Raw genomic sequence first — 57,671 nt, 5'->3', positions numbered from 1 at the left:
CGGGCTCTCGGCCGACCAGCCGATCACCGCGCTGGAGAGGCGGTGCAGGAACCGGCTGTCCAGCAGCGTCGCGTCGGCCTCGGCGTCCTCCACGTACGCCGAAACCTGCTCCGCGATGTCCGCCCGGACACCCGGCGTGTGGACCAGCTGCGACACGACGCCCAGGCCGACGGCCGTTTCCGACCGGGCACCCGAGGCGGACAGGACGATCGCGCCGGTTCCGGCGGCCTGCCGGCCGAACGCCTCCAGCAAGGCGGTCTTGCCGCTGGCGACCGGACCGAGGACGAGGCCGACACCACCGGCCCCGGAGTGGGTGTCGGCGAGCATCTGACTCAATGTCGCCGTTTCGAAATCACGTTCGATGAGCATGGCGGGAACTTCCCCCAGGAATTCGTTGCGTGTTGGATTCAGCTGATCCACGCCCTGCGTTGCGGCCACCCCAGACGGGCCCAACGCGGTTTTTCCCGTGAATCACCAGCACAGCCGCGTGCGCAGCGAACAAATGCCGCCGCACGCAATGCTTCACGGTCGATCAGCCCGGCAGACCGCTCCCCAACGAGTGCCCGGTGATGACAAAGTCCCGCCGGCTCGTGCGAGCCGGCGTCGAAGTGTTATTGAGCGTCCCTTACGAAGGACCGCGGTAAACGTGCATCGGACAACCTTTCCCCAGACCCCAGATCCCCGCGGTTCCCGCTTGGACGATTACTGCCCTGATCGCCCGGTTCGCCGCGAGGAGATAACGATCAGAAGCTACCACCTGCCCCTACGTGCCGCAACGAGCCACGACGGGGGTTCACCCGAACCTCAGATGTCCGGTTTGTCGGGTAATCGGGACATTCTGCAGGTCAACGTCACACCGTTCCCCGCAGGCCGCTGACCAGCATTAACCGAAAGGAAACAGCAGGCAAGACGAAGCCCGCGCGCCGCCGCTTCTCCACTCACAGTCGAAGGCGCCGCGGCCGCGCTCGGGCATTCGAGTGAGCGCGGCGCGGACGCCCGGCCGTTGTGTAACGCTTGCTTCCCCCGGATCCCCGGGATATTCCGAATCGGCCACGATCTTTCCCGTTCCGCCCAATAAGACGGGGGAAACAAAATATGAAGCAAAATCATACTTTTGCGGGTACCCGGCCCTGCTTCGTGAAGTACCCGCGGACGCGCTTGGTGCACAGCAGAACGAACAGCACGAGCAGCACCACGGCCTGCCCGGCCTGGCCGGCCCGCATCCAGTCCGGGAACTCGGCGGCGACGACCAGGTACACCAGGCCGGCCAGCCCGAGGACGGTGATCACCAGCAACCGGACCCAGGTGCGGCGGCGGCCGAGCTTGAGCCGGCCCGCCAGCCGGACGTAGACGATCGCGATGACCAGCACGGACACCGGGCGGATCCACAGCACGCTCTCCAGCGAGGCGCGCGTGCCCGCCCGGTCGGCCGGGTTCGCCTGGCCGGTCGACTCCCAGTGCAGCACCTGGTAGTCGAGGATGCCGTCCTTGTGCAGGAAGGTCAGCACCGCGAAGGCGACGCTGATCAGCAGGTTGAGGTAGAGCAGGGCGACGACCGGCCGCAGCACGCGGTCGGCGGTGTTCGTGGTGGCCATGTTTCCCCAGTTCAGTCGTGCGCGGTGGCCCGGTCGACGATGGCGACGAGCTCGGCCGCGTAGGCGTCCACATCGGTGTCGGGACGCCGGATCAGTTCGGTGTGGATGCCGTCGATGGCCTGGCGGACGGTGATCGCCATGACGCGCGGGTCGAACCGGCCGAACTCGCCGGTCCGCTGGCCCTCGCGCAGGCAGGATTCCAGGACGTCGACGGCACCGTGGTACCAGTCGTCGTTGCCCGCGGTGGTGGCGCCGCCACCACCGTGGCGCAGGCAGTCGAGCAGCGCGGTGAGTTCGACCGGGTGCTCGGCGACGAACGCCAGGTTCGACTCGATGTAGGCCCGCAGCTCCGCCGCCGGCCCGTGCACCGCGTCGATCCGCTCCCGCATGTAGGCGAGGCTCGTGGCCAGCACGTCCCGGACGACTTCGGCGATCAGGTCGGCCTTGCCGTCGAAGTGGTAGGAGATCATGCCGGTGCTGCTCAGCCCGGCACGTTTCGCGATCTGCCCGAACGAAGCCTTCGCATACCCCAGTTCACCGATGGTCTCGATCGCCGCGCGGACGATCTGCGCCCGCCGGGCGTTCTCGGTGAACGTTTTTGCTTGCATGAGCAAAAAGTAGCACGATTGAGCAAACAATCGCCAGAATGCCCTCTTTCCGCAACGAGCCGGTTGCGGTATGTGTCGATCACGCCCGCGAAAAAGGCCACCCCGGGATGCCGGGGTGGCCTTCGCAGGGGGTGGGGGTCAGACCTGGCGTGCCGTCGCCATCGCGCGCTCGGTCTCCCAGAACGCCCGCACCGACCGGATCAGGCCGTCGTCGCCGACGCGGTAGACGAACACCCCGTCGGTGTCGACGCGGTAGCCGCCCGGGAGGAACGTCGTGATCGTGCCGACGTTGGCCACCTCGTCGCCGCCCGCGTGGGAGTCGCGGATGGTGAACTCGAAGCGCTCGACGTTGGCGATCGTCTTGTCCCAGAAGGCGCTGATCCCGTCGCGGCCGTGGTGGCCCTTGCCGGTCTCGTCGAAGAACGACGGCCCGACCGGGTCCTCGACCACCGCGTCCGGGGCGAACAGCGCCAGCCACGCTTCCTTGTCCCCCGCCGTCACCGCGGTCATCGACGCGAACGCCGCGCGCCGCGCCGCCGGCTGCTCCTGCCCGGTGTCCCAGCTGACCTGCACGCCCACGGCAGTCACTCCTCGAACTTCTCGATGATCTCGGCCCCGAACTTGCGGATCGCTTCGAGCTTCGGCTCGACCGGCGCGTCGAAGCCGACGCCGTCGAACACCCACGGCATGGTGATGACGTCGGTGACGCCCACCTCGGCCTGCTCGCGGTAGCCGTCGAGGCCGAACCGGTCGATGCAGACCGCCTGGTACTCGAACGGGTCATCGGCGCGGCCCCGCTCGGCCAGCAGTTCCTTGATGCGCGCGATCGTGTCGCGCAGCTCGTCGAGCTTCATCATCGCCGACGACCAGCCGTCGGCGACCCGGGCGGCGCGCTTCAGCGCGACTTCGGTGTGGCCGCCGATGTAGAACGGCACCCGCGACGGCGGCGCCGGGCTCATCTGGATCTTGTCGAAGTCGTAGAACTCGCCGTGGTACTCGACCATCCCGCCGCCGAGGATCAGCCGCAGCACGTCGATGGCCTCGTCGACGCGCTTGCCGCGCCGCTCGAACGGCACGCCGCAGTACTCGAACTCCTGCGGCAGCCAGCCGACGCCGAGCCCGAGGCCGAACCGGCCGCCGGTGAGCACCGCCGCCGAGCCGACCTGGCGGGCCAGCAGCACCGGGTTGCGCGAGCCGAGCTTCAGCACCGACGTGTAGAAGTGGATCCGGCTGGTCACCGCCCCCATCGCCGCGGTGGCCACGAGCGGGTCGACCCAGGGGGTTTCCCCGGTCCAGAACCGGCTGCCGTCCGGGGTGTACGGGTAGTCCGTGTCCACCGTTTCGGCGTAGAAGAGCGAGTCGGGCAGGGCAATGGAGGCGAAGCCGGCCTCTTCGGCGGCCCGGGCGAGCTCGCCCAGCTGATCGAGCGGGTTCATCGCGATCGACAGGGTGAACTTCATGCGTCGAACTATAACGTGTTCTAGTTTACTCGGCCAGGGCTCGTGGTGGGCCCGGTCACGCACCGGGAACCCACCGCGTAGCGTCCGCGTTGTCCGTTTCAAAGGTGACCACCGGTCACCGAGCCCCGAACTTCTGGGAGTGGTCCATGGGCACCGCGATCTTCCTGATCGTGCTCGTCGTCGTGATCGTCGGTGGCGGCCTCTATTTCTCGCGGCAGCGCGCCGCGGCCCGGCAGCGGGAGCTCGACGACGCCAAGGCCGACGCCCGGCGCCTGGTCGAACGGCTCGGCGGCCAGGTCCTCAACCTCAACGGCACGGACACCGCGTCGCAGCAGGCGATGGCCGACGCGAGCGAGCGCTACAACGCGGCCGGTTCGCAGCTGGAGCAGGCCCGCACCATCGAGCAGGCCCGGCTGGTCAAGGACACCGCGATCGAGGGGCTCTACTACGTCCGCGCCGCGCGCACCGCGATGGGCATGGACCCCGGCCCGCAGCTGCCGGAGGAGGCCGAGCGCGAGCGCGCCGGCAAGGTGACCGAACGCCGTGACGTCGACGTCGAGGGCCAGCACTACGCCGCCTCGCCCGAGGCGGGCCAGGACACGCCGTACTACTACCCCGGCGGCCGCGTCGCGGGCCGTCCGGTGCCGCAGGGCTGGTACAGCGAGCCGTGGTGGAAGCCCGCGCTCATCGCCGGTGCCTGGGGCCTGGGCTCGATGTTCCTGTTCAGCGCGATGTTCTCCGGCATGAGCGGCATCGCCAGCGCCTCGGCCTGGGAGTCCGGCTACGACGCGGGCCAGCAGGACGCGCTCGAGTCCGGCGACATGGGCGGCGACAGCGCCGGCGACTTCGACGGCGGCGGCGACGGCGGCGACTGGGGCGGAGACGGCGGCGGTTTCGACGGCGGAGGCTTCGACGGAGGCGGTTTCGACGGCGGGGGCTTCGACTTCTGAGCCCCGGCCCGAACGCCGCGAATGACTCATTCGGGGCCTCGGAAGTCCCGAATGAGTCATTCGCGACATTGCTGTGGGGTCAGGCGGGCTGGCAGGTGGGGCACCAGTAGAGGTTGCGGCCCACCAGTTCCGAGTGCGCCACCGGTGTTCCGCACACCAGGCAGGGCTCGCCGGCGCGGCGGTAGACGTAGACCTCGCCGCCGTGGCGGTCCACCCGGGCCGCGCGGCCCATCGCCTCCGGCAGGTGCTCCGGGCGGACCGTGTCGATGCGGCCGACGCGGACGCCGTCGCGCATCAAGGTCACCAGGTCGGCCCACATGGCGTCCCACAGCGCACGATCGAGTGACCGTCCCGGGGTCAGCGGGGCGACGCCGTGGCGGAACAGCACCTCGGCGCGGTAGACGTTCCCGACGCCGGCGAGCACCGCCTGGTCCATCAGCAGCGCCGCGATCGACGTCTTGGACCGCGAGATGCGAGCCCAGGCCAGGTCCGGTTTCGCGTCGCGGCGCAACGGGTCGGGGCCGAGCCGCGCCTTGATCGCGTCGGCCTGCTCCGGCGCCAGCAGCTCGCAGCGCGTCGGCCCGCGCAGGTCCGTCCAATGTGTCCGGCCGGCCAGCCGCAGCCGGACCTGGCCCACCGGCTCGGGCGCGGGCAGCGGGGCTTCGCCGAAGGTGCCGTAGAGGCCCAGGTGGATGTGCACGACGCCGTGCGGCCCGTAGTCGTGGAAGAGGTGCTTGCCGTGCGCCTCGGCGCCGACGAACACCCGGCCGTCCAACCGGGACGCTTCGGCGGCGAACCGGCCCTGCGGGCTCAGCACGGTGACCGGGGCGCCGGCGTACCGGCGCTTGTGCAGCCGGGCGAGCCGGTGGAGCGTGTGCCCCTCGGGCATCAGGCCTCCGGCAACGCCGGCGGGGTCCCGGTGCGCTCGTAGTCGAGCAGCTGCTGCACGCGGCGGGCGTGCCGCTCCTCCGGCGAGACCTCCGTCGCCAGGAACGCCTCGACGATCTCGACGGCCGCCTCGGCGGTGTGCATCCGGGCACCGACGCCGATCAGCTGGGCGTGGTTGTGCTCCCGGCACAGCTTCGCGGTCTCGACGCTCCAGGCCAGGCCGGCGCGGGCGCCGGGGACCTTGTTCGCGGCGATCTGCTCGCCGTTGCCCGAGCCGCCGACGACGATGCCGCGGCTGCCCTCGTCGGCCACCACGCGCAGCGCCGTCTCGACGCAGAACGCCGGGTAGTCGTCGGCCGCGTCGTAGACGTGCGGACCGATGTCGGTCACCTCGTGGCCCTGCTTCTCCAGGTGAGCCACCAGGTGGTTCTTCAGCTCGAAACCGGCATGGTCGGATCCCAAATAGACACGCACGGCGCCGAGTCTGCCACCAGGGCCGATCTCGGGCATGCTCCGGGGGTGGGGATCCGGGAGCAGACCGGCAGCGACGTGCGCCTCGGCAGGGGCGCCGAGCCCGCGACGGCCGCGGGCTGATCGGATCCGACGTGAGCGAAGCCGCTCCCGTCCTGAACGAAGGAGCACTGCGATGACCGGCCGCTGGATCGAGGTCGCCGACGGCGTCCACGCCCGCCGCTACGCGGAGCTGGACCTGACCGTCGGACTCGTGGTGGGCGCCGAGCGCTGCCTGGTCGTCGACACCCGCGGCGACCTGGAACAGGGCGCCGAGCTGGCCGCGGCGGTCCGCGGAATCACGCCGCTGCCCTGGGCCGTCGTCTACACGCACGCGCACTTCGACCACGCCTGGGGCACCGAGGCGTTCCTGCCGTGCGAGGTCTGGGCGCACGAACGCTGCGCCGACGAACTGCGCGCGGATCCCGGCGCCCTGCGCGCCCCGTGGGAGGCCCACTACCGCAAGGAGGGCAAGCCGGACATCGCGGACGCGATCGCCCGTACCACCATCGTGGCACCGGACCACACGTTCACCGGCCGCGCCGACGTCGACCTCGGCGGCCGGACGGCGGTGCTGCTGCACCCCGGCCCGGCGCACACCGGCCACGACGTCGTCGTGCACGTCCCGGACGCGGCGGTCGTCTTCGCCGGCGACGTCGTCGAGAACGCCGAAGCCGGGTTCAGCGCGTTCTCGTTCAGCTCCGAAACCGACCTGACCGCCTGGCCGGACGCGTTCGACGCGATCCTCGCGCTGGAGCCGCGGGTCGTCGTGCCCGGCCACGGCGACCCGGTGGACGCGGCCTTCGTGCGCCACCACCGGGACGGCCTGCACGAGCTGATCACGCTCAAGGCGGGCCTGGGCCGCGGCGAGACGACCGAAGTGGCCGCCGTCGCCGCGTCCCGCTACCCCAGCGACGTCACCCTGGCCGCCCTGGAGACGCCCTAGTCGAAGTTGAGCTCGCCCGACCGGGTGCGCTTGAGCTCGAAGAAGTCCGGGTAGCTCGCCAGCGCCACCGCGCCGTCGAACACCTTCAGCGCGGCTTCGCCGCGCGGGATCGAGGTCAGGACCGGGCCGAAGAACGCCACGCCGTCGATGTGGATCGTCGGGGTGCCGACGTCCATGCCGACCGGGTCCATGCCCTCGTGGTGGCTCTTCTTCAGCGCCTCGTCGTACTCGGTCGAGTGCGCCGCCTCGGCCAGCTCGGCCGGCGCGCCGATCGCGGCCAGGGCCTCCTTGATGACCGTGTCGTAGTCCTTGGTGCCCTGGTTGTGGTAGCGGGTGCCGAACTCGGTGTAGTAGTCGCGCAGCACCTCTTCGCCCTTGAGCTGCGACAGCGCGACGGCCACGCGGACCGGGCCCCAGCCCTTCGCCAGCAGCTCCTTGTACTGCTCGGGCAGTCCGTCCCGGCCCTCGTTCAGCACCGACAGGCTCATGATCCGGAAGTGCAGGTCGAGGTTGCGGTGCTTCTCGACCTCCAGGATCCAGCGGGAGGTGATCCACGCGAACGGGCAGATCGGGTCGAAGTAGAAATCGACCTTCGTGGGCTGCTCGGCAGCGGTCATCGGGGCACTCCTGTGTCACGTCTCGATGTGGGCGGACCCCCACGTAGCGGCCAACACCTCCGGACGCGGGCTTGTTCCCTTATCGCCCGGCACCCCGTCCCCATGATTGGATGCGAGGAGTTGAAAACCGATACCAACGACCAGAGGTGCCTGTGCCCGCCCCCAACCTGACCCGTGACCAAGCCAAGCTGCGCGCGGATCTGCTCGACGTCACCGCATACGACATCGAGCTCGACCTGACCGACGGCCACGGCGGTCCCGGGGAGAAGACCTTCGCGTCGACGACGACCGTCCGGTTCTCCAGCGCCCGGGCCGGCGAATCCACGTGGGTCGACATCGTCGCCGACCGCGTGCACTCGGCCACCTTGAACGGCGCGGACGTGGACGTCAGCGCCTACGTCGAGGACAAGGGCATCACGCTCGCCGGGCTCGCCGAGTCGAACGAGCTCACCGTGACCGCCGACTGCCGGTACATGAACACCGGCGAAGGCGTGCACCGGTTCGTCGACCCGGTCGACGACGGCGTGTACCTGTACACGCAGTTCGAGACGGCCGACGCCAAGCGCATGTTCGCCTGCTTCGACCAGCCCGACCTCAAGTCGGTCTACCGGCTCACGGTGATCGCGCCGAAGGACTGGAAGGTCGTCTCCAACGCCATCGTCGAGTCCGCCGAAGAGACGCCGGACGGCGCCGTCCGCACGGTGTTCAAGGAGTCCGAGCGGATCTCCACCTACCTCGTCGCGCTGGTCGCCGGCCCGTTCGCCGAGTGGCGCGACGAGTACACCGACGAGCACAAGACCATCCCGCTCGGCGTCTACTGCCGCGCGTCGCTGGCCGAGCACATGGACGCCGACCGGCTGTTCACCGAGACCAAGCAGGGCTTCGCCTTCTACCACGAGAAGTTCGGGACGCCCTACCCGTTCTCCAAGTACGACCAGCTGTTCGTGCCGGAGTTCAACGCGGGCGCGATGGAGAACGCCGGCGCGGTGACGTTCCTGGAGGACTACGTCTTCCGCAGCCGCGTGACCCGCTACGCCTACGAGCGGCGCGCCGAGACGCTGCTGCACGAGATGGCGCACATGTGGTTCGGCGACCTGGTCACCATGCGCTGGTGGGACGACCTGTGGCTGAACGAGTCGTTCGCGACCTTCGCGAGCGTGCTCGCCCAGGCCGAGGCGACCGAGTACAAGAACGCGTGGACCAGCTTCGCGAACATCGAGAAGTCGTGGGCCTACCGCCAGGACCAGCTGCCCTCGACGCACCCGATCGCGGCCGACATCGTCGACCTGCACGCGGTCGAGGTGAACTTCGACGGCATCACCTACGCCAAGGGCGCGAGCGTGCTCAAGCAGCTCGTCGCCTACGTCGGGCTGGACCACTTCCTCGACGGCCTGAAGGTGTACTTCGGCAAGCACGCCTGGGGCAACGCGACCCTGGCCGACCTGCTGGGCGCGCTGGAGGAGGCGTCCGGGCGCGACCTGTCGTGGTGGAGCGCGCAGTGGCTGGAGACCACCGGGCTGAACTCGCTGAGCCCGCGCTACGAGGTCGGCGCGGACGGCAACTTCACGTCGTTCGCCGTCGTGCAGTCCGGCGCGAAGCCGGGCGCCGGTGAGCTGCGCACCCACCGCGTCGCGGTCGGCGTCTACGACGAGGACGGCGGCAAGATCGTCCGGAAGCACCGCGTCGAGCTCGACGTCGACGGCGAGCGCACCGAGGTGCCGGAGCTGGTCGGCCAGCCCGCGGGCAAGCTCGTGCTGGTCAACGACGACGACCTGACGTACTGCACGATGCGGCTCGACCCGGCGTCGCTGACCACGCTGATCGACCGCATCGCCGACATCACCGAGCCGCTGCCGCGGACGCTGTGCTGGTCGGCGGCGTGGGAGATGACCCGCGAGGCCGAGCTCAAGGCCCGCGACTTCGTCACGCTGGTGCAGCGCGGCATCCACACCGAGACCGAGGTCGGCGTCGTCCAGCGGCTGCTGCTGCAGGCCCAGACCGCGCTCAACTCCTACGCCGAGCAGGAGTGGGCGGCCACGACCGGCTGGCCGGCGTTCACCGCGCGGCTGCTGGAGCTGGTGCGGGCCGCCGAGCCGGGTTCGGACCACCAGCTGGCGTTCGTGAACTCGCTGGCCGGATCGGTGCTGGACGAGTCGGCGTTGTCGGTGCTGTCGGGCTGGCTCGACGGTTCGGCGCCGCTGCCCGGGCTCACGGTGGACACCGACCTGCGCTGGCGCCTCCTGCACGCGCTGGTCGCGCACGGCAAGGCGGCCGCCGAGGAGATCGACGCCGAGCTGGCCCGCGACAACACGGCCACCGGCCGCCGCCAGGCGGAGCGCGCCCGCGCCCTGCGCCCGACGGCGGAGGCCAAGGCCGACGCGTGGAAGCGCGCGGTGTACGACGACGACCTGCCGAACGCGGTGAGCGACTCGCTCATCTCGGGCTTCTCGCACCCGGGCCAGAAAGCACTGCTGGGCTCGTACGTGGCGAAGTACTTCGAGGTCATCGACGAGGTGTGGCAGCGGCGCTCGAGCGAACGGGCCCAGCCGATGGCGATCGGCCTGTACCCGTCCTGGGCGGTGGACCCGGAGACGGTGACGGCGTCGGACGAGTGGCTGGCGGGCGAGCACCCGCAGGCCCTGCGCCGGCTGGTGTCGGAGGGCCGCGCGGGAATCGTGCGGGCGTTGGCGGCGCGGGACTTCGACGCACAGGCGTGAGGTTCAGGTGGCGGGCCGTGCGCAGCACGGCCCGCCACTGGTTCGGTCGGCAATCGGCGTGCCAGCGCCGAAGGCGCCCTCCGACCACACCCCCTGCCGAACCGATACGCAGCCGAATCAGCGGTCGCCAGGTCGTGTCAAGGCACGCTTTCCCGCCTTGACACGACCTGGCGACCGTTGAACAATCCGGCGTTCGGGTCGGCGGGAAGAACCCGGCAGAACTCAATCCGGCAGCGCTGACCCGCTGGGGTCTCACCCCGGCAGGACTCACTCCGCAACGGTTAACCTGACCCCACGGGTGAAGCGTCGGAACGCCCGCCGAGCGACTACCCATGGCGCACCTCTCCAGAGGAGTCGCGGTGCTCACGTTCGCCGGAATGAGCCTCCCGGTCACCAGCCTCGACCGGTCCACCCTCTTCTACACCGAACTCGGCTTCACCATCGAGGTCCGCACGGCCCGGCTTGCCCGGGCTGGGGTTCGGTTCGCGCCCCGGCAAGGCCCGCCCTCCCTGGGGGCTGCCCCCGCTTCCAGCGTATCGGCGAGGGGCGACAAAAACCGGCCCACTGACCGCGCCGGCGGCCCGGTTGTCCACAACGCTCCCGGGCTGTGCACAAACCCGGCGGGCACACCGCGCGGCGCGAACCGGCACCCGTCGGCGAGCCGCCGCCCAGCCGCCGCCCAGCCACCGAACGCCCCCCGAACACGGAAAAGCCCCGCGCCCGAAGGCGCGGGGCTCTCCGAACCCAAGATCAGCGAGGCGCGGGACCCGCCTGGTCGGACAGCATGCGCAGCGCGTTCACCAGGCCGTTGACCAGCCCGCGAACCAGGTCGCCCTCCTTGAAGGACGCCACCATGCTGGCCACCGCCAGCTTGGCGCCGCGGTCCGGGAGGCGCAGGTGCGCCGTCCGGCCCGTGACGATCTCGATCAGGCGCTCGCCCGGCGAGACCGCGATCAGGACCGCGTTGGCCGGGTCCGCCGTCGTCGCGTGCAGCTTCTCCGCCGTCGTGCGGCTGTCCGCTCCCAGCTCGCCGAGGTACAGGCTGAAGTCCAGGCCCGTCTCGCGGCTGGCGAACGTCAGCGCCTCGTCGAGGCGGGCCAGCTGGCGGGTGGTGAACGGCCCGGCCGGGGCCTCCGGCTCGTACATCTTGGCCGCGGACACCCGTCCGGTGGCCATCAGGGCCTCGCCGTAGCCCAGCTCGGACTCGTCGACGCGCTTCGTCAGCTCACCAGTTGCCACGAGCGCCTCCTGCCGCGGTCGGGGCGCCCTCGGGCGCGCTGTTCTCGGTGCCGGCGTGCCGGTGTCCCGCGCCGACCCCGTCGGGGTTGGCGCTCCACCACATGGCCGGGTACTCCCAGGCCTGGCCGGTCCGGTGCCGCGGGGCACCGCCGGACCTGCGCCGGAGCGTCAGCAGCCCGGCGAGGCCGTAGATGGCCAGCGGGATCACGGCGAAGACCACGATCGTCTCGACAACGTTCACGGCGCTGAGCGTATCGGATGACCTCCGCAACCACCGCGCGCGGCGCACTCGACCGTTCGTCGTAAGCCGACTGCCGTCCGCCGCTTGGCGCGCGGCCACTGGAACGTTGGGGCGAAGACCGTCGGGCCGAAAGGTTGCAACTCAACGTACAGGCGGCCGCACCCGCCGCTGTCGTCTTGTCCGAGCCTTGAAATCCTCGTAGCTTTTTCACCTGTACGGGCCTTGCGCCCCGCTCCCCAGCCCCAGCAGGTAACGCACCGGTCCCAGGAGGCCCTGCCATGAACAGCGTCCAGACGCCCGCACAGGCGATCACCGAGACCGTCTCGTCACTGAGCGACATCGAATTCGTGCCCGGAACGCGTGTGACGGCGGGCACAAGGGTTACCCGGGGTACACGTGTCACTCGCGGTACACGGGTGACGGCGGGAACGCGCGTCACCATGGGCACCCGGGTGACGGCGGGGACGCGGGTCACCCGCGGGACCCGGGTCACGCGAGGCACCCGCGTCACGATGGGCACGCGGGTGACGGCGGGCACGCGCGTCACCTGCGGCACGCGCGTCACGCGAGGCACCCGCGTCACCCGTGGCACGCGGGTCACCATGGGCACCCGCGTCACCTGCCAGAGCGACTACACGCTCGCTGCCTGACCCGTACTCCAGGGCCGCACGCACTACCTGAGCACCTCGCGCAAGCACCCGGCTCGCCCCGGCCGCCGCACGGCAGCCGGGGCGCCGGCTTGTCCGGACGGTGCTGCGTCACCCCGAGCCGCCGGCGGATCAGGCGTTGTGCTCCGGGGCTCCGCCACCCCGGTGCATCAAGCGGCGGAGCCGAGATACGGCCGCCAGAGCGGGTCGGCCTCCTTGGAGTGCGCAAGCAGCCGCCAATGCGGACCGTGCGGGGCGCGCGGGACCACACGCAGCCGCCAGCCGATCTCCGAGAGCAGCCGGTCCGCCTTGCGGTGGTTGCACTTGGCGCAGCAGGCGACGCAGTTGGTCCAGCTGTGGGGGCCGCCGCGGCTGCGCGGGACGACGTGGTCGATCGTCTCGGCCCGCCCTCCGCAGTAGGCGCAGCGGTACCGGTCGCGGTGCATGAGCCCGGCGCGCGTGAGCGGCACCTTCGCCCGGTAGGGTACGCGCACGTACGTGCTGAGCCGGATCACCGAGGGCACCGGCAGCGACACCTTCGCCGAGTGCAGCTCGATCCCGCCGGGGTCACCGTGGACCACTTCCGCCTTGCCGCACATCACGAGCACGACGGCGCGCCGCAGCGGCAACGCCGTCAGCGGCTCGAAAGTGGCGTTGAGCAGGAGCACCCGGCGCCGGCCCCAGGCCGGGGCGGCCGGATCCCGGCCTCTACTACGCTGTCCGGGCGGGCGGGTCACTCCCCCTGGGCGGGTCCCCGGCCCGGCCGGGACGGTTCCGCCGGATGCGGAACCCCCCGGGTAGGCGCGCAGAACCACCTCTGGCGTCTCATCGGCCGTGGCTTGGCCGGAGACGCCGCGGGGGCTGGGTTGTCGGTCTGGCACTCGACCACCTCCAGGGGCGTAGGCATAGTCGACCACAGAACAGGCCCCCAGCGCACGTGTGTTACAAGACGTGTCACATCCGCGCGACCCAACATCCACTTGCCGTTGGGGCGGCCGACCCGATCGGAAGGATGAACGAAACCCCGTGCTCCCCCTGCTCTCCGCCGGCCGCCCGCCGTGCCTGGACGACCCCAGCACGTTCTGCTCACAGGTGTTCTCCGTGACGCACAACCAGTGGCTGGCGGGCTCGGCGAACTGGCTGATCACCAAGCCGGTCAAGATCCTGATGATCCTCGTGATCGCGTTCGTGGTCCGGCTGCTGGTCAGAAGGCTGATCAACCGCGTCACGACCCTGCCGAAGACGGGCGGCAAGCTCCCGTCGATGCTGCGCCCGCTGCGCGAGCGCGCGCCGGAGGTGCTCGGCTCCGCCGTCATCGAACGGCGCCGCCAGCGCGCGATGACCATCGGCTCGGTGCTGAAGTCGATGGCGACGTTCCTGATCTACGGCCTGGCGTTCATCCTCGTGCTGGGCGAACTCGGCCTCGACCTCGGCCCGATCATCGCCTCGGCGGGCATCATCGGCGTCGCGATCGGGTTCGGCGCGCAGAACCTGGTCAAGGACTTCCTGTCCGGCATCTTCATGATGGTCGAGGACCAGTACGGCGTCGGCGACGTCGTGGACGTCGGCGAGGCGTCGGGCACGGTCGAGTCGGTGGGCTTGCGGATCACGACGTTGCGTGACGTCAAGGGCACCGTCTGGTACGTCCGCAACGGCGAGGTCCTGCGCGTCGGCAACTCGAGCCAGGGCTTCGCGGTGGCGGTCGTCGACGTCCCGCTCGGCTACACCGCCGACGTCGAGCGCGCGACGACGGTGCTCGCGGCCGCGGCGTCCGCGGCCACCGAGGGTGACGCGCTGAAGGACAACGTGCTCGAGCCGCCGGAGATGCTGGGTGTGGAAAGCGTCACACCGGAAGGCATCCAGCTGCGCCTGACGGTGAAGGTCCGGCCGGGCAAGCAGTGGGCGGTGCAGCGGGCGTTGCGCGCCCAGCTGCTGGCCGCGCTGGAGGAGGCCGGCTTCGACCCGCCGCTGGGCCGCCTGTTCCCGGCCGCGGCGCCGCCGGCCGAGAAGAAGTGACGTCAGCCGGAGTAGTACTCGCGCAGACCGGCGAGCCGGGCGGCCCGGTCCCGGTCGAGGCCGGGGTCGTGCACCAGGTGCTCGCGCAGGTCGGCCGACACCTCGTCCCGGTCGGGGTGGTCGCTGCGCTCGACGTGCTCGAGCGTCGCGGCCACCCCGGCGGGGAACAGCAGGAAGGCGTCGAGCCCGCTCGACGTGTCGACGCTCGTGTACTTGGCTTCGCTGAGTTGCCAGACGTCCCCGGCTTCGCCGCACTCGTTGAGCAGCAACGCGGCGAGCCCGAGGCTGTCGTCGTAGCCCCAGCCGTCCTCGTGGTAGCGGATCTCCTGGTCCAGGAGGTAGCGGAGGAAGACGGCGTCGGTGTCCCGGCGGTCCCGCAGCAGCAGGCGCAGGACCGCTTGCCGCACCTGGGTGCCGGCGAGTTCGGGCCAGCGTTCCGGGTGGTCGCGCCAGTGGTCGAGGGAGGTCGTCACGAGCGGAGACCGTAGCGGGGCCCGGTTACGCTGGGAAACGGATTTGCGACCATCCGGCATCACCGGACCGGGCGTCGGGAACCCGGGAACGAAGGGCAAAATGGAAGGCGTGGCTGCAGTGAGCGAACCGGCGAACCTCTACGAAGCGATCGGCGGCGAACCGACGTTCCGCCGGATCGTCGGGCGGTTCTACGAGGAGGTCGCGCGCGACGAGATCCTCCGCCCGCTCTACCCCGAGGAGGACCTCGGGCCGGCCGAGGAGCGGTTCCGGCTGTTCCTCATCCAGTACTGGGGCGGCCCGCACACCTACTCCGACCAGCGCGGGCACCCGCGGCTGCGGATGCGGCACGCGCCGTTCAAGATCGGGCCGATCGAGCGGGACGCGTGGCTGCGCTGCATCCGGATCGCCGTCGACGAGGAGAACCTCGAGGAACCGTACCGGGGGCAGCTGTGGGCCTACCTGGAGATGGCGGCGCACAGCATGATGAACAGCTTCGTATGAGACAGCCAGCCTGGTGGCGCGATGCCGTCTTCTACCAGGTCTACGTGCGCTCGTTCGCCGACTCGGACGGTGACGGCGTCGGGGACCTGGAAGGCATCCACTCCCGGCTCGGCTACCTGGAGCTGCTGGGCGTCGACGCGCTGTGGCTGACGCCGTTCTACCGCTCCCCGATGGCCGACCACGGCTACGACATCGCCGACCCGCGCGACGTCGACCCGATGTTCGGCACCCTCGGCGACTTCGACGTGCTGCTCACCGAGGCGCACAAGCGGAACATCAAGGTCACCGTGGACGTGGTCCCGAACCACACCAGCAACCAGCACGCCTGGTTCAAGTCGGCGATGGCCGCCGCGCCGGGCAGCCCGGAGCGCGACCGCTACATCTTCCGCGACGGCGTCGGCCCGGCGGGCGAAGACCCGCCGAACAACTGGGTCAGCGCCTTCGGCGGCCCGGCCTGGACCCGGGTCCCGGACGGGCAGTGGTACCTGCACCTGTTCGCGCCGCAGCAGCCGGACCTCAACTGGGCCAACCCCGAGGTGGCCGCCGACCTCGAACGCACGCTGCGGTTCTGGCTCGAACGCGGCGTCGACGGCTTCCGCATCGACGTCGCGCACGGCATGGCCAAGCCGCCCGGCCTGCCGGACATGGACCCGCGCGCGGACGGGATCGGGCCGAACCACTACTACGACCCGCGGTGGGACCACGACGGCGTCCACGAGATCCACCAGATGATCCGCAAGGTCCTCGACGAGTTCCCGGACGCGATGGCGGTCGGCGAGATCTGGGTGACCGACGAGGAGCGCCTGTCGCGCTACCTGCGGCCGGGCGAGCTGCACCTGGCGTTCAACTTCCGGCTGGTGCTGACCCACTTCGACGCCGACGCCATGCGCACGGCCATCGACCGGTCCCTGGCCGTCCCGGCGCGCACGGGCGCCCCGGCGACCTGGACCCTGGGCAACCACGACGTCTGGCGCCAGGTGAGCCGCTACGGCGGTGGCGACACCGGCGTGCGCCGCGCGCGGGCGATGGCGCTGGTCGAGCTGGCGCTGCCGGGCGCGGTGTACCTGTACAACGGCGAAGAGCTGGGGCTGGCGAACGTCGAGCTGGCGCCCGCGGAGATGGCCGACCCGCGCGCGAAGACGAGCGGCGCCGAGTTCGGCCGGGACGTCTCGCGGGTCCCGCTGCCGTGGGAGGGCGACCTGCCGCCGTTCGGTTTCTCGCGCAACCCGCGCACGTGGCTGCCGATGCCGGCTTCGTGGGCGGGGTTGACGGTGGAGAAGCAGATCGAGGACGCGGACTCGACGCTGTCGCTGTACCGGCAGGCGATCGAGCTGCGGAAGACGCATCCGGCGTTCAGCGGCGACGAGCTGGAGTGGTACGGGGCTCCCGCCGGGTGTTTCGCCTTCCGGCGGCGCGGGGGTGGGCTGGTGTGCGCTTTGAACACGTCGGCGTCGCCGATCGCCTTGCCGCCTGGTGAGGTGCTGCTGTCGAGCAGTCCGCTGGTCGAGGGGAAGCTGCCCGCGGATTCGGCCGCCTGGCTGGTCTGAGGCGGTTTTTCCCAGCACGTGCCCGATGTGGACAACTCCGGTCGGAAGCCCCTGCTCGCGGCTTTCCGTCGGTCGCCGCCGATACGCTGGACCCGGGGGGCGCCCCCGGCGGGTGGGCGGCGCAGCTGCGGCAGCCCGGAGGTCGCGAATGACTCATTCGGGACCTCGCACGTCGCGAATGAGTCATTCGCGACAGTCGCCTTCACCGCTCAACGGAACCGGCCCCGCCCGGCGCGGGCGGCATCCTCAGCCGGACTGGTTGCCCGAGCCGTCGTCGAAGGCGCCGCTCGCCAGCCACGCCACCAGGGCCGCGGCCTGGAGGTAGGGCGCCGCCTGGGCGGCCGCCCGGCCCGCCGCACGCGTGCGGCCCCACCTCTCAGGTCTATCGGCGCGCTCCGGCGCCCGCTCGCCCGCCGGACGGTCACGCCGCCACGGGGTCTCCTCGGCGCGTACGTCGTCGAGGAAGTCCGCCGTCGGATCGTCGTCCGGGGTCATGCCTCCAGGGTGCCACCGCCCCGGGCGGAACGGTGGCCGCCGTAAGAACTCCGTCAGAACAGCAGCGGCAGCAGCGCGTGCCGGCGCCGGACGATCGCGCCGTAGCGGGCGTCCAGGCGCAGCCACGAGTCCGTCGCCGTCACGCGGACGACGTCGCCTTCCACGTCCGAGTCCACGAACCCCATGCCGGACATCGCGAACAGGCACCGCATCTGGACCTTGACCTCGACCGAGCCGCCGGTCACCGTCAGCACCGCCTGGTCCATCAGCGACGACGGCGGCGTGCCGTGCGGGCCCGCGTTGTCCCTGGCCAGCGTCACGCCGCGGTCGGCCAGCTCGGACACCACCCGCGCGGGCAGCTCGTCGACCAGCGGCCAGCGGCCGGACGGCGGCAGCTCGCCGTGCCAGAGCAGGTCGCGGGCCGGGCCCGGGTCCATCCGGGGCGCGCCCGCCACGGTCAGCGCCGCCAGCAGCTCGTTGCCCGACACCGTGACGTCGCCCGGGGTGACGTCCCCGGCCACCGCGCGGGTGGCCAGGCACTCGAACGGCGTCGACGTCCAGGCCTCGACCACGCCGTCGCCGCGCTGCCGCAGCCGGACGGCCGTCTGGCCGTCCAGCCGGACCGCGCGGGCGACGAACGCGCCGAGGGTCTCCCGGTCGGCCGCGTCCGGCACGAACAACTCAGGCATCCGCGAACCCCTGCTTCAGAAACTCCGATTCGGCCGGGGTGAGCCTACGCGGCCGCAGCTCGACGGTGTCGTACGGCGCCAGCACTGTCTCCGCCGTGACCGCCACCGGGTCGTCCGGGGACGGCCCGCCGTGCACGCGGTAGGCGAGCGTGAAGCTCGCCGCGCGCAGCTGCGTCAGGTCGATGTCCACCCGCAGCTGCTGCCCGGACACCACGATCGGCGCCTTGTAGGCCACTTCGAGGCGCACCACGACGATGCCCTTCGGCAGCTGGTCGAGCCCGGCCTCGACGGCCTTTTCGAACAGCAGCGGGATGCGGGCCTCTTCGAGCAGCGTCACCAGCTTCGCGTGGTTGATGTGGCCGTAGACGTCCATGTCCGTCCAGCGCGGGCGGACGTGCGAAACGTAAGTCACCGGACCGTGCTCCGGATCTGGCGCGCGGCAACCGACAGCGTCGCCAGGTCGAGCCGGCCGGACTTGGTGATCTCGTCGAGCGCGACGCGCGCCCGCTGCAGCCGGGACGCGTTCGTCTTTTCCCACTGGGCGATCTTGGCGTCGCCGGACGAGCCGGGGTCGCTGTGCCGCAGCGCGTCCAGCGTGATCGCCCGCAGCGAGCCGTAGACGTCGTCGCGCAGCGAAAGCCGGGCGAGCGCGTGCCAGCGGTTGCCGCGTTCGAGCTTGCTGATCTCGGTGAGCATCGAGTCGATGTCCAGGTGCGCCGAGAGCGCGTAGTACAACTCCGCCGTCTCCGCCGGGCTGTGCGTGGCGTCCACGCCGATCTGCTGCTCGGCGAGCTCGGCCACCTCGGTGACGTCGAGCAGGCCGTAGGTGTGCAGCAGCAGCGACACCCGGCGGGCCAGGCCCTCGGGCACGTCCGCGGCGATCAGCTCGTCGACGTGCTTCTGCACCGACTCCGCTTCGTGGCCGCGGAGCAGGTCGCCGATCTTCGGGACCAGTTCGTTGAGCACCCGGCCGAAGCGCTTGATCTCCGACAGCGGCGCCAACGGCTGCGGCCGGTTGGTGAGGAACCACCGCGCGGCCCGGTCGAGCAGCCGGCGCGTCTCCAGCACCATCGCGTCGGCGACGTCGGTGTGCACGACGTTGTCGAGCGCGTCGATCTCCTTCCACAGCGCGGGGAGGTCGAACACGCGCGTCACCACCGCGTACGCGCGCACGGCGTCCGTCGCGGTCGCGTTCATCTCCTCCATCAGCCGGTAGACGAACGAGATGCCGCCGCCGTCGACCACCTCGTTGGCGATCATCGTGGTGATGATCTGGCGGCGCAGCGGGTGTTCGCCGATGGCGCCGGCGAACCGTTCGCGCAGCGGCTTCGGGAAGTACTCGGGCAGCCGGCCGGCGAAGACCTGCGAGTCGGGCAGGTCGCTGGCCAGCAGCTCGTCCTTGAGCTCCAGCTTGACGTGGGCCAGCAGGGTCGCCAGCTCCGGCGAGGTGAGGCCCTTGCCCGCCTTCTCCAGCTCGCGGAACTCCGAGTTGCTCGGCAGCGCTTCGAGCTTGCGGTCGAAGGCACCCGCGGACACCAGCGCCTGGACCTGCCGCGCGTGCACCGAGACCATCGGCGCGGCGTGCGCCCGGCTGACGCCGAGGACGGCGTTCTGCCGGTAGTTGTCCTTGAGCACCAGCGCGCCGACCTCGTCGGTCATCTCCTCCAGCAGCTCGTTGCGCTGGCCGCGCTCCAGCTTGCCGGTCTGGACCAGGTGGTCGAGCAGGATCTTGATGTTGACCTCGTGGTCGGAGCAGTCGACGCCGGCCGAGTTGTCGAGCGCGTCGGTGTTGATCTTGCCGCCGTTCCGGGCGAACTCGATCCGGCCCAGCTGGGTCAGGCCGAGGTTGCCGCCCTCGCCGAACACCTTGACGCGCAGCTGCTTGCCGTCGACGCGGATGGCGTCGTTGGCCTTGTCCCCGGCCGCCAGGTGGCTTTCGGTCTCCGCCTTGACGTAGGTGCCGATGCCGCCGTTCCACAGCAGCTCGACCGGCGCCAGCAGGATCGCCTGGATCAGGTCCATCGGCGCCAGCGCCGTGACCCCCTCTTCGAGGCCGAGGGCCGCGTGGACCTGCGGGCTGATCGGGATCGACTTCGCCGTGCGCGGGTAGATCCCGCCGCCTTCGCTGATCAGCGAGCGGTCGTAGTCGTCCCACGAGCTGCGCGGCAGGTCGAACAGGCGGCGGCGCTCGGCGTACGACGTCGCCGCGTCCGGGTTCGGGTCGAGGAAGACGTGCATGTGGTTGAAGGCCGCGACCAGGCGGATGTGCTCGGACAGCAGCATGCCGTTGCCGAAGACGTCACCCATCATGTCGCCGATGCCGACCACGGTGAAGTCCTCGGTCTGGGTGTCCTTGCCCAGCTCGCGGAAGTGCCGCTTGACGCTCTCCCAGGCACCCTTGGCCGTGATGCCCATGGCCTTGTGGTCGTAGCCGACCGAGCCGCCGGAGGCGAACGCGTCGCCCAGCCAGAAGCCGTACTGCGCGGACACCTCGTTCGCGATGTCGGAGAACTTCGCGGTGCCCTTGTCGGCCGCGACGACCAGGTAGGAGTCGTCGGCGTCGTGCCGGACGACGCCGGGCGCGGGGACGGTCTTGCCCTCGATCCGGTTGTCGGTCAGGTCGAGCAGGCCGGAGATGAACATGCGGTAGCAGGCGATGCCCTCGTTGAGCTGGGCGTCGCGGTCGATGCTCGCGTCGCCGCTCGGCGCCGGCGGGCGCTTCACGACGAAGCCGCCCTTCGCGCCGACTGGCACGATCACCGCGTTCTTCACCGCCTGCGCCTTGACCAGGCCGAGGATTTCGGTGCGGAAGTCCTCGCGGCGGTCCGACCAGCGCAGGCCACCGCGCGCGACCTCGCCGAAGCGCAGGTGCACGCCCTCGACGCGCGGCGAGTACACGAAGATCTCGAACTTCGGCCGCGGCTCGGGCAGGTCGGGCACGCCGGCCGGGTCGAGCTTGATGGCCAGGAACGTCCGCGGCCGCCCGTCGGTGCCCATGACGTGGTAGTTCGTCCGCAGGGTGGCCTGGATGACGGCCATCAGGCGGCGCAGGATCCGGTCCTCGTCGAGGCTGGTGACCTCGTCGATCATCGCGTTCAGCTCGGCGGCCAGCGCCTCCGTGGCGGCTTCGCGGTCGGCGTCGGCGAGCTTCGGGTCGAACCGGGCCTCGAACAGCCGCAGCAGCTTGGTCGCGACCTGGGTGTGGTTCAGCAGCGTGTTCTGGATGTAGTCCTGGGAGAACGCGCTGCCGGCCTGGCGCAGGTACCGCGAGTACGCGCGCAGCACGGCGGCCTGGCGCCAGCTGAGCCCGGCGCGCAGGACGAGCCCGTTGAGGCCGTCGACCTCGGCGTCCCCGCGCCACGCGGCCTCGAAGGCGTCCTGGAAGCGGCCGCGCAGTTCCTCGACGGCGTGCTCGTCGGACTCGTCGAGCATCTTCTGGTCGACGCGGAGGCCGAAGTCGTAGATCCAGCACGCGCCGCCGTCCTCGCGGTGCAGCTCGTACGGCCGCTCGTCGACCACCTCGACACCCATGGCCTGCAGCACCGGGAGCACCTTCGACAGGGTGACGCCCTCGCCGCGCAGGTAGAGCTTGAAGCGCCGTTCGCCAGGGGCGGCGTCGGCGGGCCGGTAGAACGACAGCGCGAGGTCGCCTTCGTCGGTGAGCGAGTCCAGCGAGCGGAGGTCACCGAGGGCCTCTTCGGCGGTGAAGTCCTCCTTGTAGCCCTCGGGGAAGACCATGGCGAAGCGCTGGCCCTGCTCGGTGGCCGACTCTTCGCCGACGATCCCGACCGCGACGCCGCCGTCGGCGCGCTCCCGGCGTTCGTCGAGGACCGCCTCGACCATCCGGTCGTCCCAGGTGCGGACGGCGTCGTTCAGCCGGTCCTGGATCTTGAGCGTGTCCGGTTCCAGGCGGCGCGCCGGGTCGGTGTGCACGACGAAGTGCACCTGCGCCAGGACGGTCTCGCCGATCCGCGCGCTGTATTCGAGCTGGGTGCCTTCGAGCTCTTCGAGCAGGACTTCCTGCATCGCCAGCCGCGAGCGCGTGGTGTAGCGGTCGCGCGGGAGGTAGACCAGGCAGGAGTAGAAGCGGCCGTAGGGGTCACGGCGCAGGAACAGCCGCAGCCGGCGGCGGTCGGCGAGGGTGATCGCGCCGGTCGTCGTCGAGTACAGCGAGTCGCTGTCGGCGGAGAACAGGTCGGCGCGCGGCCAGTTCTGCAGGATTTCCAGCATCCGCTGGCCGGAGAACGACTCGATCGGGAAGCCCGCGCGGTGGATGACCTCGCGGACCCGCTTGCAGACGACCGGGATGTCGAGGACGTTCTCGTGCAGCGCGGTGGTGGTGAACATGCCGAGGAAGCGGTGTTCGCCGGTGACGTTGCCCTCGGCGTCGAAGGTCTTCACGCCGACGTAGTACGGGTAGACCGGCCGGTGCACGGTCGAGGGCGCGCTCGCCTGGGTCAGCACCAGCAGCGACGGCGCGAGCGCGGACGCGGCGGTGTCCGGGCCTGCGGTGAGGCCGCGGGCGGCGAGGCTGTCCTGGCGCAGCACGCCGAGGCCGGAGGCCAGGACCGCGCGCAGGGCCGGGGCGTCGGCGTCCGGGTGGTCGACCAGCTCGTAGCGGCGGTAGCCGAGGAAGGTGAAGTGGCCGTCGGCCAGCCAGCGCAGCAGGCGGGCGCCCTCGGCGACCTCGTCCTCGGGCAGCCGCGGCGGTTCTGTTTCCAGCTCGCTCGCGAGCTGGCAGGCGGTCTGGGCCATCTTCTCGGCGTCCTCGACGACCTCGCGGACGTCACCCAGGACGCTGGAGAGCCGGTTGTCGAGTTCGCGGGCGCGGTTGCGGTCGGTGACGAAGTCGATCTCGACGTACATCCACGACTCGGCGGCCGAGTTCGCGGGCGGCTCGGCCGGGTCCGCTTCGGGGTGGACTTCGAGGAGCTCGCCGGTGAGGTCCCGGCTGACCACCACGATCGGGTGAACAATCCGCTGCACCTGGACGCCGTCACGGGCGAACTCGGCGGCGATCGAGTCGACGAGGTACGGCATGTCATCGGTGACGACCTGTACCACGGTGGCTTCGCGCGCCCACCCGTCTTCGGCGACGGTGGGGTTCAGCAGCCGCACGGCCGGGCGGCCGGGCATCCGCGACTTGGCCAGCTGCAGGTGCGACCGGACGGCGCCGACCAGGTTGACGGGCTCGTCGCCGACGATTTCTTCGGGCGGGATGTGCCGGTAGTAGAGCCGGATGAGCTCACCGATCTCCGGCGCCAGCCCGGCGGCGGCGTCGATCAGGTCGTCCCTGATCTGCTCCGGGCTGGCCGGGGAGCGCTGGCCGAATTCGGGTTCGGCGTCGGCTCCGGTTCCGGGTAGGGACGAGACTCCGGTCGAGCTCATTTGAGGCAACTCTCCAGTTTGCGTGAGGTGGCACCGCGCCGGTTCGGCGTTGAGCCGGCGCACCCCACACTAATGCGCCGCGATCCCGGATCACATGAAGACCCAGGGGTTCGCCGGGGCCCGGAAACCCTTCCGGGACAGCGGATTCGCGTGATCGGTCAAGCTACTGACGGGTTGCGTTCGAAGCGTGCGCGCGGCGCTGACCAGCCGCGCTTTGGAGGCGTTACCGGACGTGGGGGGCGTCGTGATCGGTTCAGTTGATCGGGCCCGGCGCCGTTCGGCGAACGCTGTCGGCCGGTCGGCGACGGTGGAGTGCGAGGGATGCCACTGGATTCACTCGGCGATCGATGGGGGTGTCTCGGCGATCGGGTGCCGGTGGGGGTCGCGGGTCGCCGGTCGCGGCTCGCGGGGCGCCGGTCGCGGGCACGGCAAAACTGTCGGTGGTCTCCGGTAGCGTGGAAAACGGGGCGCCCCCAGCGGCCGGGCTTCGGCTTCGGTGAGGCCGCCGCCCGAACCGCGGCCCCATGGGGCAGCCGCGGGAACGATGGCCCCGTGGTTCAGTCGCGGGAACGGTGGCCGCGGGAGTCCGATACCTCGGCGCCGTGGCCGTTGCGGCCGTGACCGTTGCGGCGGCCCGTGTCCTGGGAACCCAGCTGCTTGACCAGCGCGGCCGCGCTGGCCGTGCCCGCTTGGTGCTCGGCCAGTGCGCGCGCGAGGAGGTCCGCGAGCCCCGCGTCCGGGGGCGGCTCGTCTTCGGCGATCGCGCGGGCGTAGCTCTCCGGGAACGGGGCCGTCGCCGGCGTCCAGTGGCCGAAGTCCTCCATCGGCTCCAGCGACGGGGGCATCCGCAGCCGCGGCAGCCAGGGCTCGGCTTCGTCGCGGTAGTCCGGGACCGACGGCGGTTCGTCCTCCGGCCGCGGTGGCGGCGCCAGTCCGGGCTCGGGCCGGGCCGGTTCCGCGGGGCGGGGACTGTCGGCGTCTTCCGCCCGGCGGCGGCCGCCCGCGCCCCCGGCGGCGGAGATGCCCAGCCGGTCGAGCACCGACCGCGCGGCCACCGACCCGTGCTCGGCATCGTGCCGCGTGGACGGCTGCGGTTCCCGCGGCCGTTCGTACGGTTCCCGCTCGGCGGCGGGCGCGGGCGCGAGCGGCAGAGCCGGGGTGACGCGCGTGGGCGCCGACTCCCGTTCGGCGGCGGTCTCCCGCAGCCGAGCCTCGGCCAGTGCGGCCCAGGAGAACTTTGTCTTGCCGCTGTCGGCGCTCGGCGCCGGCTCCGGCTGCGTTTCGGCAACGTCGGACCGGTGGCCGGGCTCGCTCGCCCGCCGCTCAGCGGGCTCTCGCACCGGCCGCGGCTCGGCGGACTCGGCCCGGTAGCCCGGCTCCCGAGCCGGACGCGACTCAGCGGACTCGGCCCGATACTCCGGCTCCCGAGCCGGACGCGGCTCAGCGGACTTGGCCTGGTACTCCGGCTCGCGCACGTCAGCGGACTCGGCCCGGTACTCCGGCTTCCGAGCCGGACGCGGCTCAGCGGACCTGGCCTGGTACTCCGGCTCCCGCACGGCCCGCGACCCGGCAGTATCGGACCGCGACTCCACCACCGCCGATCGCGGCTCAGCCGCCGAACGGTACTCCGGCACCGGCCGCGACCCGCTCACATCCGACCGCGACTCCACCGCCGGCCGCGACTCGACCTCCGACCGGTGCTCCGGCCCAGCCGGCTGCGGCTCAGCAGCCCCCGCCTGCAACTCCGGCCGCCGCTCCACCACCACCGGTTCCGGGCGGACCCGGACCGCAGGCGGCCCTTCGTCACGGATCGCCGGCATCAACGTCGTCTCGGCCACGTCCGCCGTCACCCGCGGACGTTCGAACGACCACGCCGGCGCCGGCTGCCGGGGCTCGGGCCGTGACGGTGGCTCCTCGCGGCCGAACGACCATGCCGGTGCCGATTCCGGCTGCGGCACCGCCGGCACCGAAACCGGCGCGGGCACCGCCGGGACCGGCCGCGACGGCACCGCCTTCAGCACTTCGTCCAGGTCGACCGACGCCGGTTCCCCGGTCCCGAACTCGCCGGCCAGCACGCTGCACGCCTGCCGCCGGGCCCGGGCGTGCAGCTGCTCCGCCGCGCGTGAGCGGTACAGGCACGCGATGGCCTCCTCGGCCTGGCCGAACCGCTCCTCCAGCTGGGCCAGCTCCAACCACAGGCGCGCCGTGATCGCCGGCAGCCCGTGCCGGTCGGTGCTCGCCACCGCTTCGCGGACCAGCTCGGTCGCCGCTTCGCCCGCGCCCGCCGGCAGGTGGACCCGGGTTGCGACGGCCAGCCGCAGCCAGCCCATCGGCGCCACGCCCGCCGCCCGGACCGGCTCGGCCAGCACCGGCTCGGCGATTTCGTACGCCATTTCCGTGTCGCCGCGGTCCAGCAGCGTGCTCACCAGCAGCAGCACCAGCCGGATGCGGACGAGACCGCCGTCGTCGGCCGGGTTGTCGAGCTTCTCCAGGAATCCCAGGCCGGTCCGGGCCGCGTCGGCCGCCGCCGTCAGGTCGCCGTGGCGGCGGCGGTGGGCCGCCGTGCCGACGCGCAGCAGCGCTCGCACCAGCAGCTGGGTGTCCGCACCCAGCGAGTCGTCGCCGACGACGAGCTTGTCCGCCTCGACGAGCACGCGGTCCAGCTCCGACTTGCGCCCGAGCTGGCCGAGGCAGCCCACCAGGTGGCACAGCGCGGCCGCGCGGTGCACCGGTGAGACGACCGGATCGGTCAGCACCGGCCGCAGCGCGGCGAGGCCGGTCAGCGGCACGCCCAGGCTGCGGGCGCACACCGCGAGGTCGATGCGCAGCCGCGCGGCGATGTCGCCGTACCCGGCGTGCTCGGCCGCGCGCAGGGCCGCGACCGCGCGCCCGACCGTGCCCGGCCGGTCGCCGAGCCGGACGCGCGACGACACGACCAGGCTCTCCGCCCGGATCCACTGCTCGTCGGCACCGGCCGCCTCCGACAGGGCGGCCGCTCGCTCGCCGAGGACCAGGGCGAGCTCGGGCGCCCGCAGGTGCAGGGCGTCCGCCCGCTCGATCAACCGGCCGACTGCGGAGAGGGTTCCCCCGGCATTGGCGGAGCGCCCGCCCTCCACTACTCGGGAGGACGGGCCCGTCCGGTGCGCTTTGCTGGCTTCCACGGGGAAACCCGCCCCCTCAGTCGCGGGTCAGTTTGCGGTGGGTGACACGGTGCGGGCGGGCAGCCTCGGCGCCCATCCGCTCCACCTTGTTCTTCTCGTACCCTTCGAAGTTGCCCTCGAACCAGAACCACTTGGCCGGGTCTTCGTCCGTGCCTTCCCAGGCCAGGATGTGCGTCGCGACCCGGTCGAGGAACCACCGGTCGTGGGAGATCACGACGGCGCAGCCGGGGAACTGCTCCAGCGCGTTCTCCAGCGAGCCCAGCGTCTCGACGTCCAGGTCGTTGGTCGGCTCGTCGAGCAGGATCAGGTTCCCGCCCTGCTTGAGCGTCAGCGCCAGGTTGAGCCGGTTGCGCTCACCGCCGGAGAGCACGCCCGCCGGCTTCTGCTGGTCCGGGCCCTTGAAGCCGAACGCGCTGACGTACGCGCGCGACGGCATTTCGGTCTGCCCGACGTGGATGTAGTCCAGTTCGTCGGAAACGACCTGCCAGACGGTCTTCTTCGGGTCGATCCCGCCGCGGTTCTGGTCCACATAGGACAGTTTGACCGTCTCGCCGATCTTGACGACGCCGTTGTCCGGCTCCTCGAGCCCGACGATCGTCTTGAACAGCGTGGTCTTGCCGACGCCGTTCGGGCCGATCACGCCGACGATGCCGTTGCGCGGCAGGTTGAACGACAGGCCGTCGATGAGGACGCGGCCGTCGAAGCCCTTCTGCAGCTTCTCGACCTCGACCACGACGCTGCCCAGTCGCGGGCCCGGCGGGATCTGGATCTCTTCGAAGTCGAGCTTGCGGTGCTTGTCCGCCTCCGCCGCCATCTCCTCGTAGCGGTCGAGGCGCGAGCGCGACTTGGTCTGGCGCGCCTTGGCGTTGGACCGGACCCACTCGAGCTCGGTCTTCAGCCGCTTCGCGAGCTTCGCGTCCTTCTTGCCCTGGACCTCGAGGCGCTCGCGCTTCTTCTCCAGGTACGTCGAGTAGTTGCCCTCGTAGCCGACGACGCGGCCGCGGTCCAGCTCCATGATCCACTGGGCCACGTTGTCCAGGAAGTACCGGTCGTGGGTGACGGCGAGGACAGCGCCGGCGTAGCGGGCCAGGAACTGCTCCAGCCACAGGACACTCTCGGCGTCCAGGTGGTTGGTGGGCTCGTCGAGCAGCAGCAGGTCGGGCGCCGACAGCAGCAGCTTGCACAGCGCGACCCGGCGGCGCTCACCACCGGAGAGGTGGGAGACGCCTTCGTCCGGCGGCGGGCAGCGCAGCGCGTCCATGGCCTGCTCGACGGTCGAGTCGAGCTCCCAGGCGTCGGCGTGGTCCAGCTCCTCCTGGAGCTGCCCCATCTCCTCCATCAGCTCTTCGGTGTACTCGGTCTCCATGAGCTTGAGGACCTCGTTGTACCGGTCGAGCTTGACCTTGACCTCGCCGAGACCCTCCTCGACGTTCTGCCGGACGGTCTTCTCCTCGTTGAGCTCCGGCTCCTGCATGAGGATGCCGACGCTCGCACCGGGCTGGAGGAACGCTTCGCCGTTGCTGGCCTGCTCGATCCCCGCCATGATCTTGAGAACGGTGGACTTACCGGCACCGTTCGGCCCGACCACGCCGATCTTGGCGCCGGGGTAGAACGCGGTGCTGACGTCGTCGAGGATGACCTTGTCCCCGACGGTCTTGCGCACCTTCTTCATGGTGTAGATGAACTCGGCCATACCCACGATCGTAGAGCGCACGTGATCGCGGCTCGACGCCGGTCACCACCGGACTACCGAATGTCAGCCCGGGATCACCGGAAGCGCTGTTTCCGGCGTCCGGAACCGACCTCAACCTCAACTGGAACCCGAGGGTCGGTTGCCCTCGGCGAGGTTCTTCAGCATCGCGTTGTAGGCGTTCAGTTCTTCGTCGCCGGTGGCCGCTTCGCGCCGGTCACGCCGCTTCGCCTCGCGCTCGTCCTGGCGCGCCCACTGCACCAGCAGCGCGACCAGCACGAGCAGCACCGGGACCTCGCCGGCGGCCCAGGCGATGCCGCCGCCGAGCCGCTGGTCGGTGAGCAGATCGGGGACCCACGGCAGGTGCAGCTGGCTGTAGAAGGCCTGGCCGATGACGGTCTGCTTGCTCATCAGGATCACGCCGAAGAACGCGTGGAACGGCATCGCGGCGAACATCATCCCGAGCCGGCCGAGGTACGGGATCCGCCGCGGCGACGGGTCCACGCCGATCACCGGCCAGTAGAAGACGTACCCGGCGAGCAGGAAGTGCCCGTTCATCACCAGGTGCGCCCAGTGGTACTGCAACGCGTTGTCGAACAGGCCGGAGAAGTAGAGCGCGTAGAACGACCCGACGAACAGCAGCAGCGCGACGACGGGGTGGGTCAGGAACCGCGAAACCGGGGAGTGCACGAAGGCGACGATCCACTCGCGCGGCCCGGGCGGGGCGTCCTTGCCCGCGGCAGGCAGCGCGCGCAACGCGAGCGTCACCGGCCCGCCGAGCACGAACAGCACCGGCACCACCATCGACAGCAGCATGTGGTTGCCCATGTGGACGCTGAACATCGCGGGCGCGTACCGGCCGACCCCGGAAGACGTCGCGATCAGCAGCACCACGCAGCCGGCGATCCAGACGACCGTGCGGCCGACCGGCCAGGTGTCGCCCCGCTGCAGCAGCCGCCGCACCCCGGCCAGGTACAGGCCGCCGAGCACCAGCGCCAGCGTGCCGTAGACCAGGTCGAAGCGGGTGTCGAAGAGCAGCCGCAACGCCGTCGGCGCGCCGTCGAGGTCGTAGCCGATCAGCAGCTCGGTGGTCGACGGCTGGGTGATCGCGTCGGCCGGCGGCGGTGTCCTGGCCAGGCCGGAGGCGATGCCGATGGTGACGAACATGATCAGGATCTCGACCGCGGCCAGGCGCAGCAGCTGGGCGCCGCCCTTGCCGCCGACGAGGTTCGCGACGCCCTTTTCGCGCTGCTGGTGGCCGAACACGCCGAGCAGCAGCAAGGCGACCGTCTTGGCCACGACGAGCAGGCCGTAGTCGGTGGTGAACAGGTCGTTCAGGCCGATCCGGACCAGCGCGTTGACCGCGCCGGAGAGCGCCATCACGATCCAGCAGACCAGCGCCAGCTTCGAGAACCGCTGCGCGGCCAGGCTCAGGTGGGTCCCGCGGCGGTAGCCCAGTGCCAGCAGCGCGACCAGCCCGCCGACCCAGAGCGCGGCCGCGACCAGGTGGAACAGCAGGCTGTTGGTGGCGACGTCGTGCGAGCCGCCGCTGGCCGAGTGGCCGGTGACCGCGACCGGGACCAGGCCGCCGACGGCGAGGAAGAACAGCACCGCCGTCCAGCCCCAGGACAGCGCGAGCCGGCAGCCGAGCGCGACGAGGATCGCGATCAGGGCCGTCCAGAGCCACGCCTTCGGCTGTTCGATGGCGCCGACGAGGTCGAGCAGCGTCTGCGGGTCCAGGACGTCGCCGAACGGCTTCCCGGCGGTGTCGGCGGCGGTGAAGGCGACCGAAAGCAGGGCCGCGCCGAACCACACCCAGGCGGCGATCCCGGCCGCGCGCAGGGCGCCGTAGCCGTCGGGACCGAGTGTCCCGGACTTCTGCGGCGGCACGAGGAAGGCGGCCAGCAGCAGCGAGCCGACGCAGATCGTCGACGCCGCTTCGGAGAGCACCCGCATGACGGTGATGCCGTACTTGGTGACCAGCCCCGGGTCGGGCAGGCCCGCGATGGCGTAGCCCGCCCCGCCGGTCAGCGCGATCAGGCCGATCGCGACCACGGCGGCCAGCAGCACCCCGACCGAGAGCAGGGGCAGCACGCTCGCCCGGCGCTGCGTGGGGACCTCGGGTTTCGTCACGGGCTCGCTGGACACGCCCCTGAGGGTATGCCCCGCCCCCGTCAGGCCCGCGTGACGGGCAGGATGGCGCCGTGAAGCTGATCCTTCTCCGGCACGCCGAGTCGCTCGGCAACGTCGACGAACTCGCCTACACGCGGATCCCCGACCACGCGCTGCCGCTGACCGCCAAGGGACGGCGGGAGGCCGCGGCGGTGGCGCCGGAGATCACGCGGCTGCTCGACGGCGAGCGGCCCGCGGTGTACGTCAGCCCGTACCTGCGCACGCGGGAGACGTTGCGGCTGCTGGACATCGAAGCCTCGTGCGAGCGGCTGGTCCAGGAGCCGCGGCTGCGCGAGCAGGACTGGGGCAACCTGCAGGACCCGGCCGACCAGGAGGTCCAGAAGGCGCGGCGCAACGAGTTCGGGCACTTCTTCTACCGGCTGCCGTTCGGCGAGTCGGGCGCGGACGTCGACGACCGCGTCGCGGCGTTCCTGTCGGACCTGCGGCAGCGCGACGAAGCTCACCCCGAGACCGTGCTGATCGTCTCGCACGGGCTCACGCTGCGGCTGCTGTGCCGCCGGCTCTTCGGCTGGAGCATCGAGCTGTTCGAGTCCCTGTCCAACCCCGCGACCTGCGAACACCGCGTCCTCACCGAGTCCGACGGCAAGTGGACGCTCGACCGGCCCTTCGCGCAGTGGCGCGACTCACCCGACGGGGAAACGCAGCTCTAACGGCGCGGTCAGCACGACGCGGGTGCCCTGGCCGGGCGCCGAGTCGATGCGCGCGGCGCCGTCGATCTCGGCCAGCCGCGCGTGGATCGAGTTCTCGATGCCGAACCCGGCGCGGCGGGCGCCGAGGTCGAAGCCGGTCCCGTGGTCGCGCACGGACACCGTGACGGTGCCTTCGCGGGCTTCGAGACACACCACGGCCTTCGCGGTCCTCGCGTGCTTCAACGTGTTTCGCAGCGCTTCGCGCGTTGCGTCGTGAAGGGCGTTGACGACTGCTTCGGGGACGTCGGTGGGCTTCGCGAGCACGACCAGGTCGACGCGCAGCCCCTCGGCCGTCATCTCGACGGCGAGTGCGCCGAGGCGGTGTTCGAGCCCGCCCGGCTCGGCGGGCGCGTCGCCGTCGAGGCTGAGCCGCAGCCGCAGGGCGTGCGCCCGGGCGGTGCGGCGGACCTGGTCGAGGCTGCCCCGCGGGTCGAGCGTGTCGCCGGGCGCCGGCAGGGCGAGGGATTCCATCACCTGCAGCACGGTGTCGTGGACGTCCCGGCGGTGCCGCTCCCGTTCGGCGGCCCGGCCGCGCTGTTCGCCGAGCCCGAGGGCGAACCGCATCGCGCCGGCCACGAGCAGCACGATCGCCAGCGCGGTCACGGCCGCCGCGACCAGGGCGAGCAGGATCCACGTCGCGGGCGCGGACGTGCCGGACACCGCGGCCATGCCGTACCGCAGGAGCACGGCACCGGCGATCGCGACCGCCCCGGCCGGCGCCCCGCGCAGCAGGGTCCAAACCATGACGGTGCCCATGATGTTCGGCCAGGCCAGGGTCAGCAGCTCGGACGACCGGGCCGCGAACACGGCCGCGGCGAAGCTCGTGATGAGCGTGTACGCGGTGTCGGCGGCCAGCACCGGCCGGATGCCGGTGGTCCGGCGGAAGACCCAGCTCACCTCGAGGAGGTTGGGCACCAGGTAGAGGACGACCGCGAGCCAGAGCACCGGGGCACTGAGCGGACCGCCTGCCCACACCGCCTGCAGGAACAGCGCGAGCCGGAACGCGACCGGCACCAGCACGAGCCGCGGCACGGCGTCCTGCACGAGCGTCAGGCCGGTCCCGCCGAACCGCCCGCTTCCGCCGGCGAGCGCCCCCGCTCCGCCGAGCAGCACAACCCTCACGACGTCCTCCCCGGACCAAGGCCCCTACCTTGATCAGCCGACCTGAAATTGAAACGTCGCCGTATTCATTTCAGTTTACCGACGGGGTTCAGCTTGCCTCGCGCACCAGGAGACTGTCAACGCCCTCGCCGTGGCGGAAACGGCCGTCGAGGCACGGATTTCGTGCCCGGAACGGCTACCGGCCGATCATCGCGTCCGCTTCCTCGCGCCGTCGCGATCGCCGGGCGGCGACGGCGGCGGGCAGGATCAGCGCCGCGACGAACGCGGCGAAGCCGAACGCGACGTCGTAGCCGGCCACCTGGGCGATGCCGCCGACGATCGGCGGACCACCGAGGAACCCGGTGTAGGCGATGGCCGTGACGAAGCCGATCTCGCGCTCGCCACCGGTGCCGTCGCCGCGACGACCCGCGTCCCCCGCGAGGCTGAGGGCGAGCGGGAACGACGCCGCGAGGCCGGCGCCGGCCAGTGCGAAGCCGAGGTAGCCCGCGGCGGCGACCGGGATCGCGGCCGCGGCGAGCAGGCCGGCCGCGGCCAGTGCGGCGCCCGCGGCGAGACAGCGGGTCGGGCCGAACCGGCGTTGCGCCACCGGCCCCGCCAGCCGGGCCAGCGCCATGACCAGCTGGAACCCGGCGAACGCCAGCGCCGCGGCACCCTGGCCGACGCCGCGTTCGACGGTCATCAGCAGGGCGGACCAGTCCGAGGACGCGCCCTCGGCGATGGCCGAGCACAGCGCGACCGCGGCGAGCAGCCACAGCACCGGACGGCGGATCGGCGCGCGGCTCGGCGTGGCGACGGGCGTTCCGGTGGGCTCGGGCCGGGTGCCCGGGACCGCGCGGACGATGAACAGCAGGACCGCGACGGCGACGACGGCGGCCACGGTGAGGTGGCGTGCCGGGGACCAGCCGTGCCCGGCGGCGAGGCCCGCGGCCAGCGAACCGGCGAGCGCGCCGAAGCTGAACCCCGCGTGGAAGACCGACATCACCGGCCTGCCGAGCCGGCGTTCGACCGCCACCCCGGCGACGTTCATGGCGACGTCGAGCATCCCGACGCTCGCGCCGATCACCAGCAGCGCGCCGGCCAGCAGCGGGACGGTCGGCGCGAAGCCGACCAGTACCAGCGAGGCGGCCGCCATCGCGGTGCTCCCGGCGACGACCGCCCGCGCGCCCGCCCGCTCGATCAGCCGTCCGGACACCGAGGCGGCGGCGAGCATCCCCGCGCTGGCGCCGAGCAGCGCCAGGCCGAACACGCCCGGCGAGGCGTGCACCTGCGCGGACAGCGCGGGTGTGCGCGAGGCCCACGAACCCAGCGCGAGGCCGTTGAGCGCGAACACGGTGAAGACGGCGGCCCGGTCCTGCATGGTCCCCAGCGTGACTGAAGCGCTTCAGAATGTCCACGGTTAGACTGCGCGGATGACCCGGCGCCGCCGTCCCACGCTCGACGACGTGGCGGTCGCCGTGGGGGTCTCGCGGGCGACCGTTTCGAACGCCTACAACCGGCCTGACCAGCTGTCCGCCCGGCTGCGGGACGAGGTGCTGCGGGTGGCGGCCGAGCTGGGCTACGCCGGGCCGGACCCCACCGCGCGCAGCCTCGCGACCAGCCGGACGGGCGCGATCGCCGTGCTGCTCGACACGTCGCTGTCGACGGCGTTCTCGGACCCGGCGTTGTCGCTGACGCTGGACGCACTGGCCCGCGTGGTCGATCCGCGGGGGCACGCGCTGCTGCTCCTGCCGGGCGGTGCGCAGGGTGGCCCGCCTGCCGAGCGGGTGCTGGCCGCGCAGGCCGACATCGCCGTGGCGTATTCGCTGGCCGACGGCGTGCCGGCGCTGGATTCCGTGCGGACGCGCGGGCTGCCGCTGGTGGTGATCGACCAGCCGCTGGTGCCGGGCGCGGCGCGGATCGGCTGCCAGGACCGGCTCGGTGCGGCGCTGGCCGCGCGCCACCTGCGGGAACTGGGGCACCGGCGGTTCGGGATCTTCGCCGCGCACAGCCACGTGCGGCCCGGTGGGGGTGCGCTGACCGCCGCGGAGGCCGCGGGGGCGGCGTTCCGGGACACGCGGGAGCGGCTGGTCGGCTATCTGGGCGAGCTGGAATCGTGCGACGTCGTTTTGCACGAGGCGGCCGGGTTGAGTGCGGAGAGTGCGCTGGAGGGGGCGTTTGCGCTGCTCGGGGCATCGCCGCGGCCGTCCGCGGTGCTGTGCATGTCCGACCAGCTCGCGCTGGCTGTGCTGGCGGCGGCTCGGCAGCTGGAGATCGCTGTGCCGGGTGAGCTGTCGGTGACCGGTTTCGACGACAGCCCGCCGGCTTCGTGGTCGTCGCCGCCGTTGACCACGGTTCGGCAGGATCTGGCAGCCAAGGGGCGGATTGCCGGGGAGCTGGTGCTTTCGCTGCTGGACGGTGGGGCGGTCGCTACCTCCGTCACGTCGTCCGAGGTGCCGGTTTCGCTGGTGGTGCGGGACAGCACGGGCCCGGCATAACACCGTCTCTCCATTTCCGCAAGACCACGATAGCGGACCTGTGGACAACCATTCCTGCACCGGCCGGTTGTCCACAGATTCGGAATTGCGGGCTGACAGCTCCCCCGCCGCCCGCCAATCTGGAATCACACGTTCACCGCGGCCCGCAAGAGCCGCGATTCCGGAGGGAAATCCACCATGTCCGCACTTCGTCTTCGTTCCCGCCTGCCGCACATCGTGGTCCTGGCCATGATCGGGCTGCTGACCAGCGTCGGAGCCGCTCAGGCCGGCACCGATCCCGGCTGCCGCAAGGGCGAGTTCTGCCTGTGGCCGTCCGACGGTTACGGCGGGCAGATCCAGCGTTTCGACCTGCGTTCGGCCAATACCGAGGAATGCCTGCCACTGCCGGAAGGATTCGACGGGTCGTCGTTCGCGAATCTGATGACCCGCGATGTCACGGTGTACCAGGACGAGGAATGTTCGACGGAAGGGGATTTCGTCACCTATCCGGGTGGGGGCACGTACGTGCCGAACGCCCCGTTCCTGGTCCGCGGCATCCAGATCTGGGAGTGATCCCATGACCCGGGCCCACCCGCCGTCCGCTCCCTGGGGAGAGCCGGCTCGCGGCGGCGGCCGGGCCCGACCGGGGCCGCTTCCCCGCAGCGGCCCCACCCCGTGGGCGCGCCTCAGCGGCGGGGCGCGCCCACGGGCTTCCCAGGGGGTTCCGCGGCGCCTCAGTGACGCCCTGCGCGCGGGGTGGTCGCTGAGGGGTTCCTCGGGGTCCTCGGAGGGCCTGTGGCCGCGCCTGCGGGCCTCCAAGGGCTTTTCCGGGCCCTTGGGCCCTCGGGCCGCGCATGCGGGCTTCCGAGGATTTTCGCGCCCCTTGGGCCCTCAGGCCGCGCATGCTGGCCTCGGGACACCTCCGCGGTGGCCGCCGCAGGAGTTTCCGCCGGGTCCTTGGGCCGTCGGGCCGCAGATGCGGGCCTCGGGACACCCTCTGCGATGGCCGCCGCGGGAGTTTCCGCCGGGCCCCTCGGCCCTCGGGCCGCGCATGCGGGCCTCGGGAGACCTCCGCGGTGGCCGCCGCGGGAGTTTCCGCCTGCTGAAAGCGTCCCGAGCAGGGACCTTCTCTCCCGAAGTCCGCGAAGGGGTCAGTTCCACCCCTTGCGGCACGCGGCGGCTGCCTGCCCAGCGACGGGTCGGCAGGGCGGTGTTCCGCGGTTCCTGCGCGGGATGGGTCGCCGAGGGTTTGACCGGCCAGGCGGGTCCTTGGAGGGCGCCGTGGGCGCGCCTGCGGGGCTCAGGGAACTCTGCAGCGGCCGCCCGCCGACGGAAGCGTCCCGAGCAGGGATGTTGCCGGAATTCGCGCAGGAGGCCCGGCTCGGCCCGTTGCGGCGGGCAAGCAGCGGCGCACGGCGCTGCCTGCCCGGCCGCGGGTCGGGCGAGCAGGGTTCTGGCTGGACCGAGCAAGAGCCTTCTGACCGTCAGATTACAGGTTCCGGCCGCGGGGAGAAGCCCGCTCGGTCACGCTCAGCACTTCCCCGGACACAGGAGGAGGGTCCGTCCCGCTTTCGCGAATTACGTCGAACGAGACCTGAAACGATTCGCCGGTGTCGAACGATCGAGTGGATGGCGAAGACTAAGCTGCCAGTGCCGGGTCACCGGCAGCGGCCGTCGGCGCGGGCCCTCGTAGCTCAGCTGGATAGAGCAAGAGCCTTCTAATCTCTAGGTCGCAGGTTCGAGTCCTGCCGGGGGCGCCACCAGGGAAGACGCCGTGCGCAGCAGCGCACGGCGCACCCCGGGCCAGTGACCGGCCCCACACTTCGCCCGCGCTCGTGCCCCCACTGTGGACGGTCCCCCCTTTCGCCGGATCCCGTGCAACGGACTCCGGAAGGCGCACCGCGTAAGCACCCAGGTGGCCCAACCGTTCTAGAACGAGTTCTTCCCGAGACAACCTTGTTATCTACCCGATCGAGTGACCCAACAACCACACGATCGAGTGAACCCACCGCAGAGGAGCCCCAGGTGAGCCACGAACCCCCGGGCGGCCGCCACCGCCGGCGAAGGCAGAACACCATCACCCGAGCCACACTCGACGAAGCCCGCCGAGCAGGTCTGGTCCAGCGCCACTTGACGAAGCTCAGGCACCTGGCCGACCGCGCCCGCCTCGCCTCGCAACCAGTACCCCCACCACCGGAGGCAGCCGAGGACCAGCCATCCACATCGGACGCGGCTTGACGGAGGAAACCGCCTGCGGCTTCGGGACGGCGCACGGGTGCGCTGCCGACCGGCGGGCAGCGCACCCGCCGGGCTCCGCCGAGGCGAGCCCGCGAGCCCCGGACCCCCGAAGCTGCCCGGCCCGCATGCCCCAGCGGGCCGGGTTCCGGGCCCGGGGCACCTGACCTCGAGGGCCAAGCTCCGGGAGGCCAGAGGATCTGAGGGCACGGGGAGGGGGCGGGGCGGGGGAGCAAGAGCCGGACCATTTGAGGGCCTTGGCGCCGCTGCCCGTACCCAGCGGGGTGGCCGACTGAACCGGACCACTGGCAGCCCGCGGTCTGATCCCGGTGCCCGTACCAGGCGAGGCCGGTGGTCCAGACCGAACCGACCGCCGCACCTCGCCGCGCGGGGCGACTCCCCCGGCCACCAACCACCCCACGCCCGAGCGAAACCCGCCCGGCCAATGCGATCCCCCGTCAGGCCGCCCGCAGCCCGCCGTCCGCCACCGTCCCCGCGGCCCGCGCCGCGAGCAGCCCCTTCCCGTGCAGCCAGCGGATCGTGTCCGCCAGGGTCTCGCTCAACTCCCGGCTCGGCCGGCCGCTCTCCTCCACCCGAGCGTCACAAGCGCATGTGTACATCGCGCCGTACTCGGCCGGGATGTGCCATGGCCAAGCGCGCTGTACCCACCCCGTCAACACCCCCAGCGGGAACATCGCGCGGGCCGGGAGGTACACCGCCGGCAGTGCTCGGCCCGTCACCTCGCGCAGCGTTGACACGAACTCGCGCGTGCTCACATACCTTCCCGGGGCGAAGTGGCGGTTGCCCGCCGGGCCCGTTCCCGTGATCAAGGCCGCGTGGAGGGATGCCGTGTCGCGGATGTCGCCCATCGGGAGGCCTCCGGTCGGCCAGATCGGCATCAAGCCCCGCAACGTGTTGCGGAGCCTCGTCACCTGGTCGCCCAGCTTCGGGTCGTGGGGGCCCAGGAGGGCCGGTGGGTACGTGATCGTCACCGGGACGCCCGCCGCCTGGTGGGTGCGGGCCACCGTCTCCGCCTCCGCCTTGGCCGCCAGGTACCTCTCGCGGGGGCGTCCCACCGGCGACCGCGGGGTCAGCGGGCGGCCCGGCGACGGCAGCAGCGCTCCGAAGCTGGACACGTACACGATCCGGCCCGTTCCCGCCCTGCGGGCCGCCTCCAGGACTTGCTCGGTGCCCGCCACGTTCGTGCGGGACAGCTCGCGATGGCTTCGGCTGTCGAACGAATACACCGATGCCGCGTGCAGCAGCGCGTCCGCGCCGCGGAGCAGGCGGTCCACTCCGAAGCGGTCCAGCACGTTGCCCGTGACCACGTCCACCGCGGCCGGATCGACACCGAGGGGCGCCAGCGCACTCTCCACTGTGGACTCGTCGCGCACCAGGAGGCGGACGCGGTGGCCCGCCTTCACCAGCGCCGCCGTCGAGTGGGCTCCCACGTAACCCGTTCCGCCCGTGATGCTGACCAACATCGGGACCTCCACGCGACGAACGCCGGCCGCCACCCGCGTGCGCGGGGGGCGGCCGGCGTCTGGACCGGACCTAGATGTACAGCGTGTTCGGCTCGAGGCCGCACAGCACCCGGCCGTACAGCTCGAAGTTCGTGTTCGGGTGCATCAGCGCGTGCTGGTTGACCGTCAGGATGTCGCGGTAGATGCGCTGGATCGGGATTCCCTTGTAGATGGACGTCCCGCCGGACGCGTTGGCCAGGATGCCGATCGCCTCCTTGACCAGCTGGATCACGCTGCCCACGTCCGCACGCGTGCGGGCCCGCTCCTCCAGCTTCCACTCCGTGCCCTCTTCGCACTTGCGGTCGACCAGGTTGCCCGCCCGCCACGCGTGGAACGCGGCCTGGTCCGTCTTCAGGGCCGCCTCGGCCACCTGGAAGTGCGTGATCGGCGCGTCGCGCTGGCTGTCGTAGTTCGTGTACGTGATCTTGCGCTCCGGCAGGCGGTCGAGGAACACGTCCATCGCGCCGCGGGCCATGCCGACGATCGCGCCCGTCGAGGAGGCCGCCGCGACCGGCATCAGCGGGGCGCGGTAGATCGGGGAGTTCGCGTTGCGCTTGGACGCGCTCTGGCCGGACAACACCACCGGGAGCGGCAGCACCCGCTCCTGCGGGACGAACAGGTCCTTCGCGAACGTGCTGATGCTGCCGGTGCCGCGCAGGCCCGAGGTGTCCCAGTCGTCCATCACCAGCAGGTCCGACAACGGGACCAGGGCCATCACCGGGTACGGCTCGCCGTCCGGCGGGACCAGGATCGCGATGATCTCCTGCCAGTGCGCGTGGTGGGCGCCGCTGATGAAGCCCCACTTGCCGTTCACCGTGATGCCGCCGTCGACCGGCGTCGCCATCGCCGACGGGCTCAGCGTGCCGCAGATCCGGGTGTCCGGGGTGGCGAACACCTCTTCCTGGACCTCGTCCGGGAACTGGCACGCCATCCAGGTCGGGATCCAGTACACCGAGGCCACCCAGGCCGTGGACGGGCAGCCGCGGCCGATCTCGGTCGCGACCTCGGTGAGCGTCGTCGTGTCCGCCTCGTAGCCGCCGAAGTGCTTGGGGCGGCGCAGCTTGAAGACCCCGGCGTCGGCCAGGGCCTCGATGGTCTCCTCCGGCAGGCGGCGGTTTTCCTCGGCCCACAGCGACTGCTTGCGCAGGGACGGGATCAGGTCCGACACCTTGCGCACGATTTCCTCGCGCGTCGGGATCGTGGTGGCCAAGATATCCTCCAAGGGAAACGGACGTGCACGAACACCAGATCGCGCAAGGCTGGGCCGGCGTCCACGGATATTCCGGTTCGAGCCTGCGCCCCCGGAGCGGTTCACGCGTCTTCTGGCTTGCGGTCGGCCCTCGGTGCCCGCGGCCCCGCTTCCCCGCGCGGGGAACACCGCATTCCCAAGGATGTCAGCCCTCGAACGCCGGTGTGATCCTCGAAGCCGAGGCACGTTCGGCGAAGGGATGACAGGTCATGACAGCCGCCAGGAGTCTGCCCGCAGACGGCTATCCGTCCCCGCCCGAGCCGGGGCTGACGGCGGACGAGGTCGTGGCCCGCGCGGAGCGGATCGCCGCCGATCTCGTCGGCCGGCAGGAGGAGACCGAGCAGCGCGGGTACTACGGACTGGAAACGCACAACGAGTTCCTCAACGCGGGTTTCTACCGGATCCTCGTGCCGCGGCGCTACGGCGGCTACGAATTCGGCCTCGACACCTACCTGCGGGTCGTGACCGCGCTCGCCGCCGGCTGTCCGTCCACCGCGTGGATGTACACGTTCGGCGCCTCGCACGCCCACGTCGCCGCGAGCCTGTTCAGCGAGGCCGCGCAGGACGAACTGTTCGCGGGCGGCGACTTCATCTGCCCGGCCACGGTCGGGCCGGTCGGGTTCGCCGAGCGCGCCGAGGACGGCGGCTGGATCGTCGACGGCGTCCACCGGTACAGCTCGGGCTCGCCGTACGCCACCCACTTCATCGGCCACACGCTCGTGGCCGGCGGCGAGGGCGAACCGCCCGCGCCGATGCTGTTCGCCCTGCCCCGCGACCAGTGGGAGCGGCTCGACGACTGGGGCGCGCAGCTCGGGCTGAAGGGCAGCGGCTCGCACAGCGTCAAGATCGACCGCGCGCACGTCCCGGCGCACTTCGCGCTGCCCGGCACGCACATGGGCGTGACGTCCGTCGTCGACGGCACGCCCGGCTTCGAGCTGCACGGCAACCCGCTGTACGGCGGCGGCCTGCTCAGCATGATCCAGTTCCAGGTCGGCGCGCTGGCGGTCGGCATGGCCACCGGTGCGCTGGCGGCCTACGGCGAGTTGATGCCCAGCCGCACGACGATCTACCCGCCGATCGTCCCGCGCACCGAAGACCCGGACTTCCAGCTGCACTACGGCGAAGCCGCCGGGCGCATCGCCACCGCGCGCGCCGCGTTGACGGACGCGGTGCGGCAGTGGCACGAGACGGCCGAGCGCGGATCGGCGGCCTTCACCCGTGAGGTCGACCTGAGGCTGTCGCTGATCAGCAGCGAGGCCCTCCGGCTGGCCTGGAGCGCCGTGGCCGACCACCTGTTCCCGACCGCCGGGTCGAGCGCGGTGCGGACGGGCGAGCGCATCGAGCGGATCTGGCGCGACATGTCCACTTTGCACAGTCACGGCGGGGTGAGCATCTACCTGGCCAAGCTCGCCGGCCGGGAGCTGGCCGCCGAGGTCTTCGGCTTGGCGCACCCATGAGCGACCCGACGGAAGCCACCACGCGCCCGCTGACCGGCGCCGAGTACATCGAGAGCCTGCGCGACGACCGGGAAATCTACCTGTACGGCGAGCGGGTCAAGGACGTGACCGAGCACCCGGCGTTCCGCAACCCGGTGCGGATGACCGCGCGGCTCTACGACGCGCTGCACGACCCCGAGCACCGCGACGTGCTCACCACGGCCACCGACACCGGCGGGCCCGGCGGCTACACCCACCGCTTCTACACCACCCCGCACAGCGCCGAGGACCTCGTCGCCGACCAGCAGGCGATCGCCGCGTGGGCGCGGATGAGCTACGGCTGGATGGGACGCAGCCCGGACTACAAGGCGTCGTTCCTCGGCACGCTCGGCGCGAACGCCGACTTCTACAGCCCGTTCGCGGCCAACGCGCAGCGCTGGTACAAGGAGTCGCAGGAAAAGGTCCTGTACTGGAACCACGCGATCGTGCACCCGCCGGTGGACCGCAACCGGCCGCCGGACGAGGTGTCCGACGTGTTCGTCCACGTCGAGCGCGAGACCGACGACGGGCTGATCGTGTCCGGGGCGAAGGTCGTGGCGACCGGGTCCGCGCTGACGCACTACAACTTCATCGCCCACTACGGGCTGCCGATCAAGGACCGCAAGTTCGCCCTCGTCGCCACCGTGCCGATGGACGCGCGCGGGATGAAGCTGATCTGCCGCCAGTCCTACACGGCCGCGTCCGCGCTGACCGGCAGCCCGTTCGACTACCCGCTCTCCTCCCGCCTCGACGAGAACGACACGATCCTCGTGCTCGACAAGGTGCTCATCCCGTGGGAGAACGTCTTCATCTACGGTGACGTCGTCAAGGTCGGCATGTTCACCGGGCACTCCGGGTTCGTCGAGCGGTTCACCTTCCACGGCTGCACCCGGCTCGCGGTGAAGTTCGAGTTCCTGGCCGGCCTGCTGGCCAAGGCGCTGGAGATCACCGGGACGAGCGACTTCCGCGGCGTCCAGGCCCGGCTCGGCGAGGTGCTCGCCTGGCGCAACCTGTTCTGGGGCCTGTCCGACGCGGCGGCGCGCAACCCGGTGCCCTGGCGCAACGGCTCGGTGCTGCCCAACCCGAACTACGGCCTGGCCTACCGCTGGTTCTCCCAGCTCGGCTACGCGCGGATGCGCGAGATCGTCATGCAGGACGTCGCGAGCGGGCTGATCTACCTGAACTCCAGCGCGAAGGACTTCCAGAACCCGGACGTCCGGCCGTACCTCGACAAGTACCTGCGCGGCTCGCACGGCGTCGACTCCGTCGAGCGGGTGAAGGTCATGAAGCTCCTGTGGGACGCGGTCGGCACCGAGTTCGGCGGCCGGCACGACCTCTACGAGCGCAACTACGGCGGCAACCACGAGAACACCCGGCTGGAGCTGCTGTTCGGGCAGATGGGCGACGGGCAGCTCGACAGCCACAAGGAACTCGTCGACCGCTGCCTCGCCGAATACGACCTGGACGGCTGGCAGGTGCCCGACCTCGCTTCGTTCGGGCAGCTCGGTGCGATGGGCCGCGATCTCCTCAGCTGAGCACCTCTTCGACACCCACGTCGCCGACAAGGGGCGAGCCCGGAAGGAAAGACCAGAATGAGCGGTTCGGAAACGGCGCCCCCCGGCGCCCCGTTGAGCACCAACCAGCAGTTCCTCCTCATGTTCGACAAGGGTCCGGACCAGGGGGTGTTCGGTCCCCGGCACATCGTCGGCGGCGGCTGGCGGATCGAGGGCACCGTCGACACCGAGGCCCTGCGCGGGGCGCTGCACGACCTCGTCGTCCGGCACGAGGTGCTGCGCACGACGATCGGCCGGGACGCCGAAACGCCGTACCAGCTGGTGCACCCGCCCGAGACGCCGGTGCTCGAGGAGCACGAGCTCGCCGACCCCGGCCCGGGCGCCGCCCGGGACGCCGTCGCGCACGAATTCCTCAACCGGATCGAGGCCGGCACGTGCCCCGCCACCGAGCAGCCCCTGATCCGGGCCGCGCTCGGCCGGTTCGACGACCAGGACTCCGTGCTGGTCGTGAACACCCACCACACGGTGAGCGACGGCTGGTCGATGCAGATCATCATCCGCGACCTGCTGCAGTTCTACGCGGCGCGCCGCGGCTTCGGCGAGCCGGAGCTCCCCGAGTTCGCGCAGTACGGCGAGTACGCGAAGTGGCAGGAGGAGTACCTGGCCGGTGACGCCGTCGCCGCGGCGCGCGAGTACTGGGCGGGCAACATCGGCGACGCCTCGTTCTCGGGGCTCCCGACCGACCGGACGCGCACCGACGCCACCGGCGTGTACTCGGTGCACCGGTTCCTGATCGACCGCGAGGTGACGTCGGCGACGCAGCTGGTCGCCAAGCAGCTGCGCAGCTCGCCGTTCATGGTCTGCTTCGCCGCGTTCACCCTGCTGTCGCACAAGATCACCGGGGCGACCGACCTGACGCTGGCGACCATCACGTCGGGCCGCAACAACCCGGCCTTCAACGAGACGGTCGGCCCGTTCTTCAACTTCCTGCCGCTGCGCACGGATCTCTCGGCCTGCAAGACGTTCCGCGAGCTGCTCACCAGCACGCGCAACACCTGCCTCGGGATGTACTCCCACGAGATCCCGTTCGGCGAAATCGTCGGCGTGGCGCCGTCGGTCATCGCCCCGTTCGCGGACCCGACCTGCGCGGTGCAGGCGTTCGAGATCTTCCAGTTCCCGGTCGGCGCCGACGGCAACCCCGTCGGTGACCTCAAGGTTTCGCAGCTGCGCCGCCGGCTGCTGGACGAGGCGGACACCGCCGACATCCCCGACGGCGTGCTGTGGGCCCTCGACGTCCACCCCGACGGCGAGATCATCGGCAGCATCCGCTTCAACAGCAACGACTTCGACGCGGCGACGCTGGAGAACCTGGCCGCCGACTACACCCGGCTGCTGCGCATCGCGCTGGCCGACGTCGACGCGCCGCTGGAGTCCGTGCTCGCCGCGGAGTGACACCGGCACAACCGAAAGATCCCGCCCGGCGAAATCGCCGGGCGGGATCCTTTTTGGTACAGGCCGGGATCAGCCTGCCTGGAGCGCCTCCGGCGTCACCGGCGGGTAGGCGAGGCAGGCGTCGTTGTACCGGTCGAGCCGGTCCTGCGCCCGCTCGGTCGCCACCCGGAACCGCGCGGCCGGGTCCGCCCCCGAGACCAGGACGTCGTGCATCGCCGAGGTCAGCTCGTCGTTGATCCCGCCGAGGTCGCCGAGCAGCGCGCCGGTCGCCGCCGGCGTCCGGTCCGACGAGAGGACCTGCTCCGCCGCGACGCGGAAGCCGGGCTCCCGATCCGCCCAGCCGTCCGCGACGACCTGCTCGTACGCCGGCCGCATCACCGGGAGCGAGCCGGCGTGCAGGCGCCGGACCGCGTGGTCCGGGTTGAGCAGGTGCTGGGTGAAGGCGAGCGCCGCGTCTTCCTTCTCCTCCGGCAAACCCGCCGCCACGAACATCGACTGGCCGCCGAGGCTCCGGCCGGCGTACGGAGCCGCCTCGTTGTTCGGCACCCCGCCCAGCACGAGCTCGAACCCGGCCTCGGCGGCCAGGTGCGTCAGGTACTGGGAGGTCGCCGACGACGTGATCACGAACGCGGTGTCCTGGTTCGTGAACGCTTCCATGGCCCCGAAGTAGTCACCCGGCTCGCCGGTGTACAGGTAGTGGCCGCGCTCGTGCAGCTCCTGCCACCACCGCGCGTAGGCGAGCATCTCGGGCGAGTCGAGGGTGACGCGGGTGGAGCGGCCGCTCCGCCCGTTGTCCCGGTTGCTCAGCAACCGGCCCTGCGCGGCGAGCTCCATCTGGATGAGCCAGCCGTGGTTGGGCCACGCGATGGCGTGCGCCGGCCCGCCGGGCAGGGCGGCGACCGCGGCGCACGCGGCCGCGAGCTCCCGCCACGTCGCCGGCAGCCGGTCGACCCCGGCCCGCTTCAGGATGTCCTGGTTGGCGAACAGGAGGGTGGTCGACACCATCGTCGGCATGGAGACCAGCTCGCCGCCCCGGCTGTAGTAGTCGCGCACGGCCGGCAGGATGTCGTCGACGACCACCGGCTCCCCGAGGACCTTGGTGCGGTCCCCGAGCAGGCGCTGGATCGGCACGAACAGCGGCCCGCCGCCGGCCCCGCGCGTGTCGAGCGCCACCTGGGTCGCCGAGAAGTAGTACTCGGCGATGTCCGGCGGGTTCCCCTGCGCCACCGCCTCGGCGACCGCACGCGGCAGGTCGGCGTAGCCGATCTCGCGGATCCGGAGCCGGATTCCCGGGTGCGCCCGGCCGAACGTCTCCGCGGCCGCCTTGACCGGAGCGTTGAAGTCCGGGATGGGATGGTCGGTGAGCCAGACGTCGATCGTGGTCGAGCCGGCCGGGTCGGCAGCGTTCGGCACAACACCCTCCAATGCGAACAGGATTACCGGGAACGTCGTGGGTGCGCCGCCCGCGTCAGCTGGGGCCGGCGTGCGCCGCGATGAACTCGGCGACGCCCCGCGGGCGCAGGTCCACCCAGTGCTCCCCGACGTAGGCCAGGCACTCCGCGCGGCGGGCCGGCCCGTGCACGGCCGTCCAGCCGGCCGGCACGGGTGCGAAGGCCGGCCACAGCGAGTGCTGGCCCTCGCCGTTGCGCAGGACGGTGTAGTCGGCGTCCTGGTCCTCGAATGGGTTCGCCATCCGTTCCCCTCCTCCGCGTCAGGCCGCCGCGGCCGCGGCGCCGTCGATGTGCTCGGCCAGCTCGGCCACGGTCGGTTTGTCGAACAGCACGTTGATCAGCAGGTCGACGTCGAGGTCGGTCTTGATCTTGTTGAGCAGCCGCATCGCCTGCAGCGACTGGCCGCCGAGGTCGAAGAAGCTGTCGTCGATGCCGACCTGGGGCACTTCGAGCACCGAGCCGAAGATCGCGCACAGCGCTTCCTGCAGCGGCGTCTCCGGCGCCCGGTAGGCCGCGGCGGCCTCGAAGTCGGGCTCCGGCATCGCCTTGCGGTCCAGCTTTCCGTTCGCCGTCAAGGGGAGCGACGCCAGCTGGACGAACGCGGCCGGGATCATGTAGTCGGGCAACGCCTTGCTGACGTGCGCGCGCAGCGCCCCCAGGTCGACGTCGCCCGCCTCCGGCACGACGTAACCGACCAGCCGCTTCTCCCCCGACTCGAGCTCGCGGACCACGACGACGACCTGCGCCAGACCGGGGTAGGAGGCCAGCGCGGCCTCCACTTCGGCCAGCTCGACGCGGAAGCCGAGGATCTTCACCTGGCTGCTCGCCCGGCCGACCAGCTCGAGCAGGCCGTCGTCGTTGCGGCGGGCCAGGTCGCCGGTGCGGTACATCCGGGTGCCCGGCTCGCCGAACGGGTCCGCGACGAACACCTCCGCCGTCAGGTCCGTGCGGCCGAAGTAGCCGCGCGAGACGCCCCGGCCGGCGATGTAGATCTCCCCTTCGACGCCGTTGGGCACCGGGGAGAGCCGGTTGTCGAGGAGGTGGATCGTGACGTCGTTGAACGCGTCCCCGAGCGGCACCAGCGAGCCGGGCCGGAAGGACGCGTCCAGCGGGTTGTGCGCGGAGAACAGCGAACACTCCGTGACGCCGTACATCGCCCGGATCACGATGTCCGGGCAGGCGTCGAGCACCCGGCGCACCGCGCCGGGCGCGATCACGTCGCCGCCGGTGAGGATCTCGGACAGGCCGGTGAACGTGTCGAGGGACTCCTCCGCGAGCACCCGGAACAGGCCGGCGGTCAGGTGGATCCCGGTGATCCGCTCCCGCCTGATCAGCTCGCGCAGCGTGGCCGGCTCCAGGCGTCCGGGCGGGGCGACGACGATCCGGCCGCCGTGCAGCAGCGGCATCCAGATTTCGTAGGTGGACACGTTGAACGCGTACGGCGCCACCATCAGCACCCGCGCGTGCCGCTCCACCGTCCACTGGGAGTTGAAGATGAGCCGGACCACGTCCCGCTGCGTCACCGCGACACCCTTGGGGTGGCCGGTGGAACCGGACGTGTGGATCACGTAGGCGAGCTGGTCCGGGTGGATCGGCACCGAAGGGTCGGTGGCCGGCTGCCCGGCGGTGGCCGGGTCGTCGTCGACGACCAGCACCGGCACGCCGGACGGCAGGCCACCCCGGCGCATGGCGACGTCGGCCAGCAGCACGGTCACCTCGGCGTGGTCCACGACCCACTGCTGCCGGTCGGGCGGGTAGTCCTCGTGCACCGGCACGTAGACGCCGCCGGCCTTGACGGTCGCGAGGATCGCCACCACCAGGTCGATCGACCGCTCCAGCAGCACCGCCACCCGGTCGTCCTGGCGGACGCCGAGCCCGATGAGCCGGTGCGCGAGCCGGTTGGCCCGCTCGTCCAGCTCGCGGTAGGTCAGCGCGGTCGCGCCGGCGGACACCGCGATCGCCTCCGGTGTCCGCGCGACCTGGCCGGCGAACCGCTCGGAGATGACGAATGATTCCATTTCCGTGGTCCCCATCCCTATCCCGCCGGCGTTTTCCGGCTCAATTGCCGTCACGGTGCCGCTGGGTCTCGACCGCCTCGTACAACGACTTGATGTTCGAGCTGCCGAACGTACTCGCGCCCGACCGCTCGATGATTTCCAGGAAGATCGTGTTCCTCGGGTGCACCGACTTGGCGAAGATCTGGTAGAGCTGACCGTCGTGGTCCTCGTCGAGCAGGATGTTCAGCTCGCGAAGCTCCTCGACGCTGTGCCGGTCCGGCTGCACGCGCTCGGCCAGCCGGGAGTAGTAGGCGTCCGGCGTGGACAGGAGCTCGATGCCGCGCTCCTGGAGCTGCCGCACCGTGGCGAGGATGTCGTCGGTGCGCAGCGCCATGTGCTGCACGCCCGGGCCGCCGTGGTCCTTCCGGAAGCCGTCCACCTGACCGGCCTCCATCGAGGCGTCGGCCTGGATCAGGGTCAGCGTGACCGCCCGCGACTTGCTCTGCACGACCTTGATGAACATGGCCTGGTCACCGGTCACGATGCGCTCGGAGAGCGTGAGGTCGAAGTCGAGGGCCTGCCGGTAGAACTCGACGGTGCCGTCGATCTGGCCGGGCTCGACGACGACCGCGAAGTGGTCGACGGTGAGCAGGCCGGTGCCGGCGCCGGCGCCCGGCCCGGGTGCGGCGACCAGGTCGTGCGACTCGTACGCGGCCGAGTCGGCGGGCCGCTGCACGAACGTGTGCGTCACGTCGCCGAAACCGATGATCGACGCGGTCACCACGCCGTCCCGCTCGGCGGGCGCCGCGACCGGGCGCGCCCCACCGCGCACCGCCTGCTCGTACGCCGCGGTGGCGTCCGGCACCCGCAGGCCGATGTTGGCGACCCCGTCACCGTGCCGCTCGACGTAGGCGGCCACCGGGTGGTCCTGCTCGACCGGCTCGGTCAGCACCAGATCGACGTCCCCCTGCCCGACCACGACCGACCGGACCTGCGCCGGCGCATCCCCGGAGGTCGCGCGCACCGCGCAGCCGTAACCGTCCACCAGCCACTTGAGGCTCGTCTCGATGTCCGCAACATAGAACTCGACGTAGTCAACGGTCATTTTTTCGGATACCTGCGCTCGCGCCATCATCATCCAACCTCCACGCGCTGCCACCGACGTTGGCCTTCGACACTCCCACTGACGTTGGCATCCGGCGCACGCACGGCACGTCTTTCCGATTGCCGAGCAGCGGGGCGGCACTCCGGGTGGCGAAGGCACGCAACGAAGGAGACGCGGCCGCCGTGTCGCATTGGCATGCTGTGCTCAGACCCCCATGCCTGACGGGAGAATTCCGTGAGCGAATTGAGCTGGACACCGCCCGAGGTCGCCGAGTTCTACGACGGCTCGAGCCCGATGGCCGACAAGTACTACTCCGGCTATCAGCACCTGGGTTACTGGTACGACGACAGCGACGAAGCCACGCTGGAAGAAGCCTCCCGGCGCCTCACCCGCAAGATCGTCGACACCCTCGGCCTGCGTCGCGACCAGCACCTGCTCGACGCCGGGTGCGGCCTCGGCGCACCGGCGATCCACATCGCGGGCGAGTACGGCGCCCGGGTCACCGGCGTCACGATCAGCCCGGTCGAAGCCGCTCGGGCCCAGGCGCGTGCCGACGAAAGCGGCCTGTCCGAGCTGGTGCGGTTCGAGGTCGGCGACTACCACGGCCTGACCCACCCGGAGAACCACTTCGACGCCGTCGTCGCGATCGAGTCGCTCTTCAACGCCTTCGACCTCGGGAAGGCGCTGCTGGAGTTCCACCGCGTGCTCCGGCCCGGCGGCTGCGTCGCCTTCTCCGAGATGATCAAGACGACGAAGGCCTCCCAGGCGAAGAAGCCGTTCCCCCAGGCCCGCGAGCCCATGACGGCCGAGGCCTGGGTGCAGGAGTTCGAGTCCGCGGGTTTCGTGGTCGAGGAGCAGATCCAGTGCGGCCGCCGCGTGTACGTGAACAGCGGACGGCGCTACCTCGAGCACCACGACGAGATGAGCGGCCGCCTCAGCGAGGAATTCGGCGCGGAGCTGACCGATGAGATCAGGACGGGCATGCAGGCCGGGTTCCACCTGGGCCCGGAAGACGTGAGCTACCTGATCCTCTGCGCGCGGAAGCCGTAGCGCCGCGGCCCGCTCGGGGTCGACGAGCGAACGGCCGGTGGCCGGGTGCGTTCCGCGCACCCGGCCACCGCTGTTTCCGGCGAACCGCGGTGCACGTTCCTGCGGGGTGCGGAGTTCGCGCCGAAAGCTGGAGGCGCGCCGACGTCGTTCGTTAGCGTTGACCCATGGGATCACCAGTCGAGGACCTGCGGGCGGTCCTGCCCGCCGACCGGGTGCTCACCGACCCGGACCTGCTCGCCACCCACCGCCGTGACGAGGCCGACCTCTGCGACGCCGGCACCCCGCTCGCCGTGGTGCGCCCCCGGGACACCGCGGAGGTCGCCGCCGCCGTCCGGGTGGCCGCCGCGCACGGGGTGCCCGTCGTCCCCCAGGGGGCGCGGACCGGGCTGGCCGGCGCGGCCAACGCGGTCGACGGAGCCCTGGTCGTGTCGCTGACCGGGCTGAACCGCATCCTCGAGATCGACCCGGCGGAGCGGATCGCCGTCGTGCAGCCGGGCGTGGTCAACGCCGAGCTGCGCCGGGCCGCCGCCAAGGAGGGCCTGGCCTACCCGCCGGACCCCGGCTCCTGGGAGTCCTCGACCATCGGCGGCAACGTCTCGACCGACGCCGGCGGGATGTGCTGCGTCAAGTACGGCGTCACCGGCGAATACGTGCTGGGCCTGGAAGTCGTGCTCGCCGACGGCGAGGTGCTGCGCTGCGGCCGCCGCACGGTGAAGGGCGTCGCGGGCTACGACCTGACCCGGCTGTTCGTCGGCGCGGAGGGCACCCTCGGGATCATCACCGAGATCACCGTCCGGCTCCGGCCCGCGCCCGCGGAAACCCGGACGCTGGTGGCGGTGTACCCGACGGTGGCGGCCGCCGGGCAGGCCGTGTCCGCGGTGACCGCCGCCGGCCACGTGCCGAGCATGCTGGAGCTGCTCGACCGCACGCACCTGCGGGCGATCGAGGCGTACCGGCCGATGGGCTTGGACACCGAAGCCGCGGCGATGCTGCTGATCGCCACCGACACCGGCGAGCACGCCGGCGCCGACCTCGACCGGATCGCCGAGTGCTGCCGGGCGGCCGGCGCGAGCGAGCTGTACGTCGCCGGCGACGCGGTCGAGGCCGAGGCGCTGACCGCCGCCCGCCGGCTCGCCCACCCGGCGATGGAACAGCTTGCGGCGCAGGCGTTCCCGGACGGCCGGGGCGGCCTCGTCGTGGACGACGTCGCGGTGCCGCGGTCGCGGATCGTCGACCTCGTGGTCGGCGTCGAAGAGATCTCCGCACGGCACGGCGTCCTGGTGGGTGTGGTCGGGCACGCCGGCGACGGGAACCTCCACCCGGTGATCGTGGTCGACCTGGCCGATCCGGCCGGGGTGGACCGGGGGCGGCTGGTCTTCGACGAGATCATGCGGCTGGGCCTGGCGCTGGGCGGCACCTGCACCGGCGAGCACGGCGTCGGCCTGCTCAAGCGGGACTGGCTCGCGCGCGAGCTCGGTCCCGTCGGCGTGCGGGTCCACCGGGCGCTGAAGGCCGCGCTCGACCCGGCCGGGATCCTCAACCCCGGCAAGGTGATCGCGCCGGACTGACGGCACACGGGGAGACGGCGCCGGACGTCCCGGCTGGCAGCATCCGGGAAGAGGCTGTGCACGGACAGGAGGCGGCAATGGCGTTCGACGGCGGGCCGTTCCCGGTGGCGGTGATCGCCGGCACCCCGTACGACTCCGGGCTCGGTGCCGAGCTGCTGCGGGAAGCGGGGCTGCCCGCGCGGCCGCACGCCATGGCGGGGTCACCGGACGAGCAGGACGCGTTGCAGTACCAGGATCCGGCCGGCCTGGCGGCCGCGTTCCACCGGTGCCTGGCCGAGCTGCGCGACGGCGGTACCGGCCTCGCGATGCTGTTCTGCAACTCGCTGTCCGCGGTGGTCGACCACGACGACGCGGCCGTGCCGGTGATCTCGCCGGTCACCGTGTACCGCGAGCTGCTGCCGAAGCTGGGCTCGTCGCTGGTCGTCACCGGGAACGCGCAGGCCGTCCTCGGGGTCGAGCGCACCGCGTGGCGGACCGCTCCCGGGCACCGGATGCTCGGCGTGTCGGATCCCGCGCTGGTGCGCGGGATCGAGGCCGGTGACCCCGAAGCGGCCTTCGCCGCCTCACACCTGCCGACCACGCTGCGCCTCGCCGAACGACTCGGGCTCGACGCCGTCGTCCTCGCCTGCACGCACTTCACGACCGTCCTGCCGTTCGTCACCGCCGCCTGCGACCTGCCCGTCTTCGACGTCGGCAGCCGCCTCGTCGAGCTGACCACGCTGGCCGCCACCGGATCGGAGAACCATGCTTGAGCTGTACCGCGCCGACCTGCACGTCTCGATCTCCGACCCGGCGGCGACGTCGATGAACTTCCTCAACGAGATCGCCGGCCGGTACCCGGACGCGATCTCGCTCGCCGCGGGCCGGCCGTACGACGGGTTCTACTCGGTCGAGGACATCGCGCGGTACCAGCAGTCCTATGTGGACCACCTGCGCGGACGCGGCCTCGGCGAGGAGCGGGTGCGCGGTCTGCTGCTGCAGTACGGGCGCACCAACGGCCAGCTCGGGGAGCTGATCGCCCGGATGCTCGAGATCGACGAGGGCATCGCGGTGCCCGCGGAGTCGGTGATGGTCACCGCGGGCTGCCAGGAAGCCATGATCATCGCGCTGCGCGCGCTGTGCGCGGGACCGGACGACGTCGTCCTCGCGGCCGATCCCTGTTACGTCGGGCTGACCGGCGCCGCCCGGATCCTCGGCGTGGAGGTCGTTCCGGTGCCGGAAACCCCGGCCGGGCTCGACCCGCAGACCGTCTCCGAGGTCGCGCGGGAGGTCCGCGCGGCGGGCAAGCGGCCGCGCGCGCTCTACCTCGTGCCGAACTTCTCCAACCCGTCCGGCGTCTCGCTGCCCGTGGCGACCCGCCGCCGGCTGCTCGACGTCGCGGACGAGCAGGACCTGCTGCTGCTCGAGGACGACCCGTACGGCCTGTTCGGCCTGGACGACGAGCCGCGCCCGACGCTGAAGTCGCTGGACACCGGGGGCCGCGTGATCTACCTCGGCTCGTTCGCCAAGTCGTGCTTCCCCGGCGCCCGGGTCGGCTTCCTCGTCGCCGACCAGGCCGTGGTCGGCGAGGAGGGCGGGCGCACCCTGCTCGCCGACGAGATGTCGGCCATCAAGAGCATGGTGACCGTGAACACCTCGCCGATCTCGCAGGCCGTCATCGGCGGTGTCCTCGTCGAGTCGGGCTGCAGCCTGCGCACCGCCAACCGGGACAAGGTCGCGTTCTACCGGAACAACCTGCGCACCCTGCTCGCCGCGCTCGAGGAGCACTTCCCGCAGCCGGACCGCGGCGAGCGCGGGGTGCGGTGGAACGTGCCGAGCGGCGGGTTTTTCGCGGTCGTGGACGTGCCGTTCCCGGCCGACGAAAAGCTGCTCGAACGCTCGGCGGAGCAGTACGGCGTCCTGTGGACCCCGATGAGCTTCTTCTACGCCGACGGCAGCCACCACGGGATCCGGCTGTCCTGCAGCTACCTCGAAGCGGAGCAGATCGCGGAGGGCGTGCGGCGGCTGTCCCGGCTCGTCGTCGAGAACGCCTGAGGCGCCCCGGCTACGGCTGCTTGACGACCCGGTAGTGCATCCGGAAGGTCTCCGGCCCCTTCCTCGTGCTGACGAGCTCGAGCTCCCGCTGACCGGAGTCGTCGCCGAACAACCGGATGCCCGAGCCGAGCAGCACCGGCACGACGTGCAGGGACACCACGTCGACCAAACCCGCGTCGAGGCACTGCTGGATGACGTCGGCGCCACCCATCACCGCCACCGCACGGCCGTCGGCGATCTTCTGCGCCTCGGCCATCGCGGCTTCGATGCCACCGGAAACGAACACGAACCTCGACCACTCCCCGGTCGCCACCTTTTCCGGCACATCGTGCGAAAGGATGACGTAGGGCACCGGGATCGGCGGATTTCCGTCCCACGCGCCGGATTGGTCGAACGTGCGCCGGCCGGCGACGACCGCACCGAACTCGTCCGCTTTGAAGAGTTCCCGGGCCTCATCGGTGTACTCGGCCTCGGCGCCCGCGCCCTCGCGCGCCCACCGGTGAAGACGCGTCACATCACCGTCCGGCTTGGCGATGAACCCGTCCAAAGACACCGTGATATCGACAACAACGTCTCCCAAGATCCCGCGTCCTTTCGCATGGTGCGCGACGGTGAGCCGGCCGCGCTCGCCCAGAGGATAATGGGTGACCGGGTCCGCCACACCTCCGAAATTGCGGTTCCGAAAAGAACAAACGTATTCCGAAGGCACGCGCCAGTGCGGCGGATCAGGCGGCGTTCTTCCTGCGGGCGGCCCCGGCCAGTGCCACCAAATCGCCGGCCACGTCGGCCAGGGACGGCTGGGTTTCGATTTCGGCGGCGATTCCGGCGGCGGCCTGCCGGAACCGCTGCCGCCCGAGCAGTTCCGCACACCGGTCCGCCACCGTGCCCGGGTGGACCTCGCCCGGCGGCAGCTGCAGGCCGGCCCCCGCCGCGACCACCGCCGCGGCGTTGTCCAGCTGGTCGTCGAACACCGGCAGCACCAGCTGCGGCTTCCCCGCACCGAGGGCCGTCAGCGCGGTGCCCTGACCACCGTGGTGGATGGCGACGTCGCAGGCGCGGAGCACGTGCGACAGCGGCATCCGGCCGACGTGGGTGGCCACGGCAGGCAACGGGGGCCAGCCCGCGGCGACCGCGTCCTCGACGGCCACCACCACGTCCACGTCGAGCCGGGCGAGCGCCTGCAGCATCGGGATGACGATCTCCGACATCCCGTCGAGGCCGAGCCGGGGCAGCACGGTGCCCAGCGTGAGGCAGATCCGCGGCCGGCTCCTCGGCTGCCACACCCAGCCGGGCACCCGGGCCTGGCCGTCGTAGGGCACGTTGCGCATCCGGCGCTGGGTGTGGGCGTGGGCCAGGCGCATGCTGGGCGGCCACGGGTTGAGCACCGTGGCCGGCCGCGGCACCGCGGGCACGCCGAGCCGGGCGAGGTGCGGCCCGAGCTCGTCTTCCGCCGCGGCGCGGTACTCGCCCAGCAGCGGAATCCCCCACTGCAACTCGACCGAAGGCACCCCGGACACCGACGCGGCCACCGGACCGGCCGCTTCCGCCCGCTCGCTGAGCACCAGGTCCGGGCGCCACGACTCCACGATGGACAGCAGGCCGGGCAGGTTGCGTGCCGCGTTGCGGCCGAACACCCGTCCGTTGCCGTACCGCCGCGCCGCCAGCGCCTCCGTCGCACCCTCGGCCGCGAACCCCGCGAAGTCCGCCGCGGGTCCACATGAGACGGACGGGAGACCGGCGCGGAGCACCTCGGGGACGAAGTCGTCCGCGACCGCCACCAGCACCTCGTGGCCGAGCCCGCGGAACGTCCACGCCAGTGGGACCAGCGGGTAGAAATGCCCGCACAGGGCCACCGACGTGAACAGTATCCGCATCCGTGTCTCCCCGTCCGGGCCGCCGTGCGGTTCCCGCACGAAGCCGATGTACCCCGTCGGACCCTAACGCCCGGCCGCACGCCGGCACCTCTCCGCGACTGCGGCGTGCTCGCAACGCCGGAGATGCGGCCATCCGGCCGCCGCGGGATGGTCGGGTGACGTGCAGGAAACAGCCTCTTGACAGGAGGACAGGGTGACCGGCGCCGGCATCCCGACACTCGTGCGACGCACGACGCGAATGTCGGCGCGAATGCCCGCCGCGGGCGCCTCGGAAACCGCGCACCCGGTCCGCGAGATCGGGCGAACAGCGCATTCCAGAAGATGGCGCGAACCGGGGGTCTCCACGAGAATGGACGCGCTCCGTCGCACAAGCGGCATCCGAAGCGGGCATCCGGCAGAGCACTGAACCCAACGCAGTGGTCGTTGACGAGAGGAAAAGAAACGTGACTGGCGCACAAGCCCCGCCACTGGCGGGGCGGCGGGAATGGATCGGGCTTGCGGTGCTCGCGCTGCCCACCATGTTGACGATGCTCGACAATGGTGTGCTGTACCTGGCCGTGCCGAAGCTGAGCGAGGACCTCCACGCGAGCGGGATGGAACAGCTGTGGATCACGGACATCTACGGCTTCCTGATCGCGGGCTTCCTCGTCACCATGGGGACACTGGGTGACCGGATCGGCAGGCGCCGGTTGCTGCTCATCGGTGCCGCGGCGTTCGGGATCCTGTCCATCGTCGCGGCCTACTCGCAGAACACCGAGATGCTCATCATCGCCCGGGCGTTGATGGGGATAGCGGGTGCGACGATCATGCCATCGACATTGGCACTGATCATGAACATGTTCCCGAACCCCAAGCAGATGATGGCGGCGATCGGGGTGTGGTCCACCTCGATGATGGCCGGCCTGGCGCTGGGCCCGGTGATCGGTGGCGCCCTGCTGAACTCCTTCTGGTGGGGCTCGGTGTTCCTGATCGGCGTGCCGGTCATGATCCTGCTGCTGGCGGCCGGTCCGGCACTGCTGCCGGAATCCAAGAACCCGCACGCGGGACGCCTCGACCTGTTCAGCGTCGCGCTTTCGCTGGCGGCGATCCTGCCGTTCATCTACGGCCTGAAGGAGCTGGCGCGGTCCGGCTTCGGCGTCTGGCCGGTCGTCGCGGTGGTCGTCGGCGTGGTCTTCGGCGTCGTGTTCGTCCTGCGCCAGCGCGGGCTCGCCAGCCCGCTGCTGGACATCCGGCTGTTCGCGATCCCCGCGGTGAGCGGCGCGCTGATCCTGAGCCTGCTGGTCTCGTCGGTCCAGGGCGGCTCGGCCTTCCTGCTCACCCAGCACATGCAGCTGGTCGACGACCTGTCGCCGCTGGCGGCCGGGTTGTGGATGCTGGTGCCATCGTTCGCGCTGGTGATCGGCATCCAGATCGTGACGAACCTGTCGGCGAAGATCCGGCCGGCCTTCATCCTGATGGGTGGCACGATCATCGCCGCCATCGGCATGGTGGTGCTCACGCAGCTCAGCGTCGGCGGGATCGGCACCCTGATCCTCGGGCTGAGCATCGTGTTCTTCGGCGTGAGCCCGGCCGGCCCGCTGATCAGCCAGCTGGTGATGCGGGCGTCCCCGCCGGAGCGGGCGGGCTCGGCGGCCTCGCTGGCCTCCACCGGCGGCGAGCTCGGGGTGGCACTGGGCATCGCGACCCTCGGCAGCCTCGCCGCGGCCGTGTACCAGTCCAAGGTCACCGTGCCGGCGAACGTCCCGTCGGACGCGGCCGGCCAGGCGCACGAGAGCATCGCGGGAGCGTTCGTCGCGTCCGCGAAGCTTCCCGGCGATCTGGCGAACTCCGTGCTGACCACCGCCCGTGACGCGTTCAACTCGTCGGTCTCCCTGACGGCGACGGTCTGCGCGGTCGCGTTCGTCGCACTGGCTGCGCTGACGTACGCCACCCTGCGGGCGATCGCGCCGCTGGGCGGCCAGGGCGGCGGCGAGGCGCCGCCGCCGCCGGAGGAGGCGCCCGCAGGCGAGCAGGGCGACCAGGTGTCGAGCCCCGCGGTCTGATCCCGCTACACCCGTAAAACGACGAGTGGCCCCACCGAACGGTGGGGCCACTCGTCGTTTCCGGCTCATCGCCGAGGGACGGGCCAGGGAGGCGGTGGGCAGGACTCCACGGTCGTGCATCAAGTCAGCGGCTCCGCGGCCTCTCGTGAGTGAGAAACAGTGTTCTAAGAGCCTGTTCCTGAACTGAGCTCGGGTGGGCGTGTTGCCGCTGGCAGCAGAGGAACTCCTGGTAGATCGAGCGGTGCTGAAGCGCCGTTCTACCAGGA

General features: G+C 71.4%; 47 protein-coding genes and 1 tRNA gene (1 of these 48 running past the window's edge). 19 read left to right on the top strand and 29 right to left on the bottom strand.

Translation table 11 applies throughout. The annotated features are described in order from the left end of the window. The 5 genes from OO60_RS08245 to OO60_RS08225 form a co-directional block, all read right to left on the bottom strand. On the bottom strand, window positions 1-369 hold the beginning of the coding sequence (locus OO60_RS08245; protein WP_003069870.1) for a helix-turn-helix transcriptional regulator. It extends 2,484 nt beyond the left edge of the window; only the first 369 of its 2,853 coding nucleotides appear in the window; it begins with the start codon at window positions 367-369; the stop codon falls past the left edge of the window. Window positions 370-1,106: 737 nt separating this feature from the next. Next, window positions 1,107-1,595 carry a hypothetical protein gene (locus OO60_RS08240; RefSeq protein WP_003069868.1) on the bottom strand — a complete coding sequence of 163 codons (489 nt, stop codon included), beginning with the start codon at window positions 1,593-1,595 and terminating at the stop codon, window positions 1,107-1,109. Between the two features lie 11 nt (window positions 1,596-1,606). After that, on the bottom strand, window positions 1,607-2,203 hold the full coding sequence (locus OO60_RS08235; RefSeq protein ID WP_003069866.1) for a TetR/AcrR family transcriptional regulator: 597 nt from the start codon (window positions 2,201-2,203) through the stop codon (window positions 1,607-1,609). A 138-nt stretch (window positions 2,204-2,341) separates the two neighbouring features. Further along, window positions 2,342-2,782: a nuclear transport factor 2 family protein gene (locus OO60_RS08230; protein ID WP_003069864.1), complete on the bottom strand. Its 441-nt coding sequence runs from the start codon at window positions 2,780-2,782 to the stop codon at window positions 2,342-2,344. A 5-nt stretch (window positions 2,783-2,787) separates the two neighbouring features. After that, a complete protein-coding gene (locus OO60_RS08225) occupies window positions 2,788-3,663 on the bottom strand; it encodes a TIGR03619 family F420-dependent LLM class oxidoreductase (RefSeq protein ID WP_003069859.1) in 876 nt (291 codons plus the stop codon). Between the two features lie 146 nt (window positions 3,664-3,809). On the opposite strand from OO60_RS08225, the gene OO60_RS08220 reads away from it, so the two are divergent. Continuing rightward, the gene (locus OO60_RS08220) at window positions 3,810-4,613 is read left to right on the top strand and encodes a hypothetical protein (RefSeq protein WP_003069856.1); all 804 of its coding nucleotides are present in this window, start codon (window positions 3,810-3,812) and stop codon (window positions 4,611-4,613) included. A gap of 79 nt (window positions 4,614-4,692) precedes the next feature. On the opposite strand, the gene OO60_RS08215 is transcribed toward OO60_RS08220, so the two are convergent. Beyond that, window positions 4,693-5,502 (bottom strand): Fpg/Nei family DNA glycosylase, encoded by an 810-nt coding sequence (locus OO60_RS08215; protein ID WP_003069853.1) that lies wholly within the window; start codon window positions 5,500-5,502, stop codon window positions 4,693-4,695. After that, window positions 5,502-5,975: a ribose-5-phosphate isomerase gene (locus tag OO60_RS08210; protein ID WP_003069851.1), complete on the bottom strand. Its 474-nt coding sequence runs from the start codon at window positions 5,973-5,975 to the stop codon at window positions 5,502-5,504. Before OO60_RS08210 ends, OO60_RS08215 begins: the two co-directional genes overlap by 1 nt. Window positions 5,976-6,147: 172 nt before the next feature. Here OO60_RS08210 and OO60_RS08205 point away from each other — a divergent pair, with 172 nt between their 5' ends. After that, complete coding sequence (locus OO60_RS08205) at window positions 6,148-6,957, top strand: MBL fold metallo-hydrolase (protein WP_003069842.1); 810 nt, start codon at window positions 6,148-6,150, stop codon at window positions 6,955-6,957. Here OO60_RS08205 and OO60_RS08200 read toward each other — a convergent pair. Continuing rightward, window positions 6,954-7,574, bottom strand: a complete 621-nt coding sequence (locus tag OO60_RS08200; RefSeq protein WP_003069840.1) for a mycothiol-dependent nitroreductase Rv2466c family protein — start codon at window positions 7,572-7,574, stop codon at window positions 6,954-6,956. The genes OO60_RS08205 and OO60_RS08200 overlap by 4 nt on opposite strands. Window positions 7,575-7,726: 152 nt before the next feature. On the opposite strand from OO60_RS08200, the gene pepN reads away from it, so the two are divergent. Further along, the gene (pepN, locus tag OO60_RS08195) at window positions 7,727-10,291 is read left to right on the top strand and encodes an aminopeptidase N (RefSeq protein WP_003069838.1); all 2,565 of its coding nucleotides are present in this window, start codon (window positions 7,727-7,729) and stop codon (window positions 10,289-10,291) included. A 750-nt stretch (window positions 10,292-11,041) separates the two neighbouring features. Here pepN and OO60_RS08190 read toward each other — a convergent pair. Together OO60_RS08190 and ctaJ are read right to left on the bottom strand one after the other, a co-directional pair. Next, window positions 11,042-11,530, bottom strand: a complete 489-nt coding sequence (locus OO60_RS08190) for a DUF5130 family protein (RefSeq protein ID WP_003069836.1) — start codon at window positions 11,528-11,530, stop codon at window positions 11,042-11,044. Then, a complete protein-coding gene (gene ctaJ / locus OO60_RS08185) occupies window positions 11,517-11,771 on the bottom strand; it encodes an aa3-type cytochrome oxidase subunit CtaJ (RefSeq protein ID WP_003069834.1) in 255 nt (84 codons plus the stop codon). Before ctaJ ends, OO60_RS08190 begins: the two co-directional genes overlap by 14 nt. Window positions 11,772-12,049: 278 nt before the next feature. Here ctaJ and OO60_RS08180 point away from each other — a divergent pair, with 278 nt between their 5' ends. Further along, a complete protein-coding gene (locus OO60_RS08180; protein WP_003069832.1) occupies window positions 12,050-12,421 on the top strand; it encodes a hypothetical protein in 372 nt (123 codons plus the stop codon). A gap of 167 nt (window positions 12,422-12,588) precedes the next feature. Here the strand turns inward: OO60_RS08180 and OO60_RS08175 are convergent, their stop codons facing one another. Then, on the bottom strand, window positions 12,589-13,086 hold the full coding sequence (locus tag OO60_RS08175) for an HNH endonuclease (protein ID WP_003069830.1): 498 nt from the start codon (window positions 13,084-13,086) through the stop codon (window positions 12,589-12,591). Between the two features lie 358 nt (window positions 13,087-13,444). Here OO60_RS08175 and OO60_RS08170 point away from each other — a divergent pair, with 358 nt between their 5' ends. Then, window positions 13,445-14,434 (top strand): mechanosensitive ion channel family protein, encoded by a 990-nt coding sequence (locus tag OO60_RS08170; protein WP_003069828.1) that lies wholly within the window; start codon window positions 13,445-13,447, stop codon window positions 14,432-14,434. Between the two features lie 2 nt (window positions 14,435-14,436). Here OO60_RS08170 and OO60_RS08165 read toward each other — a convergent pair whose 3' ends face one another. Beyond that, window positions 14,437-14,907, bottom strand: a complete 471-nt coding sequence (locus OO60_RS08165; RefSeq protein WP_003069825.1) for a hypothetical protein — start codon at window positions 14,905-14,907, stop codon at window positions 14,437-14,439. A gap of 118 nt (window positions 14,908-15,025) precedes the next feature. Here OO60_RS08165 and OO60_RS08160 point away from each other — a divergent pair, with 118 nt between their 5' ends. Together OO60_RS08160 and OO60_RS08155 are read left to right on the top strand one after the other, a co-directional pair. Further along, entirely contained in the window at window positions 15,026-15,409 is a 384-nt protein-coding gene (locus OO60_RS08160; RefSeq protein ID WP_003069822.1) for a globin, read from the top strand. Next, entirely contained in the window at window positions 15,406-16,956 is a 1,551-nt protein-coding gene (locus OO60_RS08155; protein WP_003069819.1) for a glycoside hydrolase family 13 protein, read from the top strand. Before OO60_RS08160 ends, OO60_RS08155 begins: the two co-directional genes overlap by 4 nt. A 246-nt stretch (window positions 16,957-17,202) precedes the next feature. Here the strand turns inward: OO60_RS08155 and OO60_RS08150 are convergent, their stop codons facing one another. The 7 genes from OO60_RS08150 to OO60_RS08120 form a co-directional block, all read right to left on the bottom strand. Further along, complete coding sequence (locus OO60_RS08150) at window positions 17,203-17,451, bottom strand: hypothetical protein (protein ID WP_003069816.1); 249 nt, start codon at window positions 17,449-17,451, stop codon at window positions 17,203-17,205. 53 nt (window positions 17,452-17,504) lie between these two features. Further along, complete coding sequence (locus tag OO60_RS08145) at window positions 17,505-18,140, bottom strand: DUF8010 domain-containing protein (RefSeq protein ID WP_003069815.1); 636 nt, start codon at window positions 18,138-18,140, stop codon at window positions 17,505-17,507. Then, window positions 18,133-18,552: an acyl-CoA thioesterase gene (locus OO60_RS08140; RefSeq protein ID WP_003069812.1), complete on the bottom strand. Its 420-nt coding sequence runs from the start codon at window positions 18,550-18,552 to the stop codon at window positions 18,133-18,135. Before OO60_RS08140 ends, OO60_RS08145 begins: the two co-directional genes overlap by 8 nt. Beyond that, window positions 18,549-23,528, bottom strand: a complete 4,980-nt coding sequence (locus tag OO60_RS08135; protein ID WP_033261133.1) for an NAD-glutamate dehydrogenase — start codon at window positions 23,526-23,528, stop codon at window positions 18,549-18,551. The genes OO60_RS08140 and OO60_RS08135 overlap by 4 nt, the downstream gene beginning before the upstream one ends. A 557-nt stretch (window positions 23,529-24,085) precedes the next feature. After that, window positions 24,086-26,689: a hypothetical protein gene (locus OO60_RS08130; protein WP_033261132.1), complete on the bottom strand. Its 2,604-nt coding sequence runs from the start codon at window positions 26,687-26,689 to the stop codon at window positions 24,086-24,088. Between the two features lie 16 nt (window positions 26,690-26,705). Then, window positions 26,706-28,382: an energy-dependent translational throttle protein EttA gene (ettA, locus tag OO60_RS08125; protein WP_003098999.1), complete on the bottom strand. Its 1,677-nt coding sequence runs from the start codon at window positions 28,380-28,382 to the stop codon at window positions 26,706-26,708. Window positions 28,383-28,499: 117 nt separating this feature from the next. After that, window positions 28,500-30,527, bottom strand: coding sequence for a bifunctional copper resistance protein CopD/cytochrome c oxidase assembly protein (locus tag OO60_RS08120; protein WP_051767651.1), 2,028 nt, complete (start codon window positions 30,525-30,527; stop codon window positions 28,500-28,502). 56 nt (window positions 30,528-30,583) lie between these two features. On the opposite strand from OO60_RS08120, the gene OO60_RS08115 reads away from it, so the two are divergent. Further along, the gene (locus tag OO60_RS08115) at window positions 30,584-31,222 is read left to right on the top strand and encodes a phosphoglycerate mutase family protein (protein WP_003099008.1); all 639 of its coding nucleotides are present in this window, start codon (window positions 30,584-30,586) and stop codon (window positions 31,220-31,222) included. Here the strand turns inward: OO60_RS08115 and OO60_RS08110 are convergent. Both OO60_RS08110 and OO60_RS08105 read right to left on the bottom strand, forming a co-directional pair. Continuing rightward, a complete protein-coding gene (locus OO60_RS08110) occupies window positions 31,196-32,374 on the bottom strand; it encodes a sensor histidine kinase (RefSeq protein ID WP_209441378.1) in 1,179 nt (392 codons plus the stop codon). The genes OO60_RS08115 and OO60_RS08110 overlap by 27 nt on opposite strands. A 184-nt stretch (window positions 32,375-32,558) precedes the next feature. Further along, entirely contained in the window at window positions 32,559-33,740 is a 1,182-nt protein-coding gene (locus OO60_RS08105; protein WP_033261130.1) for an MFS transporter, read from the bottom strand. Between the two features lie 52 nt (window positions 33,741-33,792). Here OO60_RS08105 and OO60_RS08100 point away from each other — a divergent pair, with 52 nt between their 5' ends. The 3 genes from OO60_RS08100 (at window position 33,793) to OO60_RS08090 (ending at window position 36,596) form a co-directional block, all read left to right on the top strand. After that, complete coding sequence (locus OO60_RS08100) at window positions 33,793-34,857, top strand: LacI family DNA-binding transcriptional regulator (protein ID WP_033261129.1); 1,065 nt, start codon at window positions 33,793-33,795, stop codon at window positions 34,855-34,857. A 177-nt stretch (window positions 34,858-35,034) separates the two neighbouring features. Then, entirely contained in the window at window positions 35,035-35,409 is a 375-nt protein-coding gene (locus OO60_RS08095; RefSeq protein WP_033261128.1) for a peptidase inhibitor family I36 protein, read from the top strand. A 1,110-nt stretch (window positions 35,410-36,519) separates the two neighbouring features. Beyond that, window positions 36,520-36,596: transfer RNA gene (locus OO60_RS08090), tRNA-Arg, on the top strand. Window positions 36,597-37,529: 933 nt separating this feature from the next. On the opposite strand, the gene OO60_RS08085 is transcribed toward OO60_RS08090, so the two are convergent. Continuing rightward, window positions 37,530-38,555 (bottom strand): NAD-dependent epimerase/dehydratase family protein, encoded by a 1,026-nt coding sequence (locus tag OO60_RS08085; protein ID WP_003075546.1) that lies wholly within the window; start codon window positions 38,553-38,555, stop codon window positions 37,530-37,532. Between the two features lie 70 nt (window positions 38,556-38,625). Beyond that, window positions 38,626-39,804: an acyl-CoA dehydrogenase family protein gene (locus OO60_RS08080; protein ID WP_003075547.1), complete on the bottom strand. Its 1,179-nt coding sequence runs from the start codon at window positions 39,802-39,804 to the stop codon at window positions 38,626-38,628. A gap of 248 nt (window positions 39,805-40,052) precedes the next feature. Between OO60_RS08080 and OO60_RS08075 the strand changes: the two genes are divergently transcribed. The 3 genes from OO60_RS08075 to OO60_RS08065 are packed head-to-tail and all read left to right on the top strand — an operon-like array spanning window position 40,053 to window position 44,284. Next, window positions 40,053-41,300, top strand: a complete 1,248-nt coding sequence (locus OO60_RS08075; protein ID WP_033261127.1) for an acyl-CoA dehydrogenase family protein — start codon at window positions 40,053-40,055, stop codon at window positions 41,298-41,300. Continuing rightward, window positions 41,297-42,853, top strand: a complete 1,557-nt coding sequence (locus OO60_RS08070; RefSeq protein ID WP_003075549.1) for a 4-hydroxyphenylacetate 3-hydroxylase family protein — start codon at window positions 41,297-41,299, stop codon at window positions 42,851-42,853. Before OO60_RS08075 ends, OO60_RS08070 begins: the two co-directional genes overlap by 4 nt. A 57-nt stretch (window positions 42,854-42,910) precedes the next feature. After that, window positions 42,911-44,284 carry a condensation domain-containing protein gene (locus tag OO60_RS08065; protein ID WP_003075550.1) on the top strand — a complete coding sequence of 458 codons (1,374 nt, stop codon included), beginning with the start codon at window positions 42,911-42,913 and terminating at the stop codon, window positions 44,282-44,284. Between the two features lie 69 nt (window positions 44,285-44,353). On the opposite strand, the gene OO60_RS08060 is transcribed toward OO60_RS08065, so the two are convergent. The 4 genes from OO60_RS08060 to hppD are packed head-to-tail and all read right to left on the bottom strand — an operon-like array spanning window position 44,354 to window position 48,837. Then, entirely contained in the window at window positions 44,354-45,697 is a 1,344-nt protein-coding gene (locus tag OO60_RS08060) for an ABC transporter substrate-binding protein (protein ID WP_003075551.1), read from the bottom strand. 55 nt (window positions 45,698-45,752) lie between these two features. Beyond that, window positions 45,753-45,977 (bottom strand): MbtH family protein, encoded by a 225-nt coding sequence (locus OO60_RS08055; RefSeq protein ID WP_003075552.1) that lies wholly within the window; start codon window positions 45,975-45,977, stop codon window positions 45,753-45,755. 18 nt (window positions 45,978-45,995) lie between these two features. Then, window positions 45,996-47,753: a non-ribosomal peptide synthetase gene (locus tag OO60_RS08050; RefSeq protein WP_003075553.1), complete on the bottom strand. Its 1,758-nt coding sequence runs from the start codon at window positions 47,751-47,753 to the stop codon at window positions 45,996-45,998. Window positions 47,754-47,793: 40 nt separating this feature from the next. Continuing rightward, window positions 47,794-48,837, bottom strand: coding sequence for a 4-hydroxyphenylpyruvate dioxygenase (gene hppD / locus OO60_RS08045; RefSeq protein WP_003075556.1), 1,044 nt, complete (start codon window positions 48,835-48,837; stop codon window positions 47,794-47,796). 234 nt (window positions 48,838-49,071) lie between these two features. On the opposite strand from hppD, the gene OO60_RS08040 reads away from it, so the two are divergent. From OO60_RS08040 to OO60_RS08025, 4 genes are all read left to right on the top strand, one after another. Beyond that, complete coding sequence (locus OO60_RS08040) at window positions 49,072-49,887, top strand: SAM-dependent methyltransferase (RefSeq protein WP_051767650.1); 816 nt, start codon at window positions 49,072-49,074, stop codon at window positions 49,885-49,887. A 164-nt stretch (window positions 49,888-50,051) separates the two neighbouring features. After that, window positions 50,052-51,455 (top strand): FAD-binding oxidoreductase, encoded by a 1,404-nt coding sequence (locus OO60_RS08035; RefSeq protein ID WP_033261125.1) that lies wholly within the window; start codon window positions 50,052-50,054, stop codon window positions 51,453-51,455. Between the two features lie 77 nt (window positions 51,456-51,532). Further along, window positions 51,533-52,207, top strand: a complete 675-nt coding sequence (locus OO60_RS08030) for an aspartate/glutamate racemase family protein (protein ID WP_004561061.1) — start codon at window positions 51,533-51,535, stop codon at window positions 52,205-52,207. Beyond that, the gene (locus OO60_RS08025; RefSeq protein WP_004561060.1) at window positions 52,200-53,489 is read left to right on the top strand and encodes an aminotransferase-like domain-containing protein; all 1,290 of its coding nucleotides are present in this window, start codon (window positions 52,200-52,202) and stop codon (window positions 53,487-53,489) included. The genes OO60_RS08030 and OO60_RS08025 overlap by 8 nt, the downstream gene beginning before the upstream one ends. Window positions 53,490-53,499: 10 nt before the next feature. On the opposite strand, the gene OO60_RS45760 is transcribed toward OO60_RS08025, so the two are convergent. Together OO60_RS45760 and OO60_RS08015 are read right to left on the bottom strand one after the other, a co-directional pair. After that, complete coding sequence (locus OO60_RS45760; protein WP_162146259.1) at window positions 53,500-54,150, bottom strand: dihydrofolate reductase family protein; 651 nt, start codon at window positions 54,148-54,150, stop codon at window positions 53,500-53,502. A 64-nt stretch (window positions 54,151-54,214) separates the two neighbouring features. After that, the gene (locus OO60_RS08015) at window positions 54,215-55,363 is read right to left on the bottom strand and encodes a nucleotide disphospho-sugar-binding domain-containing protein (RefSeq protein ID WP_004561058.1); all 1,149 of its coding nucleotides are present in this window, start codon (window positions 55,361-55,363) and stop codon (window positions 54,215-54,217) included. A 443-nt stretch (window positions 55,364-55,806) separates the two neighbouring features. On the opposite strand from OO60_RS08015, the gene OO60_RS08010 reads away from it, so the two are divergent. Next, a complete protein-coding gene (locus tag OO60_RS08010; protein ID WP_081911164.1) occupies window positions 55,807-57,405 on the top strand; it encodes an MFS transporter in 1,599 nt (532 codons plus the stop codon). Window positions 57,406-57,671: the final 266 nt, after the last annotated feature.

This window comes from Amycolatopsis vancoresmycina (assembly GCF_000716785.1).
GTDB lineage: Bacteria > Actinomycetota > Actinomycetes > Mycobacteriales > Pseudonocardiaceae > Amycolatopsis > Amycolatopsis vancoresmycina.
Note: the sequence above shows the minus strand (reverse complement) of the source record. Positions and strands in the feature narration are given on the sequence as shown.

What these genes read in the sequence shown, in the direction of transcription:
- OO60_RS08240 (WP_003069868.1), bottom strand. Translation starts at nt 1,595, where the DNA reads ATGGCCACCACGAACACCGCCGACCGCGTGCTGCGGCCGGTCGTCGCC.
- OO60_RS08235 (WP_003069866.1), bottom strand. Translation starts at nt 2,203, where the DNA reads ATGCAAGCAAAAACGTTCACCGAGAACGCCCGGCGGGCGCAGATCGTC.
- OO60_RS08225 (WP_003069859.1), bottom strand. Translation starts at nt 3,663, where the DNA reads ATGAAGTTCACCCTGTCGATCGCGATGAACCCGCTCGATCAGCTGGGC.
- OO60_RS08220 (WP_003069856.1), top strand. Translation starts at nt 3,810, where the DNA reads ATGGGCACCGCGATCTTCCTGATCGTGCTCGTCGTCGTGATCGTCGGT.
- OO60_RS08215 (WP_003069853.1), bottom strand. Translation starts at nt 5,502, where the DNA reads ATGCCCGAGGGGCACACGCTCCACCGGCTCGCCCGGCTGCACAAGCGC.
- OO60_RS08205 (WP_003069842.1), top strand. Translation starts at nt 6,148, where the DNA reads ATGACCGGCCGCTGGATCGAGGTCGCCGACGGCGTCCACGCCCGCCGC.
- OO60_RS08200 (WP_003069840.1), bottom strand. Translation starts at nt 7,574, where the DNA reads ATGACCGCTGCCGAGCAGCCCACGAAGGTCGATTTCTACTTCGACCCG.
- OO60_RS08180 (WP_003069832.1), top strand. Translation starts at nt 12,050, where the DNA reads ATGAACAGCGTCCAGACGCCCGCACAGGCGATCACCGAGACCGTCTCG.
- OO60_RS08155 (WP_003069819.1), top strand. Translation starts at nt 15,406, where the DNA reads ATGAGACAGCCAGCCTGGTGGCGCGATGCCGTCTTCTACCAGGTCTAC.
- OO60_RS08150 (WP_003069816.1), bottom strand. Translation starts at nt 17,451, where the DNA reads ATGACCCCGGACGACGATCCGACGGCGGACTTCCTCGACGACGTACGC.
- OO60_RS08145 (WP_003069815.1), bottom strand. Translation starts at nt 18,140, where the DNA reads ATGCCTGAGTTGTTCGTGCCGGACGCGGCCGACCGGGAGACCCTCGGC.
- OO60_RS08135 (WP_033261133.1), bottom strand. Translation starts at nt 23,528, where the DNA reads ATGAGCTCGACCGGAGTCTCGTCCCTACCCGGAACCGGAGCCGACGCC.
- ettA (WP_003098999.1), bottom strand. Translation starts at nt 28,382, where the DNA reads ATGGCCGAGTTCATCTACACCATGAAGAAGGTGCGCAAGACCGTCGGG.
- OO60_RS08105 (WP_033261130.1), bottom strand. Translation starts at nt 33,740, where the DNA reads ATGCAGGACCGGGCCGCCGTCTTCACCGTGTTCGCGCTCAACGGCCTC.
- OO60_RS08100 (WP_033261129.1), top strand. Translation starts at nt 33,793, where the DNA reads ATGACCCGGCGCCGCCGTCCCACGCTCGACGACGTGGCGGTCGCCGTG.
- OO60_RS08095 (WP_033261128.1), top strand. Translation starts at nt 35,035, where the DNA reads ATGTCCGCACTTCGTCTTCGTTCCCGCCTGCCGCACATCGTGGTCCTG.
- OO60_RS08085 (WP_003075546.1), bottom strand. Translation starts at nt 38,555, where the DNA reads ATGTTGGTCAGCATCACGGGCGGAACGGGTTACGTGGGAGCCCACTCG.
- OO60_RS08075 (WP_033261127.1), top strand. Translation starts at nt 40,053, where the DNA reads ATGACAGCCGCCAGGAGTCTGCCCGCAGACGGCTATCCGTCCCCGCCC.
- OO60_RS08070 (WP_003075549.1), top strand. Translation starts at nt 41,297, where the DNA reads ATGAGCGACCCGACGGAAGCCACCACGCGCCCGCTGACCGGCGCCGAG.
- OO60_RS08065 (WP_003075550.1), top strand. Translation starts at nt 42,911, where the DNA reads ATGAGCGGTTCGGAAACGGCGCCCCCCGGCGCCCCGTTGAGCACCAAC.
- OO60_RS08055 (WP_003075552.1), bottom strand. Translation starts at nt 45,977, where the DNA reads ATGGCGAACCCATTCGAGGACCAGGACGCCGACTACACCGTCCTGCGC.
- OO60_RS08050 (WP_003075553.1), bottom strand. Translation starts at nt 47,753, where the DNA reads ATGGAATCATTCGTCATCTCCGAGCGGTTCGCCGGCCAGGTCGCGCGG.
- hppD (WP_003075556.1), bottom strand. Translation starts at nt 48,837, where the DNA reads ATGACCGTTGACTACGTCGAGTTCTATGTTGCGGACATCGAGACGAGC.
- OO60_RS08035 (WP_033261125.1), top strand. Translation starts at nt 50,052, where the DNA reads ATGGGATCACCAGTCGAGGACCTGCGGGCGGTCCTGCCCGCCGACCGG.
- OO60_RS08030 (WP_004561061.1), top strand. Translation starts at nt 51,533, where the DNA reads ATGGCGTTCGACGGCGGGCCGTTCCCGGTGGCGGTGATCGCCGGCACC.
- OO60_RS08025 (WP_004561060.1), top strand. Translation starts at nt 52,200, where the DNA reads ATGCTTGAGCTGTACCGCGCCGACCTGCACGTCTCGATCTCCGACCCG.
- OO60_RS08015 (WP_004561058.1), bottom strand. Translation starts at nt 55,363, where the DNA reads ATGCGGATACTGTTCACGTCGGTGGCCCTGTGCGGGCATTTCTACCCG.